Consider the following 56,293-nt stretch of genomic DNA (forward strand, 5'->3'; position numbering starts at 1 on the left):
TCGAACTCACGCGCCTCGACGACTGTCTTCGTCTCGCTCTCACTTTCGGCTGATACCGCGAACCGTTCGATGTGGTCTGCCTCGCTCATTGAGTCGTTCGATGGGACGCCAGCTCATCAAACGAGCGACTGTGGACAGATGCGCTGCCGTCGGTGACGCTCGTTCGTCACCTACTTACGGTCGAGAACGACTCGAGACCCTGAATTACCGCAAATAGGGGGGTCGAGCGGAAGTCGCCCACTACGGCAAGTATTGGAACCGACACAGCTGATGCTCGCAGGTATCATTTCAGGTGCTAACCTGTGTCGAAGCGTTCCGAGTGATGCGATCTGATAGCGGTTACCTCTGCGCTGGCCATCCTCGTTCTGCCTCACGACCTACCAAAAATTCTGATACTTTGATATGAAACGGGCCTCAGTGATGGACCGCTGTCTCGAACGACCATTCGTCTCGTCCGGACAGGTAACCTGCTGAATATGCGCTGTGAGTTCAGCACGACCAATCTATCGGGTTTAGGAAAGTACGTCATTCGATGTATGGGAACTTCTGCTAATCCCTATCAGACTAATGCTACCGACTTCAATTCGATTGGACCTTCGGGGCTTAGGACCTTGTGTAGTGACGTCTCCTCGTCCCTCTCTTCGAGTTCAAAATGGGGAACCACAATGAAGGCACGTACTCGGTCCTCGCCGCCGTACTGGTTGATGAGTTCTCGGACGCGATTTATCGTCGATTCAGGGCGTTGTTCGATGCTTGCCCAACGGTTGAGTTCTATCAAGACGAGATTCCCGTCTGTATCTTTTGCCACGAGATCCGGAACGACTGTATCACCCGGCGCATCCGGGTTCGCGTCCACAATCTCTAAACCTTTCTCTAACTGACCCGAGTTTTCGATAACCGCTTCTCGAAATTCTCTCGTTGTGAATGCACACTGTCGTTGCATTGTGCTCAACAAGCTTGGTTTAGTCTCGGCGATCGCTCTGAGTTCCGTGCTGCAAAGTCGAGTGTCGCCCTCGGTGAGTTTTCTCGAACCTTGTTTGACAGCCTTCGTCCGGTCGTCGACAGCGACATCTACTGTTACGTGTCCAACCACATCGTCTGGGTGTTCTTGCTCGTACGTTCGAACCAGGGCGTCCTCGATCAGATCTTCTGCTGAGGTATCCAGGACTTCGCTAACGCGAAGATAGAACGCCAGTGCAGAGACAACGTCATCGCGTAAGTCCTGCTCAAAGTTTGATTGCCCAAGATCCATCTGAATCTGGCTATCAAGCTCAGAGAGCTCTGACCACACATGAGTTCTAGACCGTTTGACTGTCTGCAATGAGGAGGTCAGATCATCAATGAGTTCAGGCGGGACTGACTCGCTTCTCCGAGTTTGATAATTGATTTCATCAACAACCTCTTTCAATTCCTCTCTGTCTGAGGACGTCTGTTGATGTAACCCTTCAAGCTCATCAATCACGTTCGCAATGCGATTCTGGTATTTGGAATCAAATTGGTCAGATTCAGCTAATTGTTCGAGATTACTCTGTGCCTGTTCGAGGTTCTCTAACCACTCTCCATACACGTCGAGAATCTCTACTGCGCTCTGTTGGATCGATTCAAGCTGGTTTTGATGTTGCTCATGTGATTCCTGTTGAAAGTCGTACCAATCATCACTCTGATTGGCTTCCTCGAACTGGCTGGTCTGGCGAAAATCGTCCGAATAATTCTCTGCTAACATCTCCAGTTCGTCCACTTGATTTCGCAGACTCCGTTTCGATCCATATCCGCTGAGGAGTGATCGAATATCCTCGACTGCGTTATTAAGTTCGTTGAGGTGACTGACGTCTGGTCCGAATACTTGCTTGATGTCTCGGAGTTCCATATGCTCGAATAGCATCCCGAGATCAATCGTGCCGTTCTGGGTGCGCTCACGGATTCGTTGTCGGTACTGTCGTGAGTGCTCGCTGTCTTCGCTCGCTTCGCGTAACTTCTCGCGCTGCTTCTTGGTAAGGAGCGCGTTGGGCCGATCAGTCATATTGTGAAGTCCGGTTGCGTTCTACATAATCCTAATGTATATAAACCCGTAACAACTGCATTTGTCGAATTGAATCGTAACATAACATATTACGTCTCTCGCTGATTATTTATAGTATGAGTGTGTAACGTATCAATGTCGCTGTCCATACAGCATCGCGTCAAGCTAACCACGGCCTGATCGGAGCCTATCCGAGTCACCATAGTCCGATGGCTACCCACGAACCCAACTCCCATCGCAAACTCGCAGAACACGTCCACGAACGCCACAGCCCACATGGGGAAGTCCTGGAGACGTTTGCGGATCTCAATAACGAGCCCAGTGTCCCCCTACACTCCACGCTAGCACTCCTTGCCGCCCGTCGATCGACCGTGGAGGGATCCCACGTATGAAACAAGAGATCAATCCCAGCGAATACATCGAAGAGAACCGCACAAAGATTCTGGCTGTTATCCGCGGGAGCGACGATCCGTTTGCACGAGCGTGTGCGTGGGCGTTGCTGGATCGACATACGCCAGATAACGACTACGAAACACTGCGGGATGAGCTTGAATTAGTATCCGAACAGAGGGCTGATTCGTAATGCTACTTGACTGCCGGCAGGAGATCGGCGTCGAGTTCGTCGGCGATGTCGACCGCCTGTTCGAAGAACTCGTCATCGTCGAGCAGCATCTGCGTGACCGCCTTCCGCGTGAGTACCTCCTCGAGGAACTCGTCGTCTTGTTGGAAGAGCTGCAGGGCCATGTCTGTGACCGTCGATTCGGCCTCAGCGAGATCTTCGTACGTATCGTGATCGAGCGCCTGGTTACACCACATACAGATCTCCTTGTCGCGCGGCGTCTGCTGGCGACACCGCGGACACGAAACAGGGGTGTAGTCCTGTGGATCTTCGGTTTCGACGTCTTGCCCATGCATCGAAGCGTACTCGCGGGCGCGGTCTTCACCGTACATCGCGACGTAGTGGGAGATGGCGTCACTCCCGCGCTTGCGCCCCTGTCGGTCCTCGATGAACGACTCGTTCTTCCCGAGTTTGGCGAGCCACGTCGCGTTCGACTTCCGGAAGTTCTTCGGCGTGACCGGCTTGTCGAGGTCGATACGGTCGGCAGCGCGTTTGAAGTAGCGCTGGAAGGTCGTGTAGCTCATGCGCTCGCCGTCCGACTTCACCCAGAGGTAGGCGTTATCGTCACCAGGACATGGATGATGATCGCCCAACCAGCGGTTCAGGTAGGGCAACGAGAGAATCATCGTCACAGAGCGCTGGCCGGTCTTGCCATCGACTTCGATCTCGACGCCGTAGTCAGTGTCTTTGACGTCGCCAACCGTCATCTCGTAGAGTTCACAGTGCGGCCGGAAGCCACCCTCAAACTGGACGGCGAACAGCGCTTTGTTGCGCACCCGACCGGTTCCCTCGTTGATGAGCGGGAGGACGTCGTCCTCCCAGTCGAGCATATCCGCTCGCGACGGCGTCGGGTTGTAGTTCCGCGGCGTGTTCGCGGACATCCAGCTGATGGATTCCGGTGGGTCGCCGTGTTTTCCCCGGCGGAGGGCATGCTTGCCCATCGCGCGAATGGCGAGCCGATAGTCGCACTTGGTGCGGGGATTGTCGTATTCCAGATTGATCCAGCGGACGAGGTCCTCTGCCGCGTCGCGATCCTCGAGCGCCTCAGTCAGTCCGCCGACCTGCTCGGCGACGCGGACGAGGTGACGCAGGAGTTTCTCGTGGCGGTTGTCGCTGTAGTCGTGCAGGTCGAACTGGTCGGAGACGGTGAGCAACGTGGCAGCGTCGTCGTCGCTGATGGTGTCGTCCTCATAGCGTGTCTCATCGTAGAAGTTGGCGGCCCCGCCGGCCCGGACGCGCTCCTTCAGGACGCGGATTCGTTCACGCTTGGGCATAACGTATACAACCCCACGGACGAGAAGGATTTAACCATGTGGCTAGAATCCCGGCCTAGGCTCTTCATCTCGTCTCTTCTCTCGAGAACCTGAATCCGAAGAGACGTCTCCTCTTCTGTCGTCACCCGACGTCCACAGTTCCGTCCCGCAGTGCTACGGGATCCGAGTTCCCCCCGTTCGGACCGTGAGATTCTCGATCAGCGTCGAGTTGACGCTGTTGCTCGCGACAAGCGTGACGTTCTGCCCGGCAGGAACGGCGAAGACGACCGTCGACTGTCCGGGGTCGACGGTCGTCGACTGGAACGTCCGTCCGTCCTCGCGGACGACGGTGATGGTGGTGACGTTCGACGCCTCGGGAGTTGACCGGAGCGTCGCCTCCACCCGGACCCCCGAAGCGGCCCACGACTCGGTAGGCGAGAGACGTTCGAAGACGGTCGAGTTGTCGACGTCGGCGGTGACCGTCGGGCCGACCGTGAGACAGCCACCGAGTGAGACTGCACAGACGACGACGAGCGCCATCGCCAGCCGTCTGCCGAGAGAGCGTTCCATGGAGACTCCACGCGGGCGTCGCGAAAAACGGTTCTGGCGTCGCGAGCGACGACGCGCTGTCGGTCGGCAACGTCTCTTAAGTGTGAGATGGCCGATAGTGTGGACATGTCACTCGAAGACCGACCGACGTGGGAGTACAAGACGATCGAACCGCCGAAGGGGTTGACCAAGCGGGAGGTCGTCGACCCGACCGACGAGCTCAACCGACTCGGAGCCGAGGGGTGGGAACTCGTCGGACCGCTCGACTACGACAAAGGTGGGACGAAGTTGTTGATCTTGAAACGCCGGGTCGCCGATGAGTGACCGAACGGAGAACATCGACCTCTCCGCACCCAGTCGACTCCGTGAGCGGACGGAAGTGAACGAGACGCTGTTCTGGCTCCTCCTGAGCGTCGACCGCCGGGTCATCGTCACGGGGTTAGCAGTCGTCGTGTTCGGGACGTTCATGCTGTTCGGGATCCTCAAGCCGACGCTCCTGCGGACGGCGATGGAGACGAGCGACATGGTCGAGACCGTGTTCTCCGGGTTGGTCGGCGCGATCATCACGAGTACGACGCTCGTGGTGTCGATCAACCAGCTCGTGCTCTCTCAGGAGATCGGGTCGCTCGGCACCCAACGAAGTCGGATGGATACGACGATGGACTTCTACCAGAACACCGACGAGTTGCTGGGAACGACCACACCGTCCGAACCGGCCGCGCTGCTGTGGAAGCTCATCGAGCGGACCGAAGAGCGGGCAGTCGACCTTCGTGACGCAGTCTCGGAGAACAGCAACGAGACCCTTCGCGACCAGGTCGACGAGTACGTCGAGGACCTGCGCGACAACGCCGAGACGGTGTACGGTGAGCTGGAAGACGCCGACTTCGGCACGTTCACCGTCGTCTCGCCGGGGTTAGACTTCAACTACGCGAAGAAGATGAACGATATTCGGCAGCTCGGTGAACAGTACGACGACGATCTCGATCGCGAGGAACGAAGAGCGTTCAGGGAGATGCTCGAGGCGGTGACGATGTTCGGTCCCGTCCGCGAGTACATCAAAGTGCTGTACATCCAGTGGGCGCTGGTCAAACTCTCCCGAGGGATTCTGTACACGTCAGTGCCCGCACTGGTCGTCGCCGGTGGCGTGGTCGTCTTCGTCGACGCGAGTACGTTCACCGGAACCGTCCTCGGTCTCGAGACGATGCTGTGGGTGGTCAGTGCCGCCTTCGTCGTCTCGATCACGCCCTTCTTGGTGTTCATCGCCTACGTGCTCCGACTCGCGACGCTCGCGAAGCAGACACTCACGGTCGGACCGCTCATCCTCAGCTGAGAGGGAGTATCGTCGGAGTCTGAAAGTTTCCCCGTGGAAATCGACGATAATCCCGACGAGTCGCCTACGTCCTCTTCGATCGGATTTCTTCTCGAACCGGTCGCCTTCGACCTCCGAGAAGCAGACGGTTGGACCGAGTCGACCCGCTCGTCGGAGTCGGTCGTGAACGAAAGAGGCCCGTTAGCTCGACCCACACATACTTAGTGTATCCGACACGAGTTCGTGGCATGGTCCCGTCCAAGAACGTCGGTGGTGCCGACAGAGTGCTCAGAGGCGTCCTCGGAACCTGGCTGGTCGTGGTCGCAGTCGCCGCGTATCTCGACGACAAGCGACTGACGGCCGCGACGGCGGCAGTCGCCGGCGCAGGACTGCTCCAGAACGCAGCGACGGGGTTCTGCGGCGGGAACGCGCTGTTCGGTATCGACACCACGAGCGACGACTCCTGTTCGCTCGACTGAGTGGTCGCCGGCGACCCATCCGATGCCATTTTTCCCGGGTCGCGACCCGACCACCGAGACGTCCATCGACGAGATGTCGAACGGCGACCGTCCGAGTCGGCGGGTCGAGGAACCGAGCGTCGACCACCATCGACGGACGGCGTCGATCTCTCTCAATCGAGAGCGTGGCCCGTGCCGAGATCGGCCACGTGAGTCCGCTACGGCGGCGATCGACGGCGTCGGGAGTGAGAGATGCTAGCCAGTAGATATAACGAACGACTACGATAACGGTAGTTTATTTCAAAATAACCGACGCCTTTGTAAATATTCATCCAGAAACGAGTAACGACAGATAACCTATGTCAAACGAACATACGAGCCAGCCCGCGAGCGGGGCGAGCGACACGTTCATTTACGTGGCTGCCGCGCTGGCGGCGCTGAACGGACTCCTGTTCGGTTTCGATACGGGAGTCATCTCCGGAGCGTTCCTGTACATCCAAGAGACGTTCACGATGTCGTCGTTCGTCGAGAGCGTCGTCGTCAGCGGCGCACTCGTCGGCGCCGTCTTCGGCGCGGCTGTCGGCGGGCGCCTCGCAGACCGAATCGGGCGACGACGACTCATCCTGGTGGGGGCAGCGGTGTTCTTCGTCGGGTCGTTCATCATGGCCGTCGCACCGACCGTCGAGATACTCATCGTCGGACGTATCATCGACGGCGTCGCCATCGGTTTCGCGTCGATGGTCGGCCCGCTGTACATCTCCGAGATCTCGCCACCGAAGATCCGGGGGTCGCTCGTCTCGCTCAACCAACTGGCGGTGACGATGGGGATTCTCGTCTCCTACTTCGTCAACTACGCGTTCGCCGACGGGCCGATTCTCGCGCTCGCCCAGGACGTCCTCGGTGCGGCCGGGTGGCGTTGGATGCTCGGTGCCGGGATGGTACCCGCGCTGATTCTCGGCGTCGCGATGCTGTGGATGCCCGAGAGCCCGCGGTGGCTCGTCGAAAAGGGGCGCGAGCAGGAGGCTCGGAACGTCCTCTCGCGGACGCGCAGCGAACAGCAGATCGGCGACGAGATCTCTGAGATCAAGGAGACCGCCCGCAAGCAGTCCGGAACCGGGCTGTCGGACCTCACGAAGTCGTGGCTCCGTCCGGCGCTCGTCGTCGGCGTCGGCCTCGCCGCGTTTCAGCAGGTGACCGGTATCAACACCGTCATCTACTACGCGCCGACCATCCTGGAGTCGACTGGCTTCAACAACTCCGCGTCCATCCTCGCGACGGTCGGCATCGGCGTCGTCAACGTCGGGATGACGGTCGTCGCCGTCCTCCTGATGGACCGTCTGGGTCGCCGTCCGCTGCTTCTCACCGGACTGGCCGGCATGTCGCTGACGCTGACCGCCCTCGGCGTGGCGTTCTTCCTGCCGGGGCTCTCGGGCGTCGTCGGCTGGGCCGCCCTCGTGAGTCTGATGTTCTACGTGGCGTTCTTCGCCATCGGGCTCGGACCGGTGTTCTGGCTGATGATCTCCGAGATCTACCCGCTGAAGGTTCGCGGGACGGCGATGGGTGTCGTCACCGTCGTCAACTGGGCGGCGAACCTGCTCGTCGCGCTGACGTTCCTCCAGCTTATCGACGTGCTGGGACAGTCCTGGACGTTCTGGCTCTACGCGGGGCTGAGCGTCGCTGCACTGGTGTTCACCTACTATCTCGTCCCCGAGACGAAGGGCCGCTCGCTGGAGGAGATCGAGGCCGACCTCCGCGAGAGTGCGCTCGGAAGCGAGACGACCGGCGACGCGTTCGGTAGCGGGTCGTCGACCGACGACGACTGAGACGCGAGAGCAGAGAACAGAGACGACCGAAGAGGCGGCCGCGACCGACTTTTTTAGCTGAAGTCCTCGACGAAGCGGTCGGGGACGTAGCCGAGCACTGTCGTCGGCAGGGCGGCGACGAGTCGCTCGGCGACGACGACGAGCGGTTTCCGGAGCAGTACGTACGTCGCCGAGACGGCGATGGCGACGCCGACGGCGAGCTCGACCGGGCCATCGAAGACGACCATCGGCGGGACGGCGAAGACGGCGGCGAGCAGCAGATCCTCGGGCGCGCCGTCGTAGCGGATCCACCGCTTCGGCGGGAGCCACCGACCGCGGAAGTGGTCGTAGACGGCCCGCTCGGACGTCGCCTCCCACGGTTTCAGTTCGAGGCCGCCGCCGAAGGCGTCCATCACAGAGTGAGTCGCCGCCGCGAGCAGGAACAGCGCGAGCGACAGCGAGGCGACGGTCGGCACCGCGAACGCGAGGACGGTCGCCGGCACCGCCGCCAGCGAGAAGTACACCGGGAAGTGCAGCGTCTTTCGGTGACCCGCATACAGGTCGAAGTCCGGGAACAGTCCGCCGAGTGCCGCGGCGGCGACCGGGACGATTCCGACGTCGGGCGCGACGAGAAACACGAGTGTGCCGAGCACGATCCCAGCGAGGGCGTGCGTGGTGGCCATCATCGGTGCCGGCTAGGCGAGCAGGTTACATATGGCTGTCGTGTCAGCCGGTGACACAGGCCGGGGCGGAGGCGAGCGCCGGCCGGATGCGCCCGACGGGCACTTAGGCCCCCCACACGATATGGACGGTATGGTCCTCCTTCGTCTCTCTCCGTGGACGACGCGGGCAGCGACCCGCAGTATGCAGGCCGCGATCGGCGGCATCCTCCTTGTGGGACTGTGGACCCGAAACATCGCCGTCGTCGTCAACGCCGTGTTGGCGCTAGCCGTGACGTTCCTCCCTGCGATCCTCGAGCGCGACTGGAACCTCCCACTCGATGCAGGCCTAACGCTGTGGATCACGACCGCCGTCCTCCTCCACACCGTCGGAATGTTGGGGCTGTACGGCACCGTCTGGTGGTGGGACCATCTGACCCACACCCTCTCGGCGACCATCGTCGCTGGCGTCGGCTACGCGACGGCACGGGCGATCGACGAACACACCGACGCCGTCGCCTTCCCGCCCCGATTCTTGTTCGTCTACGTGATCCTCTTCACGCTCGCGCTCGGCGTGCTCTGGGAGGTGCTGGAGTTCGCCGTCCACGGATTGAGCGGCTATTTCGGCGTCGACGCCGTGCTCGTCCAGTACAGCCTCGAGGATACGATCGTCGACCTCGTCTTCGATCTCGTCGGTGCGATCCTCGTCGCCCTGTTCGGGACGACGACGCTCCGGTCGGTCGTCGACACGCTCACCACCCGTTTGGCCGGTGGGTCGTCCGACGAACTCCGGTGACCACTCGCCGACGGGCGACAACGCCGTCCAGTCGGGACCTACCTTTTTGTGTCGGGTGACGTATGGTGTGGCATGCGATTCGTTATCGTTGGCTACGGGCGGGTCGGTGCACGGACTGCCCGGATTCTCAAAGAGGAGGGTCACGAAGTCGTTCTCGTCGAGAACGTCCGTGACAAGGTCGAACGAGCCCAAAAGGCGGGTTTCGAGGTCGTCGAAGGCGACGGCAGCAACGAGTCGGTCCTCCAGAAAGCCGACCTCGACAGCGCCGACGCCATCGGCGGGCTGACCGGTGACCCCAACATCAACTTCGCGGCCTGCATGATCGGCAAGGAACACGGCTGTCGGTCGGTACTCCGCATCGACGAGGACTACCGCAAGGAGATCTACGAGCAGTACGCCGAGGACGTCGACGAGATCATCTACCCCGAGCGACTCGGCGCGGCGGGGGCGAAGACCGCCCTCCTCGGCGGGAACTTCAACGCCATCGGTGAACTCACCGAGCGACTCCGGCTCTCGACGGTGACGATCCCCGATGGATCGCCGGTCGTCGGCCGGCGGGTCAACGACATCGACCTCCCGCAGTCGGCGCGCATCTACGCCCACGGCCGGGGTCGCGAGCCGATGACGATCCCGCTCCCCGGCACGCAGGTTGAGGCGGGCGATCAGGTCGCACTCCTCGTCGAACGGGACACCGTCGAGACGGTGCGGAAGACGCTACTGGGGGACTGAGAGCGGCTGTCGTAGCGGGCGACACCCAATAGTCATCGGCTACTCCCGAGGTTCGATTTTCGCGGAGAGAACCGACGAGCGGCTACGATCACCTCTGTGAGCAGCCGAAGGGAGAGAAACCGACACGACAGGCCGTCTCGGGGGAACGGACGGGGCTGACGTGCCGGCCAGATGTCGAACGGGTGGGGGGTGTGCCCGGGCGCGCAGGGTGAGAGGATGGGAACTGAGGCCGTCAACGCGCGCCCACCTGAGGCGTGTTCGGGATTCCTCTTAAATCCGCGTCAGACGCTCGACCGACAGACGGAAGCTACTTTTCACAGGAGTGTGTGTGGAGACTATGCACGGCATCGGTCCACCGCTCGTCACTCCGTTCACCGAGACAGGCGACGTCGACGACGACGCCCTGCGAGAGCTGGTCCACTGGGTCGAAGCGCGCGGCGTCGACTTCCTCGTCCCCTGTGGGTCGACCAGCGAGGCAGAGTTGATGACGACGGAGGAGCGCGCTCGTGTCGTCGAGATCGTCGTCGAGGAGGCCTCGGTCCCGGTGCTCGCCGGGACGGGTCACCCCGGTCTGCGCGAGACGCTCCAGCAGACGGCGCGGGCCGCCGAGGCCGGCGCCGACGCGGCGCTCGTCGTCACCCCCTTCTACTTCCCGCACGACGACGCCGCGATGGAGGCCTACTACGAGAGCGTCGCCGACGAGTCGGAGATACCCGTCTACCTCTACAGCGTCCCCATGTTCACCGACGTCGCACTCGACCCCGACGTCGCCGGGCGACTCGCCGCTCACGAGAACGTCCACGGGATGAAAGACTCCAGCGGCGACGTCGAGGCGTTCGTCCGCACCCACCGCCGCGTCGACGACGAGTTCGACCTCCTCGTCGGTAGCGGCGGCGTGCTCGCCAGTGCTCTCGACGCCGGGGCGGCCGGCGGCGTACTTGCGCTCGCGAACGTCGCCCCCGAGGCAACGGTCGAAGTGTACGACCGACACCGCGAGGGCGACCGGCAGGGCGCACGCGGGTTGAGTGCCGACCTCGTCGAGTTGAACCGTGCCGTCACCACGCGGTTCGGCATCCCGGGGCTGAAGGCGGCGATGCGAGCGCGCGGCGCACCGGCGGGCTACGCGCGGAGTCCACACCGACCGGTCGACGACGCGGCGCTCGACGAACTCGAGTCGCTCGTCGCCGAGCTCTGAACTTTCGCCGACGGTAACTCACACTATCGTTGCCCGCGTCGCCGTCGCCTTGAACGAGGCGACGACGTCGTCGCCGACGGCGATTCCGAGGCGATCGACGCTCTCGACCGTCACCAGCGCCGCCAGCGGCGACGCCGTCTCGACGTCGAGCGCGACGCGCACGACGGCCGCCCCGGCGTCCAGTCCGACGACGGTCCCCGCGAGACGGTTGCGGGCGCTCGTCGCGCCGCCGGAGGGGGCCTCATCGGGGGCGTGCAGCGTCACCGCGTCGGCGCGGACGCTCACCTGCACCGTCGCCCCCGCCGTCGCGTCCTTGTCGACCAGCGCGCGGAGCGTCCCGGCTTCCGTCTCGACGAGCGCGAGTTCGCCCGTCCGTTCGGTCACCTCGCCCTCGAACACCGTCTCGTCGACGCCCGCGGTCCCCGCCAGCGTTGTCCGCAGGCGGTCGAACCGCGCCAGCAGTTCGTCGCCGTCGTCCGTCAACTGGCTTCCGCCCCCGCCCGCCCCGCCGCGCCGACGGTCGACCAGCGATCCGAACGCCGACTCCAGCCGCTCGAGTCGCGTCAGCGCTCGCGACCGCGAGCGACCCAGTTCGTTCGCCGCGGCGCTGACCGACCCGTGGGTGGCGATCGCCCGCAGGAGGGCCGCGTCGTCGGCTCCGAACGAGACGTCGTCTGCGTGTAGCTGTGCCTCGACCCCAGCGTCCATAGTACAGACGGCGGGTGGAGCGACCAAAACGGTTCGCACTCCGCCCCAGTCGGACTGCGAAGCCGACCGCGGCGACGCCGGCGGCTCGACGCGACCCCGGAGCGAAACGGGTTTCAGCCGCCGTCACGACCGACTCACTCGAATGAGTACGACGACCGGCGGCTCGTCGGCGGCGGTCGACGGCACGTTCGGCCGCGGCGCGGTCGTCCTCGCCGTCGTGACCGTACAGGCCGTCGCGTTCGCGGCCGCCGTCACCGTCGAGCGACCGACGCTGTACGCACTGTTCGCGCTCGGTAGCGCCGCCGCGCTCGTCGCCGCCTCGGGGGGTGGCTGGCGGGGCGTCGCGGCCGCACTCGTCGGCAGCCTCGCACTGGCGGGCGTGCTCTGGTTCGTCGGCAGCCGCTGGATGCTGGTGTTGACACCGCCGCTTCTCACGCTCGCCGTCGGGCTCGGCGGCGACGGCGACCAGTGGGCCGGCGTCGCCGCGGCGACGCTCGGCACGGTGCTCCTCGTCGCACTCGGGCTGCCGCTGGCGCTCTTCTTCGTCCAGCAGGACGTCGCACTCGTCGCCGAGGCGGCGGCGGACCCCGAGGTCCACCGGATGCTCGTCCTGTCGGTGTACGCCCCGCTGCTGGCGGCGCTGGCGGCGCTCGTCTGTGGCGTCCCGCTCGCGTACCTGCTCCGAGAGGGGTTCCCCGGCCAGTCCGCTGTCGAGAGCCTCGTCGACCTCCCACTCGTCGTCCCGCACTCCGTGGCCGGCCTCGTCGTCCTGTTCGGCTTCGGCCGCGGGGCGGCGTTCCCCGAGATGCGCGTGCTCGGCACGCTGACGGGGATGGTGCTCGCGCTGACGTTCGTCAGCGCGCCGTTCGCCGTCAACGCCGCCCGCGAGGCGTTCGAGACAGTCGACCGCCGACTGGAGTTCGCCGCCCGCGCCCACGGGGCGAGTCGGTTCTCGTCGTTCCTCCGGGTGACGCTCCCGCTGTCGGCACGCGGGATCGTGACCGGTGGCGTGATGGCGTGGGCACGCGCCGTCTCGGAGTTCGGCGCCGTCGCCGTCGTCGCCTACACGGTGCAGTACGTCTCGCCGCTCACTCTCCGGGAGACGACGGCCCAGCACGCTCCCGTCTACATCTTCAACACCTACACCAGCCAGGGACTGCCCGAGAGCGGGGCGGTGGCGACCCTGCTGCTCGGCCTCTCGGCGGGCATCTTCCTGCTCGTGCGGTGGCTCGCCTTCGACGACGGAGGTGCGCCGTGAATCCCGGACGACTCGACGTCGACGTCCGCGCGCGGTTCACTGCCGACGGCACCGATCCGTTCGTCGTCGACGCGGCGCTCTCGGTCGCAGAGGGAGAGACGCTCGTCGTCCTCGGCCCGAGCGGCAGCGGTAAGAGCCTCCTCCTCGAGACAATCGCCGGCTTCCACGCCCACGAGGGGGCCGTCGTCCACGACGGTCGCGACCTGACCGACACACCACCCGAAAAGCGAGAGTTCGGCTTCGTCTTCCAGGACTACGCGCTCTTTCCGCATCTGACCGTCCGCGAGAACGTCGACTTCGGCAGCCGTTACCACGCCGGGACGGCCGACCCCGACGACCTGCTTGCGGAACTCGGCGTCGCCGACCTCGCCGACCGGACGCCGACGACACTCTCCGGCGGCGAACGACAGCGCGTCGCGCTCGCTCGCTCGCTGGCCATCCACCCCACGGCGCTGCTGCTCGACGAACCGCTCTCGGCGCTGGACGTGCCGACGCGACAGGCGCTGCGGGCCGACCTGCTCGACCTGCTCGACGGCGTGACGGCGCTCTACGTCACCCACAACCGGTCGACCGCCCGCGCGCTCGGGGACCGCGTCGCCGTGATGCACGACGGCGAACTCCTCCAGATCGGCACGTCCGAGGAGGTGTTCGAGTCACCCGCTTCGCCGTTCGTCGCGCGCTTCACCGGCGCGAACGTGCTCCCGGCGACCGTCTGGTCGACCGGCGACACCGCCGCCGGCGACCGTGGGAGTGCGGCGTCGTCGGTCGCGATCCGCCCGGAACATCTCGTCCTCGACCCCGCGACCCCCGACTGCGAAGCGACCGTCGAACGCGTCGTCCGCGAGGACGCCGCGTTTCGCGTGTCGCTCTCGAGTGCGACCCGGACCCGCAGCGAGCGAGTCGCGTTCGACGCGTTCTGCGACGACCCGCCGGCCGTCGGCGACACGGTCGGCGTCGGTGTGCCGACCGAACACGTCACCCGCTTCCGGGAGTAACCAAATAAAGTTACATCACACGGAGACGGACACTCGATTCGGTTGCTGACAAGGTTGATGTGAACCGGCGTCGAAGGGCGGCACACATGGCGATTTCGGTGGGAGGATACGGCGACCGGGAGCTGCAGTTCTCCGTCGACGAGCTGACCGGCGCGCTGGGAGATTCGGTTACGGTGCTCCCGCTGGTCGTCGCGCTCGGGGCGCTGACGCCGGTGTCGCTCCCGCACGTGCTGCTCCTGTTCGGCGTCTTCCAGATCGTGTGGGGGGTCGTCTACGGGCTGCCGCTGTCGGTCGAACCGATGAAGGCGCTCGTCGGGTTGACCGTCGCCGGCGCTATCTCCTATCCGGAACTCGCCGCCGCCGGGTTGTTGGCGGGCGGCGTGCTCCTCCTCACCGGAACGATTGGGGTGCTCTCCCGCATCGAGCGGTACGTCGGAACGCCCGTCGTCCGGGGCGTGCAGTTGGCCGTCGCGTTACTGCTCGCGCAGGCCGGTCTCGAACTCGGCGTCGGCGACCCGGCGCTCGCCGTGCTGGCCCTCCTCCTGACGCTCGCCGTCGCCGCCCTCGGCTACCGACGGTCGGCGACGCTCGTCGTCCTCGGCGTCGGCGTCGTGCTGGCCGCCGTCTCCGCCGGCATCCCCGCTCCCTCGCTGCCGTCGCCGACGCTGTTCCCCGCTGGCGCACCGCGACTCTCCACGGCAGCGGTCGAGGCATCGCTGGGCCAACTCGCCATGACCGTCGGCAACGCCGCCGTCGCCACCTCGCTGCTCTGTGCGGACCTGTTCGACACCGACGTGGAATCCGACGACCTCGCGACGAGCATGGGATCGATGAGCCTCCTCTCGGTGCCGCTCGGCGGCCTCCCGATGTGTCACGGCAGCGGCGGGCTCGCCGGGAAGTACGCCTTCGGTGCGCGGACCGGCGGCGCGAACCTGATCCTCGGCGCGCTCTACCTCCTCGCCGCGCTCGTGGCAGGACTCGTGACAGCGTTCCCGCTGGCGGTGCTCGGCGTCCTCCTCGTCGTCGTCGCGGTCCAGCTGGCCCGGAGTGCGACGGAGACGACGTCGCTCCCGCTGACCGTCGCGGTGGGTCTGACGGGGCTGCTCGTGAACGTCGGCGTGGCGTTCGTCGGCGGCGTCGTCGTCCACCAGCTGGTCTCGCGGCGGTGACCCGGACACGACGTGGGCGACGTCGAGACCGACGGCGACCGGTAACTGTCTTGTGGGTCGCGAGCGACGGTCGCGTATGAGCTGGGCCGATCTGTTCGACCGCGCCGCCGACTACGACGTCGACGAAACGGCCGTCGTCGACGCGCTGGAGGAGCACCGCGATGCCAGAGACTGAACCGAGTCCCGCCCGCGTCGTCGCCGACGCCGACGTTCTCGCCGCGGATCTGTTCGTCGACGGCGACGCCCGCCGGGCGCTCGACCTCGTCCGCCAGCACTCGTGGCTGACGCTCGTCGCCAGTGACGCGCTGCTCGACGACGCCGCGGCAGTTATCGAAACGCTCGGCGACGCCGGCCTCGCGAGCGACTGGCGCGAGGAGATCGAGGAACTTCGCGACCCGGTCGACCACCCCGACGGCGACCACCCCGGCCTCGCCTCTGCCTACCGGGGCGGCGCGATGCATCTCCTCTCGTTCGACGAGCGCCTCGGGAGCGTCCAGGCCGGCGCGAACCTCAAGGGTCGCGTTCCGCTGAGTATCCGCCATCCGAAGGCGTTTGCCACGCTGTTCGACGCCGAGAGCCTGTACCGGGAGGTCGTCGGCGGCGACTATCCGGGGCCAGACAGAGACCCGCGGATGTAGTTGGAGCAGTCGCTGCACTTATCTATCGAGATCTGCCTCACTGACGTTCGGCGAACTCCCGAAAATCGGAGACTGTCGACGTGGGCTTCGCTAGCGCTCGGCAAACAACCGCGAACGCTTCGCGTCCGGCGAGGTTCAACTCACTGCCGTTCGCTCCTGAAACCACTCCCCAAACTTCGCCAACGCCCGTCCGCGGTGGGAGATGGCGTTCTTCTCCTCCGTGCTCATCTCGGCCATCGTCTGCCCGTCGTGTTCGAAGATGGGGTCGTAGCCGAACCCGCCCTCGCCGCGCGGGGCGACGAGTCGGCCGCGGACGACGCCCTCGAACAGTTTGACCGGGAGCGGGTCCTCCTCTTCCTCACTCTCTTCTGCGCCGGCGGCCGCCGCGGCGACGCGGTCGTCGCGGTCGACGGGGTCGGGACTGGCGCGGAACTCCTCGCCGTCGCAGTACGCGAGCACGCACCGGAACTCCGCACGTCGGTTCTCCTCGAGTTCGCCCAGCCGCCAGACCCGCTCGACGCCGACGGTGTCCTCAACGTACGAGGAGTACGGACCGGGGAATCCGTCGAAGGCGTCGAGGAACAGTCCGGCGTCGTCGACGAGGACGGGTTCACCGACGTGGCGGTAGGCCTCGCGGGCACCGTGAGCCGCGATGGGGCCGAGTTCGGAACTCTGAATCTCCGTGTAGTCGAAGTCGAACTGCTGGACGTCGTCGGTGAGATAGTCGACTGCCTCCCGGACCTTCCCGGGGTTCGTCGTCACGTAGTTGAGCATATCCGACGGTGTGGCGGCGACGGCGAAAGAGCCACCGGTTGCGCGCTCCGAGGCGGCCGCGACGCTCCGAGGCGATGGAGACGATCGACGAGAACGCTGCCGCGAGAACCGAGGTCAGTTAGTCGTCGTCGACGATGACTTCGACGGGGTCGGTGTCGTCCTCGTCGGCGACCGCGCCCGTCTGGCCGCGGCGTTCGAGGAAGAGCATCGCGCCGGCCACCAGCAGGACGACCCACGAGTGCCAGTTGGCGAGGTTGAGGGTGTAGCCGACGCCGAACGGCTTCTCGACGAGCATACCCTTCCCTGGCTGCCAGTACGAGGAGAGCAGGCGGCCGATGCTCGGTCGTTCGAAGTTGTACGGGATTCCGAGAATCTCGCCGGACTGCGGTTTGTCTGCCATACGTGATCCGTACTCCCGGGCAGGATAAAGCGTTTTGGCTGTGTCGCCGAGCGCGGGGTGGTGACCGTCGTCTACGGCTGGTAGCGACCGCGCCCCTCGACCGTCCGGAGGCGTTCGAGCACCTCGTCGTCGCCGACGGCCGCGTACCCCGCCTCGAACGCCTCTCGGAGCGGGTCGGGGTCGTCCGCCGTCCCCTCGACGCTCTGCTCGAAGACGTGGAGGTCCATCGCGTGGTCCTCGACGTGGCCGGTGTGGAAACCGAGGCCGAAGTCGATGAGGAACGTGCGGGACGGCGAGCGACTGCCGTCCCGCTCGGGGGTGAACTCTCCGCCGACGCGGACGTTCCGCGTCGTCGGGTCGCCGTGGACGAGACCGGCGGCGTGGAGTCGACCGAGATGTTCGCCGACGTCGCGGACGGCGTCGACAGCGAGCTCCTCGGCGAGGTCACATCGGCCGACGCGCTGGAAGGAGATGGTCGCCTCCCGGACGTCGACGTCGTAAACTAGCGGCGTCGGGACGCCCGCACGACGCGCCTCGCTCGTGAGTCGCGCCTCCGCGACCGTCCGCTCCGTGCGGAGTCGGGCGTCGAGGGCGGGATGCCGGTAGGTCTTGGGGAGACGACGTTTGACGACCGTGTCGCCCTCGAACGAGACGGTCGCCTCCGCGCCTCGAACGTCTCCCGTCTCCGTCACCGCGCGAGCGACCGACTCCTCGTCGCCGCGCCACGTCACGGGCACCTGGTCGGGGCGGTAGTTCGGGTCGATCGAGGACTCCGCGACGGGCAGCGTATCGCCGGCCTCGTACATCTTCGCGCCGAGGACGGCGATCATCCCCGCGTTGTCCCGAAGGAACCGCGGATCTGGCGCGTAGAACTCCGCGCCGCGGGCCTCGCACATCTCCGCGAGCATCTCGCGGAGCCGAGCGTTTTGCCCCACACCGCCGCCGAGGACGAGCTCGTCGGTCCCGGTGAGCGACAGCGCACGCTCGGCGACCTCGGTGAGCATCCCGAAGATCGTCTCCTGCAGTCCGCAGCAGATGTCTTCGACCGCCTCTCCGTCGTCCTCAGAACTCTCCGAGTTCTGATGGGCTCGGAAATCGTCCGACGATTTCCGACCGTCGTACGCCTGCTTCGCGGCGCTCATGATGCCGGAGAAGGAGAAGTCCATCCCCTTGACGACGTACGGCAGGTCGACGTACTCGCCGTCTTTCGCGGCCCGTTCGACCTTCGGCCCGCCGGGGTGGCTCCAGCCGACGTGGCGGGTGAACTTGTCGATGGCGTTGCCGACGCCGGTGTCCATCGTCTCCCCGAGCACGCGGTAGCGACCGTTGTGATAGCCCAGGAGGTGAGCGTTCGCTCCCGAGGCGTTCAGACAGACCGGCGAGTCGAACCCCGACTGGTAGCGGCCGATCTCGAGATGTGCCACCATGTGGTTGACGCCGACGAGCGGGACGTCGAGCGTCTGTGCCAGCGACCGAGCGGCGGTGCCGACGATGCGGAGACACGGTCCGAGACCCGGGCCGCGGGAGAAGGCGACGGCATCGATAGTCGGAGCCCCCGTTTCGCTCGTCGCGACGGCGTGGTCGAGGACACTGTCGATCACGGCCGGGATCGCGTCGGCCATGTGCTCTGCGGCCTCACGCGGGTGGATGCCGCCGCTCTCCGGCTGGTAGGGGTCGGAGTCGATGAAAATCGAGTCGGCGTCGTCCTCGGCCTCAGTGTCGAACAGTGCGGCGCTTGCGGCCCACGCGGTTCCTTCGATGCCGAGAACGCGCATTTAGTCGATTACGCTTCTTCGGCTTCGGCGTCCGCCTCGCCCTCTTCGTCGGCCGTGATCTTGTTGCGCTCGAGCATATGCTCCTGCTCGACGTCACGGGCGAAGTCGGCCGTCTCGTAGACCTTCGCGTAGCCGACCGTCTTTCGCATGCCGAACTTCGTGTCCAGTTTGTGGACGACGACTTCGTCCGAGCCCTTGTCGAGTTTGGCCGCGAGACTGTCGCGGACCTGCAGACGGGAGGGCGTCGCGTCGTCGTGGACGATCTCGAATCGGACGTCGGTACGGTGCAACATGGGGTTCTCCTCCTCGGAGATGATGTCGATGTCCATGGTTCAGTTGCTACAAACTCCTCTCGAAACAAGTAAAAGGATTTCGACCTCGTGACGGCGTTTTTCGGAGTGTCGCAGCTACTCTCGTGTGCGACTCACTACCGCCCGAGGGCGAAACACCCCAGTCCGACAGAACGCGCTCGGAGTAGGGAGACACAGCCCCTGGTCGACGGAGGCGTGAGACTCGTGGTGAAAGCTGAGACGTCAGTCTAACCGAGCAAACGCCGCCTCGACGTCACCCTCGAACTGCGAGAGCAGTTCGCGGGCCTCGGCTTTCGTCTCCTCGTCGACCGGGACGTGGACCATCCCCTCGTCGGGTTGGCCGTAGACGACACTCGCGCCGATCGGCGCGGCGACGATGGCCGGCAGCGTCGCGAGGTCCTCCTCGCCGTCGACGAAGATGACCGTCGGGTCGGCGGCGTCGAGCGCCGTCACGAGCGCGTCGAGCAGCGCCTCCGAGAGCGTTGCCGGCGGGTTCTCGACCTCGATACGGTCGGCGTCACCGTCGAGCACCTCGGCGACCGCCTCGTCGACGGCGTCTCGCTTCGTCTTGCCGTCGATGACGGCGACGTCGGGGTCGCGGTCGGCCTGCCTGAGGTGAAAGGTGACGACGTCGCCGACGGCGACGATCGGTCCCTCCGTCTGGTCGGCATCCCGAAGCAGGTCCACGGGGTCGGTGTAGACACGACCCATCGGCTCTTTGAACGCACCACGGAGATCTGCGGGGAGTCGGAGCATCACCGAACCTTGAGCGCGTAGCCGCCGGGTTCGCTGACGTTCATCTCGGTGGCGACCTCGCTCTCCTCGGGGTGGGTGATGACGACGTAGCCCGCCCAGTCCTCCGTCAGACTCGACGACCCACAGCTGTCGCACGTCTGGGCGTCGGGGTCGTTGATGTAGTGACACTCACGACAGGCTTTCCGCTTCTTGGCCATCGCTTACCCCTCCGTACTGGCCTGGCGCTCCTCGCGCTTCTCCTGGAGCCAGCCGTGCTTGCCGAGACCGGGCTGTTTGGCCGTGAGCCCGATCTTGGAGTCTCGCGGGTTGCGCTCGTCGATGCTCTTCGTGACGATGCGCACGCGGACGGCGTCGTCGACGCCGAGCGTGTCGTTTGAGTCCGTCGACGCGAGCTGCTGGTTCTCACCGTCGTAGGCGAGATACTCGTCGGAGATCTGCGAGACGTGGAGCAGTCCGTCCACCGGACCGATGCCGACGAACGCACCGAACTCGACGACCTCGACGACCGTCCCGTCGACGACCTCCTGCATCTGCGGGTCGTAGGTGATGGCGTCGAACTCCGCCTCGTAGTAGACACCGGGACGGTTCGGGAGCACCGATCCCTCGCCGATGTCTTCTACGTTGACGACGCTGACGATGCTGCCTACGTCCTCGTCCATGCGCCCTTCGAGTTTGTCCTGGAGCAGTCGCTTGACTCGCTGGGGAGTCACGTCCGCCAGATCTCGTGGCGGCACCTCGACCGTGTCCTTGAGTCGTACCTTCTTATACATATCCTCGTGTTATGGCTCTGTTACCGCGAGTGTGTTTCGCCCCCTGACCCCGACGACTCGAACGTCACGTTCGAGCAGTCGGTCCTGCAGGGGTCGGTCGTTCGTGACGACGCAGTCGCACTCGCCGCGGTCGGCGAGTTCGACGATGGCGTCGTCGGCGTACGATGCGTCCGTCTCGACCACGCGACAGTGGCGGGACGCCAGGTCCGAACCGACGCTGGCGGCGACGCCCTCCTGACCGTTCGACCCCGCGGCGAGCTTCTCGAGTTCGTCGAGCACCGCACGGGGAGTGACGAGGTCGGGCGTGCCGAACAGCCGGTCGAGTTCGTCGAACACCCGCACGTCGAGTTCGACCGGCATCATCAGCGCGTTCGTGTCCATGGCGACCGTGACCATCTACTCTTTCAGCGTCCCGATACCGATGAGTCGCCAGCGCGCGCCGACGCGGCGGTTGATGGCGATCTTCGCACCGAGAGGTGCACAGACGGGACGTTTGAGTTTGACCTCACACTCACCCTCGCGGGCACTGGTGACCGCACCGACGGTCGTCGCCGTCCCGACAGTGAGCATGAGCGGTTCGCCCGTCGAGATCTCCTCGATCTCGTCGTCGCCGCCGACGACCCGCTCGAGCAGGTCGACGTCCATCTCGAAGGTGTGCCACGTCGGCGGGAGCGTGCCGGGCTTGCCGGCGACCTGTCCCGCGAGAGCGTCACCCTTCGTGAGGCTCGGGTCGAGTCCGGTGCCGACGCCGAGCAGTCCGCCCGGGCGGACCTCGTCGACCTGCTTGCCGCCGGCCTGCAGCGACCGGATGGTCGTCGTGATCGGTCGCCACTCCGACTGGCCGCCCTCTTCGACCTCGCGGCCGGGACGGAGTTCGATCTCGTCGCCCTTCGTGAGCTTACCCTCGACGAGCGAACCGCCGACGACGCCACCCGTGAGATCCTCCCACGTCGTGCCGGGGCGGTTGATGTCGAAGCTGCGCGCGACGTACATCCGGGGGTCTTCGGACTCGTCGCGGTCGGGCGTCGGGATCTCCTCCTCGATGGCCTCGATGAGGAGGTCCATGTTGACGTCCTGCTGAGCGCTGATGGGAACGATGGGCGCGTCCTCGGCGACCGTTCCCTTCACGAACTCCTTGATCTGTTCGTAGTTGTCGACCGCGCGGTCACGGTCGACGAGGTCGACCTTGTTCTGCGCGATGACGATGTTCTCGATACCGATGATGTCGAGCGCCATCAGGTGCTCTTCGGTCTGCGCCTGCGGGACGTCCTCCGTCGCAGACACGACGAGCACGGCCCCGTCCATCAGGGCGGCACCCGAGAGCATCGTCGCCATCAGCGTCTCGTGACCGGGCGCGTCGACGAACGACACCGTCCGCAGCACGTCCGTCTCGACACTGTGTTCTTCGCACGTTTCGTCTACTGTGAAGCATTCGGGCTCGTCCGCCTCTGGACAGCGGCGGAACGTCGCGTCCGCGTAACCCAGTCGGATGGAGATACCGCGCTTCATCTCCTCCGAGTGCTGGTCGGTCCACGACCCACTGAGCGCCTGGACCAGCGTCGTCTTCCCGTGGTCGACGTGGCCGACGAGTCCGATGTTCACCTCCGGTTGTTGGGGATTTTCCGTCACCATTGACCTCCTGAGAGTAATCTTGGGGAAGTTTCGCCCCGAACGCGTGATAAAGTTGCTGTTCTCGTATCGGTCACGGCCTCGCTACGTCGCGTCACACGGTGACAGACCCCGCTCTCGACGTCGCTTCCGCTGACTCGAACGACACGGACTGGCACGATACAGTCAAACACACACCGACGCGGTATCAGCGTACCGGCGTTCGAGCCGTCGGCAGCGCGAGGCTTTTCTCCCGCCCAATCCAACGTCCGCCGTGTCCGAGTTCGGGTTCGAACTGGCGCTCTGCACGCAGCTCGAGACGACGACCGACGCGGTCGTCGCCCGTCAGCTCGGCGGCAGCGTCGCCGACCCCGGACGCCGGGTCGTCGACGTCGTCCTCGTCGGGCGCGGCCCGGCGTTCGACGCCCGAACCCGCATCACCGACAGCCGGATTCCGACGCTCGCCGTCGAGAGCGACGTCGGCGTCGGCGGCGCGGTCTACTGGAAAGACGCCTTCGACTGCCACCCCGAGAGAGCGAGAGAGCTCACCGACCGGGCGCTCTCGGTCGGCTTCTTCGAGCGCGAACGCCGCGGCGGCCGCGAGTACGTCCGGCAGACGGTGCGGTATCCGGACTGGTTCTCGACACTCACCGCCGTCGAGAACAAACCCGACCTCGGGACGCCGGGCGACCTCGAACGGCAGCTCCGGACCGACGCGAGCCTCGGCCTGTTCGACGAGGTGGTGTTGGCCACCGAGAGCTACGTCACCCGTGCCCACCTCAACCGGATCCCCGACGAGGTCGGCGTCTGGCGGTTCGACCCCGAGACGGGCGAGCGAGAGGTCGTCCGCGAGGCGGCGCCGCTCGCCATCGAGTCGATCGGCGTCGAACTCGGCGAGCGCCACGCGCTCCGGACGGACGTCGCCTTCGTCGACGCCGACTCGAAGGCGCGGGCGCGCCGCCGCGTCGCCGAGAAGGCCTACGGGAAGGGGTGGCGGAGCTACGACCTCCCGGCCTGTGCGCACGCGACGGCGACGGCCGACGGTCGCCCCTACTGCGACCAGTTCGACCGGGTCGTCGACCCCGGTTCGGAGTGTGGCGCGGCGTGTGCGGCACACGTTCCCGCCGATCCGCCAACGGCCGACCTCGACGCGCTCCGGGACGAACGGTCGCCGTGGGTCGCCGACCCGGCAGGCGTGGCGCGTCGCCAGTCGGGACTGGATCGGTTCCGGTGAGACGTCACGGGGAACGCACGACGTCGAGTCACAAAACTCATATCTCGGCCACCGGACCGGGCAGACATGCGAACCCGCCTCTCGGTCCTCTGTCTCGTGGTCCTCCTCGTCGGCACCGCCGTGCTCCCCGCGGTGACCGCGCAGTCCGACGACGCCGACGCGCCCGGCATCTGCCAGGCGACGGCGACGGAGTCGCCCGAGACGATGACCGTCGTGAGCGTACAGGGTGCGAAGTTCGACGGCGAAGACGCCGGGAAGAAGCCCGCACGCCTCGTCGGCGTCGGTGCCGACGGCGCGGTGAAGTGGGTCCAGCAGTCGGGGGCCAACCAGGGTGTCACCTGGGGGTACGACGTCGACCCGCTGGAGAACGGCAACGTGTTCGTCACCGCGACGATGAACAAGGGGACGGTCGTCTACGAACTCGACCCGCAGACGGGTGAGACGCTGTGGTCCGAGCGCCTCGACACGCACGACACCCACGACGTCGACCTGCTCTCGAACGGCAACCTCGTCGTCGCAGACATGCGCAACTACAACGAGAGCACCGGGGAGAACGAGGACCGCGTCTTCGTCTACAACCGCACGACCGACGAGGTGGTCTGGGAGTGGCAGTTCGACGACCACTACGGACCCGAGGTCGGCGGTAACTACTCGGACGACTGGACGCACGTCAACGACGTCGACCCCGTCGGCGACGACCAGTATCTCCTCTCGCCGCGGAACTTCGATCAGGTGGTCCTCGTCAACCGAACCACGGGGAACATCGACCTGCAACTCGGCAGCGACGGCGACCACGACGTCCTCCGGAAGCAGCACAACCCCGACTACCTCGAGTCGGAGGACGGCACGCCCACGTTCCTCGTCGCCGACAGCGAGAACGATCGCATCGTCGAGTATGAGCGGACGGCGGACGGCTGGAACCGCACCTGGCGCGTCGGCAACTCCTCGGTGTTCGACTGGCCGCGCGACGCCGACCGCCTCGAGAGCGGCAACACGCTTGTCACCGACTCCAAGAACCACCGCGTCGTCGAGGTGACGCCCGACGGCGAGGTCGTCTGGGAGTTCTACTCGCCGTGGCTCGTCTACGACGCGACCCGCCTGCAGGTGCCGGAGTCCGGCGGTCCGACGATGGCTGACCTGAACGCCAGCGAGCGCGTCACGCTGAAGAACGGGACGCCGCGCGAGAACGCCGACCTGACCGACTGCGACGAGGCGCTGACGAACTTCGAGAACAGCTACTGGCAGGAGAACCGCGAGAACGCCAGCACGTCGACGGCGACAGACGGCGACAGTGGTGGCGAGGACATCTCCACCAGTATCGTCGAAGACGAGAACGACGGGCTCACGGGCGTCACGAGCGACCTCGACTCGTTCGTCGTCGGTGCGGCGGCGCTCCTGCTCGGTCTCGGTGCGGCGGCGCTCCGCACCCGCGACTGAGAAGAGTCAAAGACCCGTTTGACATTACGGAACGGCTTATTCCTTCGATACCGTCGGTCGGCATATGCGACGAAGCCCTCCACTCTCGACCACCGCAGTCGCAGCCATCGCGATGGTCGCACTGCTCGTCGGCACCGCCGTCGGGGCCGGCGTCTACGCCGTCGCCGGCCCCAGTGACGGTCTCGCCGTACAGGCACCCAGTTCCGGCCCCGGTTCGTCAGGGTCCGGGGCAGCCGCTACCGACGAGACGGCCACCACCGCCGACGTCGCCGCCTTCGAGTCGGCCGCAGCGTTCAGAGACTATCTCGACGCGGCGGCAGCGCGCGGCGACGGCTCCCACGGCACCCGGTTCCTGAACAGCCCGCGAGCGACCGAGACCGTCGCCGTCGACGACACCGCCACGATGACCGCTGCCCCGACCTCGACACCGCAGGCGACCGCCGTGGAAGCCGAATCGACCGCTGCCGACGGGAGTGCAGGCGGCTCCGGCGGCTCCGACGTCGAACGCGTCTCCGGCACGAACGTCCAGGTGACCGGCATCGACGAACCGGACGTCGTCAAGACCGACGGCGAGTCAGTCTACTACGCCCGGGGGACGCGCCACGGGTTTCACCCCGGCAAACGGGGTGGCGTGACGCTCCTGAACACCTCCGAACCAGTCTCCCCCGCCCTGGCCGGCGAAGTCGATGCCTCCGGACAACTGTTGCTCTCCGGTGACACGCTCGTCGTGCTCTCTCACGAGTCCGTCGTCGCCTACGACGTCTCCGACCGCGAGAACCCCGAGGAACGGTGGTCGAAGCAGATTTCGGGGCGGCTGCGGACCGCTCGCCTCTCCGACGGACAGCTCTACCTCGTGACCGTCGACGGCCTCGACTACGACTCGCCCTGTCCGGTCCAGCCGTTCGGCGAGCGCGACGTCGAAATCGCCTGCACGCAGGTGTACCACCCGACCGACCCCGTCCCGGTGGACGCGACCTACACCACCACCGCTCTCGACCCTCAGAGCGGCGACGTCGCCGACTCGGTCTCGTTCGTGGGCGGACACGACTCGACGGTCTACATGTCCGGCGAGTCGCTGTACGTCACCTACACCGAACCACCGGAGTATGGGCGCGTTCACCTCGATTTCCTCCTGTCAGAACAGCGAGACCGGCTGCCGAATTCGGTCGTCGACCGCCTCGAACAGCTCCGTGAGTACGACCTGAGTTCGCGGGCGCGCTCTATCGAGACCGACCGCGCGCTCGGCGAGTGGTACCGGAGCCTCGACGACGACGAACGCCACGAGGTCCGAACCGAGTTGGCAAACGAGTGGCGAGAGTACCTCGACGACAACAAACGCGAGTTGACGACGACGGGCGTCGTCGAAGTCGGCGTCGACACCACCGGCGAGACGCCGAGCCTCGGCGTCGCAGGCGTCGGCAGCGTCCCCGGCGTGCCACTCAATCAGTTCTCGTTGAGCGAACATGACGGTAATCTCCGCATCGCGACGACTATCGAGGCACGCGGTACCGAGAGCGAGAACGACCTCTACGTGCTCGACGAGCAACTCGACGTCGTCGGCGAGGTCCAGGGAATGGGCCTCGACGAGCAGATCTACTCGGTGCGCTACGTCGGCGACACGGCCTACGTGGTGACGTTCAAACGCATCGACCCGTTCCACGTGGTCGACCTCTCGGACCCCGAGAATCCCGAGCTGAAGGGGGAACTGAAGCTCCCGGGCTTCTCCTCGTATCTCCACCCGCTCTCCGACGACCGGGTGCTCGGCGTCGGCGAGGAAGATGGTCGAGTGAAGGCCGTCGTCTTCGACGTCTCGAACCCCGAGAATCCGACGGTCGAAGACGACTACGTGCTCGACGAACGCTGGTCGGCGATTCGTGAGAGCCACCACGCCTTCCTCATGGACCGCAAGCACGGCGTGTTCTTCCTGCCGGGACGAGACGGCGGCTACGTCTTCGGCTACGAGGATGGACTGGAGCTGAAGAAGGTCGTCGGCGTGGAACGCGCCCAACGAGCCATCTACCTGAACGACTATCTCTACGTGTTCGGTCAGTCGGAGGTGGTCGTCGTCGACGAGACGACCTGGGAACGCGTGGTGACCCTGGAGTTGCCGGCGATGGAGTATCGGCGGGACGTGGTCGAGCCGTCCAGCGAGTGACGGGCGCCTCGACGACCGACGCGACTACTTGACCTCGTTGTACATCTCGTCGATCATCTCGTCGAGGTCCGGGTTGCCGCCGCCGGGCTGCTGCGGCGTGTAGCTGAACTCCCCGTTGCCGTCGGGTGCCTCGCCCGTCGTCCACGGCTGCTGGGGGTCCTCGCGTTCCTCGTGAGCGGTGGACATGAACGTGTAGTTGTACTCTTGATTCTCTTTCGACTGGTCGAAGCTGTTGGGGACGGGGCGGTGCTCGCCGAGCGCCTCCAGGGCGGCGTGCCACTGGTTCTGGTGCATCGTGTCCCGGGCGATGAGGTACTCGAGCATGTCTTTCATTCCGGGGTCGTCGGTGAACTCGTACAGTCGAGTCGCGAGCAGTCGCCCGGTGGACTCGGCCATCACGTTGGCGTACATGTCGGCCGCGAGGTTGCCGGAGGCGACCACGTAGTTACCCGTGAACGGGACGCCGTTGCTGTCGACGGGCATCGCGTGGAGCCCGGCCGAGAGCGCCTGTCGGGGCTGGCCCGAGCGCATCATCTCGTCGATCACCGCGTCGTCGCGCGCCGCCTCGCGGGCCTCGTCGGACGCCCCCTCGAGGTTCTTCGAGACGGCAGTCGCGAGCATCTCGATGTGACCCAGCTCCTCGGTGGCCGTCTCCATCAGGAACTGTCGGATCTCCTGTTTCTCCGCCGGGACGGCGAACGCCTGGAACATGTACTGCAGGGCGACGCGCATCTCCCCCTCCGCACCGCCGATCGCCTGCTGGAGCATCTTCGCGAACTGGGGGTTCGGCTCCTCGACCTCGACCTCGAACTGGAGCTCGTCGTCGTGGTAGAACATTCGATCGAGGCGACAACCGCCACGGCAATATCGGTGTGCGAACCAGTATCACTACCCGGTTGAGGTACAGTTTTCGGCGTCCGGACGTGGAAAAGCGGTCTGGCTGTATTCCCCTGCAGTTCTCCTTCGACCGCCTCCTCTCCTCCGACGAGCGCTCGCCGATCGGCGTCGACGCTGCCGGGACACGGATCGTGACGACCCAACGCTGATGACACCGACCCGAGAAGATCGGTCGTGTCCCGTCGACCGCCCTCCTCGACCGCTGCCGCCGGCCTCGTCCTCCTCGCCGCCCTCCTGCACACTGTCGCCGCAGGAGTCCTCTGGACGTGGTTCGGTTTCGACACCGGCGTCGCCGGCGACGAACCGTTCTTCGCGTACGTCGCCGTCGGCGCGGTCCTCCTCGGCGCGCTCCCGGCGGTCGCCGTCGCGACGAGGCGACTGCGCGCTCCCGCGCTCGTCGTCGCGGCGGCGTTCACGCTCTCGGCGTACGGAACGTGGTCGATCGTCGACTCGGGACTGACGCCCGTCGACCCGACGCCGTTCGGCTGGTATCTGCTCGGGTGGCCGCTCGTCGCCGTCGCCGCGCTGCTCGTCGGCGGTGGTGAGTACGGACTCCGCCGATATCGTCGTTCACCGACTGCACAGGTGAGAGTAGACGACACCGATATCGACAGGTGACGGTGACCGAGACGAGAGATTCTTCCGTCACACTATCTCCGGACTGTCGTGGAACAACGGTATGAGAACTCGTAGCATAGTTGGGCGTGGAGGGAGCCACCGATGGCAGAAGCCACACCGAGAGCCGAACAGCTCGTGAGAGAGTACGTGGAGATCTGGAACGAACGAGCGTACTCGAAGATACCCGACGTCGTCTCGGAGTCGTTCGTGATGTCCGACCCGGCCGCACCCGAGGAAGGCGTCCCAGGTCCCGCGAGGGAGGTCCACGGTCCCGACGGGTTGGAGGCGTTCGTCCGGGGAGTGGTAGACGGGTTCCCCGACTTCCGAGTGACGGTCGGCGATCTGCTCTCCAGCGACGACCTGGTGATGTACGAAGCGGAGATAACGATGACCCACGAGGGAGAGTTCGGTGGAATCCCGCCGACTGGACGGGCGGTCGAGGTCGGGGAGATGTCCACGTTCCGGGTCGTAGACGGTAAGATCCAGGAACACCGTGCGTACTTCGACCAGCAAGAGATCTACGAACAGCTCGGACTGACAGAGGATTGAGAGTGGCACGTCACCGACGACACCGCTGTCCTCGGCACGCGGTTCCGGTCGTCGTCAGCAGGTTTGGACAGATCCTCTGCCGCTCACAGTTCGTACTGCTCGCCGTCGACGGCGAGCGGTTCCTCGAACGCCTCCTCGACCGGGTAGAAGTGGGCGGTGTGGACCAGCCGTGTCGTCGCCGCGTCCAACTCCGCGGCCAACTCCAGTGCACCCTCTCGGGTCATATGTTTCGTGCCGAACGTCCGCGGGACGCCCTCGTCGTTCTCGTGGCGGCCGCCGATAGGGTGGTACTCACAGAGCGACGCCGGGACGATCCCGTCTGCGAGGAAGAGATCCGGATCCCGCAGGGCGTCGCGTGACTCCGCGGGGACGTCGTAGCTCGTGTCGCCCGACAGCGACAGCTTCGAACCGGTCTCGGGATCCTCGACGGTCAGACCGTAACAGACCAGCGGCGGGTGGTCGACGGGGACGAGCGTCACGTCCAAGCCGCAGATCCGCCGGGTCTCGAACGGCGTGACGTCGTGGACCGTGATGCGGTCGAGATAGTCGTACTTCGTTCGAATCGTGTCGGCGACGCTCTCGCCGGTCACGGGGTCGACCTCGTCGGCCGCGTAGACGGGCAGGTCGTCGAACAGCCGGTAGGCGTTGCCGAGGCCGTCGAGATGGTCGAAGTGGATGTGCGAGATGACCATCGCGTCGGGCAACGGCACGTCGTGAGTCAGAAACTGGTGGCGGAAGTCGGGGCTGGCGTCGACGAGCAACGACTCGGCCGTCCGCTCGTTCTCGACGTGGACGGAGAACCGCGAGCGCTCGACGTCCCGACGACGGGCCTCGGTACAGGTGTCGCAGTCGCAGCCGACGGTCGGCGTCCCCGTCGTGTCGCCGGTGCCGAGGAGCGTGACCCGCATCGGTCAGTGGTCGTGCGAGTGATCGTGGTCGTGGTCGTCGGAACCCCCTCGCCCGTCGCCGGCGACCTGTGCCCCCTCGCCGTCGATCATGTCCATGTTCTTCAGGTTGTCGCGTTCCTCGAAGTCGTCGACGGCGTCGAGGATGTCCTGTTGAGTCAGCTCCATCCGTCCTTCGGTGAGCGCCTCGAGCACTGCCTCCCGGAGCACCATCCGGAGGTCGCTGCCGGTGAGTCCCTCCGTGCGTTCGGCGACGGCCTCGGGGTCGAAGTCGGCGATCTCCATCTGCCGAGTGATGACCTGGAGGATGTCCGCGCGCATCTGCCAGTCGGGCTTCGGGAAGTTGACGATCTCGTCGAACCGCCGCCACGCCGCGGCGTCGAGTTGGTCGGGATGGTTGGTCGCGCCGATGAGCAACACGTCGTCGCGGATGAGCGAGATGTCGTCGATAGACTTCAGCAGCGTGTTGACCGCGCGCTTCAGCGCCGCGTGTTCGTCGCTGCGGCGGGTCTTCGCGACGGAGTCGAACTCGTCGATGAAGAGGATACACGGCGAGAGTCGCTTGGCCACCTCGAACGTCTTCTCGACGTTCTTGGCCGTCTCGCCGAGATACTGACTCGTGATCATCGAGAGTTTGACCTCGACGAACGGCATCCCGAGTTCGTGGGCCAACGCCCGCGAGATGGTCGTCTTCCCCGTTCCCGGCGGGCCGACGAACAACAGTTTCCCGATCTCGCGCAGGCCGATCTGTGCGAGGTAGTCGCGGTGCTCGATGGCGGTGACGATCTTCCGTATCTCGCCCTCCTGGTCCTCGGTCAACACGAGGTCCTCGAGCGTCATCTCGATCTCCTCGGGAGCGCGGACGTGGACGAGATCGAGCATCTCGGCGTCGCCCTCCTCGTCGGTGTCGAAGTACTCCTCGAGCAGCGAGTCGATCCAGACGCGGTCGGCCTGGATCGGACGGTTCTGGTCGCGCGCGTCCTCGTGGGTCACGTCGACGTCGTCGCGGTGTTCGACCGTGGCGGCGATCGTCGGGTTCGCGGCGATATCGTCGTCGTCTGCACGGTCGAGGAACCAGTCGAGTGCCATCTCGGGTTGCGTGAGCGAGAGTTTGCCGGAGAACTCGGTCCGCTGAGTGAAGAGCAGATCGGACACCGCCTCCCACGGATGTTCGACACCCGTCGCGGTCCGCGCCGTGTCCTCGGTCGCCGACAACGGTCGCTCGATGGCACCGTCCTTCCAGAACACCTGCCGGTAGCGAGGTGGCAGATCGTTCTCGTCTAGGTCCCGGTTTTCCGTGTAGAGGTGAGCGCTCAGAAGGAACTCGACTACCTCGAAGGCCGGGTCAGTCATCCGTGCAAACTTCCTGCCACAGAATCTTAAGACCGTCGAAGCGACGGAGACGTGACGCGACCCGAAGACGACACCACGGTCGGCCGACGCGAGACCACTCGCGTGCTTCACGAGTGGACGATCGCTCGCCGTGGCCCGCGCACCGGAACCGCTCCGGCCGTAGTACTCGGTTACGGAACTCGCGAATCGAGTGAACGAACGGGCAGAAAAACGTTGGAAAACCGGACGGAGTAGATAGGTTAACTCCTTAAATTTCCTTGTAAACCGGACACACAGTCGTAGAACCGGGTTCTAATTTTGTTTCTTCAACGATTAGCGTTTTACTACTCGATTCAGTCGAGTTATGACGTGAGAAGATACACAATCAGATCCACTAAGCGCATATTATCGGACGATCGTCACAGAATCTGTCACGGTCGTTCAGGAGTGGTCGCCGGTGGGTGACCCAGTCGAGACGACCTGCATGCGGTGTGCGGTCGGTTGTGGGCACGTCCACCGCGGCGCGGATATCGGCCACGGACTGGACGTCGTCCGCGGGGACGCCGCGCATCCGGTCAACCGGGGGCTCGCCTGTGGACGAGGCATCCGCGAGACGGCCGACCCCGAGGGCGAGTGGCTCACCCGCCCGCTCGTCCGCAAGGACGGCGACCTCGTCCGCGCGACGTGGGAGGACGCGCTCGACCGCGTCGCCGACGCCGTCGGGGGTGTCAGCGACCCCGACGACGTCGCCATCCTCGGCAGCGGTCAGCAGACGAACGAAGCGGCCTACGCGCTCGGCAAACTCGCCCGTGGCGGCGTCGGCACGCGCAACTACGACGCCAACACGACGCTGTGCATGGCGAGCGCGGTGACGGCCTACTACGACGCCTTCGGCAGCGACGCGCCGCCGCCGACCTACGACGACGTCCCCGAAGCGCAGACGCACGTCGTCTGGGGGGCGAACCCCGCGGTCGCCCACCCCGTGCTGTTCCGCTGGATCGCGGACTCCGCAAGCGACGACGACAGTCGCCTCGTCGTCGTCGACCCCGTCGCGAGCGAGACGGCGGAGGCCGCAGCCCACCACGTCCAACTCGCTCCGGGCGGCGACTTCGCGCTCGCTCGGGCGGTGCTCGCCCGTCTCGTCGAGAGCGGGGGAGTGGACGACGAGTTCGTCGACGCCAACACGGACGGGTTCGCCACCCTCCGGGAGTCGCTCCCATCGGTCGAGGCGGCCGCCGAGGAGGCCGGCGTCGACGTCGAGACGGTCGACCTCCTGGCGACGGCGTTCGACGATCAGACGCTCGTCTACTGGGGGATGGGCGTCAACCAGAGCGTCCGCGGCACCGCGACGTCGCGGGCGCTCGTCGACTGCTGTCTCGCCTCCGGGAACATGGGCCCCGGTTCGGGACCGTTCTCGCTCACGGGCCAGGCGAACTCGATGGGGACGCGCGTCTGCTCCTCGAAGGGGTCGTGGCCCGGCCACCGGACGTTCACCGACCCCGACCACCGTCGTCGCGTCGCCGAGAGGTGGGGGGTTCCGGTGTCCGACCTCCCGGACGACGCCGGCCCCGGCCCCGTCGGCATCGTCGACAGCGACCCCTCGGTCGTCTGGACCGTCGCGACCAACCCCCTCGCCGGGTTGCCGGACGCCGCGGCCGCTCGCGAGGCGTTTGAGGACGCCTTCCTCGTCGTCCAGGACGCGTTCCGCACCGAGACGGTCGAACTCGCCGACGTCGTCCTTCCGGCGGCGACGTGGGGCGAGTCCGACGGGACCGCGATGAACATGGAGCGGACCGTCTCGCGGATCCGCCCGGCGACGGGACTCCCCTCGGGCGTCCGCACCGACCTCGACATCGTCGCCGGCGTCGGCGCTCGCGTCGCCCCCGAGCTCTTTCCGGCACCGACGCTCGACCCCGAGGCGGTGTTCGACGAGTTCGCCGCGTTGACCGCGGGCACCGACGCCGACTGCTCGGGCATCGGTTACGATCGTCTCGACGAGGAACTCGCCGTCCGCTGGCCCGCACCCGACGCCGAGTCCAGCGGCGGCTACCGCTACTACGACCCCGAGACGGAAACGTGGCAGTTCCCCACGCCGACGGGACGAGCACAGTTCTCCGACTATCGGAGCGAGGAGACGCTCGACCTCCCCGAAGCGACGAGCGACGACTACCCGCTCACTCTGACGACGGCCCGCGAGGCAGACGGCTACAACACCGGCGTCCGCTCCCGCGGCGTCGACGACCCCGGCCCGGTTCCGGCGCGGGTCAACCCCGAGACTGTCGAGACGTACAGCGACCAGCTAACCGACGACCGGACCGTCCTCGAGTCGCCGCGGGCGAGCGTCCCGGCGGCCGTCGAGGCTGACGACGCCGTCCCGGCCGGGATGGTCTGGCTGCCGATCCACCATCCGATGACCAACCACCTCACCGTCGACGCAGTCGACCCCGAGTCCGACGAACCGAACTACAAACAGTGTGCCGTCCGCCTCGTCGCACCCGACCCCGAGGGAGGGACGGAGACGAGGGACGACACGCCCGCTCCGACCGGCGACCCGCTCGCCCCGGAGGTCCGCCGATGAAGATGACCAAGTGGCGGACGCTCGTGCTCGCGACGATGGCATTCAACCTCTCGTTTCTCATCTGGTTCTCCTTCGCTCCCTTCACCGGACCGATCGCCGACGAGTTCGGCCTCTCGCTCACCGACCTCGGCATCCTCGCCAGCGCCGCCATCTGGAGCGCGCCGCCCGGCCGCATGCTGACGGGGTGGCTCTCCGACCGCTACGGCGCGTCGTCGGTGTTCGCCATCGTCCTCGCCTACGTCGGGGTGTTCAGCATGGCGAGCGCCTTCGCCACCAGCTACGAGGTGTTCTTCGTCGAACGGCTGGTCGTCGCCTCGGCGGGCATCACCTTCGTCGTCGGCATCCAGCACGTCGCCCAGTGGTTTCCCGAGGAGCAGTTGGGAACCGCCGAAGGCATCTACGCGGGCATCGGCAACGCCGGTGCAGCGGGCGGGGCACTCGTCCTACCGCGCGTGTTCGGCCAGTGGAACGGCCCGCTGTTCGACACCGGGTGGCGCGCCGCGTTCTTTTACACCGGCGTCGTCGCGCTGCTGATGGCCGTCACCTACTACGTCGTCGGCCAGGACGCCGTCACGGAGAGGAAGGCAGAGGAGACCAGCGACTCGGCGACGCTCTCCTCGTGGGTCCACGTGGCGACCCGCTACGGCGTCGTCGCGCTCGCGCTCGGCTACGTGATGAGCTTCGGCCTCGAGATCTCGATGAACGGCTGGCTGCCGACGTACTTCCGCGAAGGGTTCGGCTCGAACCTCGTCGTCGCCTCGACGTTCGCGGCGACGTTCTCGCTGGCGGCCGGACTCCTCAGACCGATCGGCGGCTACGTGAGCGACTGGGTCGTCCGGACGGAGACGGACATCCTTCCCGTCTTCACCGGTCGCTACCGCGAGCAGTGGACCGTCCTCTGCATGGGGTTCATCGTCACGGCGATGGCGGGACTGACGCTCGCCGGCCAGACCGGGAGCGTCCTTCTGACCGTCGGCGTCGGCTTCCTCGTCGGGATGTCCTGTGCGTTCACCGAGGGAGCCATCTTCGCGCAGGTGCCGGCGATGTTCCCCGAGCGGTCGGGCGCGGCGGCGGGCGTCGTCGGCGGCATCGGCACGTTCGGCGGCATCGGCTTCCCGCTGGTCTACTCGTACGCCGCAGAGGTGGGAGCCATCCACAGCGGCTACGCCGTCGTCGCCGCCATCATGGTGCCCATCGTCCTCCTGAACGCCTACGTCGCCCGGCCGGAGATCGCCGAGCGCGCCCACGTCGACGGCTTCTTCGGCGAGAGCAGTGGCTCCTACAGCACGAGCGATGACTGAGGATGGACGGATGAGACCGGACACCGGTCGTACCGGTGTCATCGTCGCCGGCGGTCGGTCGACCCGGTTCGGCGGCGTCGACAAGGCGACCGTCCGTCTCGACGGCGTCCCCCTGCTGCGACGCGTCGCCGAGACGCTCGACCCCGCCATCGACGAGATCGTCGTCAACTGTCGGCGCAAACAGCGACCCACCTTCGAGACCATCCTCTCGGGACTCGACGTCGGGTTCGCCGAGGACCCCATCCTCGACCGTGGTCCAGTCGCCGGGTTGCGGACCGGTCTGCAGGCGACGACGGCCGAGTACGCGGCGGTCGTCGCCTGCGACATGCCGTTCGTCCCGACGGCGTTTCTCGACCACCTGTTCGCCGCGGCGCGCACGGACGCCGGAGCCGTCCCCGAGGTCGACGGCGAGCGCCAGCCGTTCCCCGCCGTCGTCCACGTCCGGGCGGCACAGACCGCCTGCACCGACGCCTTCGTCCACCGGGCGGGACGACTGTACGACGTGTTCGACCTGCTCGGACCCGTCGTCGTCCCCGAGCGAACCGTCGCAGCCTACGCCGACCCGGCGGCGTTCCGGAACATCAACACCCGTGCCGACCTCCGCGACGCTCGCGTGAGCGTGTGAGAAGCCACGGCCGGCCCGTCGAGAGTGGCCGGCTGATCCGCCGAGTGTCCGAACCCGACCTCCGACCGCTTTTTCTTCCCGCCGTGGACTGCTCCAGTTCCTCCGGTCGTTCGCTCCCGATCCGACCGTCTCTCACGCGCGACGTCCCGCGGCGACGACTACTCGAGAAGTCGACTACTCTGTTCTGTAACTACGTACAGAAACGAAACGTACGTCGAAACGAACGACTGATATTTGGACGAAGTACGTCCTTATATCCCTCTAATCCGCTATTAAAGTGACCGTCCGACGAATGCGTGAGAGTATTTTTTGAAAATTCCAACGATTACTATTATATGCTTTTGTTGAGCATACTTTAACCGTGAATTACGCTATGCACGTTTCGGTTATCAGTTCAAACGTAGACAAACGTAGAGAGGTGTTCGGAGACGATGGCGCATAAGAAAGAGACGTATAAGGAGGAGTTGTACGGCGACGCGGTCCGGGAGAAGATCCTGGAGTTCGCCGAGGAGGGGTTCGACTCGATTCCCGAGGACGAACACGACGAGTGGTTCACGCGGTTCAAGTTCTGGGGCGTCTTCCACCAGCGGAGCGGTCAGGAGGGCTACTTCATGATGCGGTTGACGAACGCGAACGGGCGGCTGAAGCCGGGACAGCTCCGGGCCATCGGCGAGGTCGCCCGCGACTACTGTACCGGCCCCGCCGACAACCCCGAGTTCGGCAACGGGTTCGTCGACCTGACGACGCGGCAGTCGATCCAGCTCCACTGGGTGCGACTGGAGGACATTCCCGCCATCTGGGAGACGCTCGAATCCGTCGGCGTCACCACTCGGTCGGCCGGCGGCGACACGATGCGTAACATCTCGGGCTGTCCGGTCGCCGGCCGCGACAAACACGAGCTCGTCGACACTCGACCGCTGCTCGAACGCTTCCGCGAGGAGCTCCGCGGCGACGACGAACTCGCCAACATGCCCCGGAAGTTCAACATCAGCGTCACCGGCTGTCGCGAGGGCTGTGCACAGGACGCCATCAACGACGTCGGGGTCGAGCCGGCGTTCAAGATGGTCGACGGGGAGGCGACGCTCGGGTACAACGTCCGCGTCGGCGGCGGTCTCGGCGGGAAGAAACCCCGGAAGGCGCGCTCGCTCGACGTCTTCGTCACGCCCGAGGAGGCGTACGACGTCGTCCGCGGATTCGTCGAACTCTACCACGACCACGGCGACCGCGACGTTCGCTCGAAGAACCGCGCCCGGTTCTTCGTCGACGACTGGGGGACCGAGCAGATCCGCGACCTCCTTCAGGAGGAGTACGTCGACTTCGAACTCAGGAGTGCCGGGACCGACGTCCGCGAGGAGTACAGCTACAACGCGGGGCGGCCGCCCGCCGAGGGGAAGGCCGACCACGTCGGCGTCCACGAGCAGAAGGACGGCGACTACTACGTCGGTCTCTCGGTCGCCGTCGGCCGCCTGACCGCCGAGGACGCCGTCGAACTGGCCGACCTCGCCGAGGAGTACGGCTCCGGGGAGGTGCGGCTGACCCGGCGACAGAACCCGCTGCTGGTCGACGTCCCGGAGTCGGAACTGGACGACCTGCTCGCCGAACCGCTGCTCTCGAAGCACACGCCCGAACCGAACCCGTTCCAGCGCGGCGCGATCGCCTGCACGGGGACGGAGTTCTGCTCGCTGGCGCTGACGGAGACGAAGGCGCGGACCGCCCGGATGCTGCGGTGGCTCCGTGACAACGTTGACCTTCCCGAGGACGTCGAGAACGTCCACCTCCACTACTCGGGCTGTACGGCCGACTGCGGGCAGGCCAACACCGCCGACATCGGTCTGCTCGGGATGCGCGCCCGCAAGGACGGCGAGATGGTCGAGGCGATGGACGTCGGCGTCGGCGGCGGCGTCGGCGAGGAGCCGAGTTTCGTCGAGTGGGTGCGCCAGCGCGTCCCCGCCGACGAAGTGCCGGGTGCCATCAAGAACCTCGTCGAGGCGTTCGCCGCCCACCGTGAGGACGGACAGACGTTCCGCGAGTGGGTCGACGTGACGGGGACAGAGGCGCTCGTCGAACTCTGCGAACCGGAGGAGACAACGTACGACGACCCGTATCTGACCGACGCCAAACAGTCGTGGTACCCCTTCGAGGACGACGAGAGCGCGACGGAGGCGGCGGAGACGCCCGCGGACGACTGACCGTGGCGGACTCTCGTGACTCCGCACCGCCCGAAACGAGCGAGACGACACGCGACGGCACCGCTGCGTCGGCCGAGCCGTCGTCGTCGACGCAACACACCTCGGCCGACGTCGCCCCGGAGCTGTTCGAACCGTAAGCAGGCGTGGTCGTCTCCGCGGTCGGGTCGGCGGTTCGGCGTCCGATAAACGATAAACTGTTTTCGGTGGGTTTCCGGTTCTCTGTGGGTTTATCATGCTAGACCTCCGAGGGGGAAATATGCCAACGCCAGTCATCGCGAAAGCGTACCGAACCCCGCAAGGGAGAGGCGGCGGCGTCTTCGAGGACGTCCGCAGCGAAGACCTCTCTATCGCCCTCATCAACGAGATCCTCGCCGAGACCGGCCTCGACAGCGACGACGTCGACGACCTGATGTGGGGCGTCGCCCAGCAGCGCGGCGAACAGGACAACAACGTCGCCCGCGTCATCGCCCTCCTCTCGGATCTCGGTGAAGGCGTCCCGGCGACGAGCATCAACCGCTGGTGTGCCTCCTCGATGCAGGCGATCATCAGCGCCTCCGACGCCATCGCCGCGGGCAACCGCGACTGCGTCATCGCCGGCGGCGTCGAGAACATGTCCCGCGTCCCGATGGACGGCGACTCCTACGAGCATCTCCACCCGCAACTCTCCGAGGAGTACAACATCTTCCAACTCCAGATGGGGATGACCGCCGAGAAGGTCGCCGAAGAGCACGGGGTGAGCCGCGAAGCACAGGACGAGTACGCTCTCCGCAGCCACCAGCGGGCCGCCGCCGCGACCGACGAGGGTCGCTTCGACGACCAGATCGTCCCCATCGAGACCGAAGAGGGGACCGTCAGTGAGGACGAGGGGATCCGTCGCGACACCTCGATGGAAGTACTTTCGGACCTGTCGCCGGCGTTCACCGGCGACGGCTCCGTCACCGCGGGCAACTCCTCGCAGATCTCCGACGGCGCGGCCGCGGTGCTCGTCACGAGCGAGGCGTTCGCGGAGGAACACGACCTCGAGATTATGGCGAAGGTGGGCACGAACAACGTCGCCGGCGTCGACCCGACGGTGATGGGGATCGGTCCGGTACCGGCCACGGAAGGCCTGCTGGAGCGAGCAGGACGCTCCATCGACGACTACGACCTCGTCGAACTGAACGAGGCGTTCGCCAGCCAGTGTGTCTACTCGCGGCGCGAACTCGGTATCGACGAGGAGAAGTTCAACGTCAACGGCGGTGCCATCGCCCTCGGCCACCCGCTCGGCGCGTCGGGCGCACGGCTCCCCGTGACGCTCGTCCACGAGATGATCCAGCGCGACGTCGAGCGCGGTCTCGCGACGCTCTGTGTCGGCTTCGGTCAGGGTGCGGCGATCGAGCTCTACCGATAGCGGTTCTGCGTCGCCCCTCTCGGACGACGGCGCAGACGGTCGGCCACGACGCATTAGTGTCGGTCGGCTGTACTTCGCGACAGATGTCTCACAGCACGGACGAACCCCGGCGAGCGACGGCGACGGACGGCGTCTCGCGGCGACGGCTGCTTCGGGCCGGTAGTGCCGCCGCCGCCGTCGCAGGCGTTCCAGCCCTCTCGGGGCTGGCAGGAGCCCAATCTGACGGCGAAGACGAAGAGAAAGACGACATCTACACGAACGGCGTACTCTCGAACTCGACACCAAAGTTCGGCAACAGCGACTTCACTGGATTGTACCTCCTCGTCGAAGACCCGCAGAACGACCCCGACACGACGGGCGTGAGTTCCTGCGACGTCATCGAGTCCGACGACCGAATCGCCGCGTACAACGCCACCATCTCGGAGAAGGTGGACGTCGGCGCGGAGTCGGAGGCCGAGGAGACGACGCTCTACATCCCGGCGCAGGACTCGACGGTCGAGACCGGCAACCAGTACGTCGTCAACAGTCAGACCGACTGCCCCGGCGGACACACCTCGGTCAAACTCGAACAGGTCGGGTCGAGTTCAATCGAAACCGCCGCGACGAACGGGACGGGCGAGACGACGACCGTGACCGACACCGCCGGAACGACGGACGACGGTCCCGTCACGGACGAACCGGAGTCCGAGACGACGGAGGCGTCAAGTCCGGGGTTCTCGGCACTGACGGGAGTGCTCGGGGTCGGCGCGGCTGGACTCGCCGCACTGAAGCGAGCGGGCAGTGGCGAGGACGACCAGTAACCGCGCTGCTCGTCGCGTTCAGTTGGCGGCAGATGTGACGTCCGTGTCCGCGGGGACGGTGCCGTCGTCGTTCCAGCCACGGATCTCGTAGTACTCGGAGAGCGCGTCCTCGAAGCCAGAGATCTCGTAGGGGAGCGTGTCGTCCGAGCGGTCGAAGCCGCGGGCGTTGTTGAACGCGCGTTCGAGCGTGACGACGCGACCGCCCACGTCGAGCAGGTCGTCGTAGTCGGCGTCCAAGAGCGTCGCGAGGTGGTCGCCGGTGACGAACCCCCGCGAGAACTTGCAGACCACCGCCGAATCCAGGACGGCGTTGTGGTTCTCCTTCTCGACGAGTTTCGGCGGCTTCCCCTCTAACCCCTCGGGGTCCATCGCCTCGTCTTTCCCGACGAGCGGATACTCGAGCGGGTAGAACTCGCCGTACATGTGGTCTGCACCTCTGTTCGCGGTGGCGAACGCGAGTCCCTGCCCGTTGAGTTTGCGGCCGTCGTGTGCGGCGAACTCCAGCCCCTTGACCGTCCAGTCGTCGACGCCGAGATTCTCGTGACAGCGGTGGACCCCCTCGGCCAGCGTGTCGCCGACGCCCTCGCGGCGAGCGATCTTCTCGACGAGAGCGTGGATCAACTCCGAATCACCGAAGCGATCCTCGCTGGCGAGGTAGGCGGCGATGACGTCGCCACAGGAGATCGTGTCCATCCCCAGGTCGTCACAGAGGTCGTTTGACTTCATCACCGAGACGACGTCGTCGACGCCGCTGTTGGACCCGAACGCCATCACCGTCTCGTACTCGGGCCCCTCGGTTTCGAGACCGGACGCCTCGTCCCGCGTCGGCAGTTTACAGGCGAACGCACACGCAGAGCAGGTGCCCTTCTTGTACTTCTTCTCGGCCACTCGGTCGCCGCTGATCCCCTCGACACCCTCGAAGGAGAGTTCCGAAAAGTACCGCGTCGGGAGTGCGCCGACGTGGTTGGCGTACTCGGTGACGCTCGTCGTCCCCGCCTGCTTCATCGGGTGGTCCGCCGTCGCCGCCTCCCGGTGGATCTCACCCGTGACGTCGGGGAGCTCGACCTGCGGGGCTGCGTCGCCGTCGAAGGTGATCGCCTTCACGTTCTTCGACCCCAAGACGGCGCCGAGTCCGCCGCGACCGAACGCCCGGTGTTCGGTCGTCATGACGGAGGCAAATCGAACGAGATTCTCGCCGGCCGGACCGATGCAGGCGACGTGGTCCTCGTCGAGGCCGTGCGTGTCGCGCATGTACTCGTCGACCTCCGTCACCGTCGCACCCGCGAGGTCCGGGACGTCCTCGAACCCGATCCCCTCGTCGGTGACGTGGATCGCGAGGAGATCGTCGCTCGCGCCCGTGATCTCGATGGCGCTGTAGCCCGCGCCGGTGAAGTTCCGTGAGAGGAACCCCCCGGCGTTAGTCGACAGCATCCCGTTCGTCAGCGGCGACAGCGCCGTCGCGTTCATCCGCCCGGTGAACGACATCTGGGAGAACTGCAGCGGTCCGGTCGCGAAGTACAGTCTGTTCTCCGGTCCGAAGGGGTCGGCGTCGGTCGGAATGCGGTCGGTCGCGAGTCTGGTGCAGACGCCGCGACCGCCGACGAACGACTCGAGGACGTCGTCGATGTCCTCGGTCCGGGAGGTTCGGTCGTCGACGTCGACAGAGAGCAGGGGCCCAGTTGCGTGTCGCATACGAGACGGTTGGCGAAAGAGTTCGATAAACGTTAGTGATAGTTTCGTGACCCGTCTTCGGCGGGCACGTCGGCGGGGACGGCGACCGCCCGCACGGGCGCTCCGTCGGCGTCGGCGAGTGCGAGCGGGAACGCCGAGAGTCGGACCCGTTCGGGGAGGTCGGCGAGGCCGGTCAGGTTCTCCAACAGGAGACAGTCGGCACGGAAGAGGATTCGGTGCGCCGGGAACGACTCGGCACCGGTCGGGTCCGGGCCGGCGGTGTCGAGACCGACGTCGTACCCCCGGTCGGCACACCACCGGGCGGCGTCCGGCGCGAGAGACGGGTGGTCGTCGTATCGGTCGGTCCCCCAGTGTGCGTCCCACCCGGTGTGGAGGAGGAGCAGCTCGCAGTCGGGGTCGGGGAGATCGCTCGCCCGAACTGTCTCGCCGGCGTCGAGGCCGGTGCAGTCGACGACGTGGGCGTCGAAGACGAACCGATCGACCGGATAATCGTCGAGCGTCCGGCCGTCGACCAGGAGGTGTGCGGGAGCGTCGAGATGTGTCCCCGCGTGGCTGTTCAGGTGGACGTCGCTGACGCGGTATCCGTCGGCCTCGTGGGTCGCCGCCGGTTCGACGCCGACCGGCGGGTCACCGGGGTAGACGGGCGTGTCGCTGGTCAGTGGATGGGTGAGGTCGTACACGGGAGGAACGTTCGTCGACCGAGCGGAAGAACGCTCGGTCGGCGAACGGTCGTCACTCCGATTTGGGGTGACAGAACTGCATCGCGTCGCGGACGGCATCTCGCCGTCCGAGAAGCGTGATCCGGTCGCCCGGCTGGAGCGCGTAGTCGGCGTCCGGCACCTCGATGGTGTCGTCGTGAGCGACGAGCGCGACGAGACAGCCGCCGGGAAGTTCCGGACCGATCTCGCGGATGGTGCGGCCGACGAGCTCCTCGGAGGTCACCTCGATCTCTTGGACGTCGCCGGAGCGACCGATCTCGCCCATCCAGTTGGCCAGCGCCGGGCGTTCGATGTAGTTGTCGATCGCCTGCGCCGTCGCCAGCGTCGTCGAGATCGTACGGACCCCGAGCTCCTCGAACGCCTCGACGTTGTCGGGGTTGTTGGCGCGGGCGATGATGGTCTCGGGGTCGAACTTCGAGGCGGCCAGCTGCGAGACCAGCAGGTTCGCGTCGTCGTCGCCGGTCGCGGCGACCACGATCTTGGCGTTCTCACCGCCGGCCGAGCGTAACACCTCCGTGTCGGTGCCGTCGCCGTGATGGACGGTGAACCCCTCGTTCCGAGCGGCTTCGACGATTTCTACGTCGTCTTCGATGATGACGACGTTCTCTCCACGTTCTTCGAGGCGTTCGGCGAGCGCGCGGCCCACCTTACCGCCTCCGATGACGAGTACACGCATTGGTATCACATCTAGGAACTCCGCGATCCGACGGGCGAACCCGGCCTCGAACACGACGGTCACCAGAATGACGAGGAAGACGGTGCCGACGAGCACGTCGGCGGCCTCCTGTAGCCCCTGGGCCCGCAGTTCGATGGCGAACAGCGTCGCGACCGACGCGGGGATGATGCCGCGCGGGCCGACGAAACTCATGAACAGCTTCTCCTCGCGAGTGAAGCGGTCGCCGACCGTCGAGACGAAGACGAGGAACGGGCGGATGAGGAGGGCGACGGCGACGACGACGCCGATACCGCCCAGCCCCAACTGCTGGAGGTTTCCGAAGTCCAGCAGCGCCGCGAGAGCGATGAAGACGAACGAGAGCACGATCAGGGTGATGTCGCCTTTGAACGCCGAGATCTCCTCCTCGTAGGGGACCTCCAGGTTCCCGAGGACGATGCCGGCCGTCGCGACGGCGGCGATGCCGGCCTCGGTGGCGACGAGTTCTGCCCCACCGTAGGCGACGAGCGCCCCTGCGAGGACCAGGAGACGGGCGTTCTGCGGCGCGTTGCCGGGCGAGAGGTCGACGTATCGGAGCGCGACGAAGATGACGGCGGCGACGACGCCGCCGACGAGGACGCCGACGCCGAGTCGCTGGGTGAAGTGCGTCAGGAACGCCCCGGGCTCGGCGATGCCGGCCACGAGGGCCTCGAAGATGACGACGGCGAGGATGGCAGCGGTGACGTCGTTGACGATCCCCTCCGTCTCCAGCGCCGTCTCGACGCGGTCGCGTGCCGGGACGACCTCCAGGATCGGCGCGATCACCGTCGGCCCGGTGGCGACGAGCAGCGCACCGATGAGGAACGACACCAGCCAGCCGACCGACAGCAGGAAGTGAACTGCGATGGCGGTCCCGACCAGCGAGATGGCCGCACCGACCGTGACGAGACGCACTGTCGCCGCGGGCGCCTCTCTGAGGCTCTCGATACGGAGGTGGAACGCCCCCTCGAAGACGATGATGGCGACCGAGAGACCGACGATGGCCGGCAGCGCGTTGCCGAACGAGTCGGGCGTGACGACGCCGAGCACCTCCGGTCCGAGGAGGATACCCGCCGCGATGAGGAAGATGATGCTCGGCACCTGCAGTCGGTCGGCGAGCACCTGCGAGACGACGCCGATACCGATGATGGCGGCGACGAGGGGGATGAGGTTCCCCGCTGCTTCGGCGGCCACTAGCGTCCCTCCATGTGCCTTTTCTGTCGACTGGCGCTTTTATAAACCTCCTCATACAGGGCGGGTTTTGCGGGGGATCGGCCGATCGTCGCCGACGAGTCCGGATCGAGGGGGTCCGACGTCGGCGGTCGACTACTCCGACGTGGGCGACGTCGTCTCGTAGAGCATCGCCACGTCGTCGGCGTAGCGGTCGAGGATGTGACGACGCTTCTTCTTCATCGTCGGCGTCAACAGGTCGTTCTCCTCGGTGAACTCCTCGGGGACGACCCGGAACTGTTTGATCTGCTCGTAGGACTCGAAGTTCTCGTTGACGCGGTCGACCTCCCGCTGGAGTCGCTCGCGGACGCGCTCGTCGCGGCACAGCGCCTGACGGTCGTCGGGGAGGTCGATCCCCGCGCGGTCGGCCCACTCGCGGATCGCCTCGACGTTGGGGACGAGCAGCGCGCTGACGAACTTCTTGCCGTCGCCGAGCACCAGACACTGCTCGACCAGCGGGTTCGAGGCGAAGGCGTCCTCGATGGGACCGGGGGCGACGTTCTTCCCGGTCGAGAGCACGAGCAGCTGTTTTGCTCGTTCGCGGAACTCGATGTAGCCGTCCGGGCGGCGGTGGACGATGTCGCCGGTACGGAACCACCGTTCGGAACCCGCCGACGCCCCGTTCGTCTCGTTCGCGGGGACGTCGGTGAACGACTGTTCGGTCTCCTCGGGGCGGTTCCAGTACCCCGACGTGACGTTCGGTCCGCGGACGAGGAGTTCGCCGACCTCCCCCGCCGCCTCGCGGCGCTGTCGCTCGCCGACAGCGCTCTCGTCGATGTGGACGTCGACGTCGACGACGGGCGGACCGATCGTCCCGATCTGTGGGTTGTCCGGCGGGTTCGCGGAGATGACGGGCGCAGTTTCGGTGAGTCCGTACCCCTCCAAGATGGGGAGTCCCATCCCGTGGTAGAGTGCACAGAGGTCAGCCGAAAGACTGCCGCCGCCGCTGATGAAGAGTTCGAGACGACCACCGATCGCCTCCCGAACCTGCGAGAAGACGAGGCGGTCGGCGAGGCGATGTTGGAGCGTCAATGCCGTCCCCGGGTCGTCGGTCTCGTGGTACGTCCGGCCGACGCCGACGGCCCACTCGAAGATGCGTTCTTTGACGGGAGACTCGGCGGCCTGCGCCCGAATAGCGTCGTACAGTTTCTCGTACACCCGGGGGACGCTCGTCCCGGTCGTCGGCCGGACGAGTTGGAAGTCCTCCCGGAGCGTGTCGGGGCTCTCGGCGTAGGCGACGGTGGCTCCCGCCGCGAACATCATGTAGTGGCCGGCGAGTCGCTCGAAGACGTGTGCGAGCGGGAGGAACGACAACGTCGTCGACTCGGCGGAGATAGACGGTCGGTCGGGGACGTCCGGGCGGGGGCCGAACCGCCGGTAACACTGGTTCACGTTGGCTCGGAAGTTCCGGTGGGTGAGTTCGACGCCCTTCGGCTGGCCAGTCGTCCCCGAAGTGTAGATGAGACTGGCGAGGTCGTCCATCGCCGGGTCGTCGACCCACGACTCGTAGGCGTCGGGGTCGTAGGCGTCGACGCCGAGCGCGTGGACGTCGGCCAGCGAGTAGATATCGTCTCGGTCGCGGACCGCCCCGGACATCCCGCTGCCGTCGGGAATCTCGTCGAGAACGACGACGAACTCGAGATCGAGGTCGTCCTCGACGGCGAGCACCCGCCGAAGACAGTCTGCGTTCTCGACGACGACGCCCGTCGCGTCTGGGTCGCCGAGGAGGTACTTCACCTGCCGTTCCGACGAGGAGGTGTAGACGGTGGTGACGACGCCGCCGGCGGCGAGCAGGGCGAAGTCACACTGCGCCCACTCCATCCTGGTGTGCGAGAAGAGTCCGACACGAGTGCCGTCGGCGACGCCGAGTTCGCGAAAGCCGGCCGCGAGTCGACGGACGAGCGTCTGCATCTCGTCGTAGGTGAGGTCGGCGTAGTCGCCCGCCGGTGCCACGGGGACGACGTCGGCGGCGACGAGCGAGCGGTCGTAGATGCCACCCTTGTACCGCTGGGCGACCCGGTCGGCGTTCCGCTCGACGCTCTCTTCGAACATCCGAGCGAGCGTCGTCTCCCCGAGCACGTCGCTCTCATAGTTCGCTTCCGCATCCCGCCAGTCCATACCACGGCGCTACGGGGGTCGGTTATAAAAAACCGGTCAGAATCGGAGACTCGTTGCCACGAGTTGAATCGGGCCCTACTACTCGTCCTGTTTCGCCCGGTAGTCCAGATAGCTGAGGACGCCTTTGACGTTCAATCGCTCCTCGTCGCGGGCCTTCCGCTCGCCCCAGACGTCGACCATGTCGGTATGATTCCGGAAATACTCGACGACAGCGTCGTCGTCGTCCAACTCCTCACGCTTCTGGCGGACGGCCTCGACCCACTCGACGAGCGTCCGCTTGTACCCCGCCATCAGTCGCTCGTCGAACTCGCGGGGGCCGAAGTGGCCGAAACAGAGCACGTCGGGGTCGCGTTCGACGATGGCGGAGGCGTCGTCGAGACACTGTTCGAGGTCGAACTGCGAGGGCGGGGTGGTCTGGCGGACCGTCCGCTCGCTGGGAACCCAGATCCCCGCGGCGTCGCCCGTGAACAGCACGTCGTCGCCGGTGTCGTGGAACATCACCTGGTGGGGGGCGTGGCCGGGCGCGGCGACGACGTCCAACTCCCGGTCGCCGAGGTCGATCGTCTCACCGCCCTCGACGCCCTCGATGCGGTCCTCGGGGACCGGTCTCGGCTCGGCGTAGAACTCCCACTGGTCGTCGACGGCGGCCTTCGTCCCGGCGACGAGCCGCGAGGGGTCGACGAGATGCGGGACGCCGATCTCGTGGGTCACGACGGTCGCGTTCGGGTACGCCTCCGCGAGGAAGCCAGCGCCGCCCGCGTGGTCGAGGTGGACGTGCGTCGGGAGGATGTACGCGAGGTCCGCTTCGCCGATCCCCACCTCGTCGAGCGCGTCGAACAGGAGTTCGTGGTTCGTTCCGATGCCGGTGTCGACGACGGCGGGGCGGTCGGCGTCGAGGATGTAGACCGACCCGTACGCCTCGGTGTCGTACATCCCCGTGTCGAGATAGTAGAGGTCGGTACAGTCCGGGACAGATTCGAGGTCGCCGATAGCCATGCGCAGGGAAGCGTTGCGGGCGACGAAAAACGTTCGGGCGACGGCCGGCCGTCGGGCGTCGACGACCAGACGTTATTTGTACTCGGCATCGCGAGATGCGACCGCATGCCCGGAGCGGAGGAGGTCGACGTCGCCGACGTGTCGCCGATAGCGTGGCGACTGCTCCGAACCGCCGCCGGGTACGAACAGCGCGAAGTGGAACGCGCACTCGACGACGTCATCCAGGCGCATATCTCGATGCTGGAGAACGACCGTCGCGGCCTCTCCCGGTCGCGCCGCGAAGCGCTGTTCGCCCTCTACACGAGCGAACTCACCGACGAACAGGTGCGTGCGCTCGTCGGCGCGTTCTGACCGTCGGAGCGTTTTGTGACACTTGTTAAACTATAACGATAATCCCAACCGATGTAAAAACCATTAAGTACGAGACTCGTCCACACTCCCCGTGTATCAATGATACGGGGACTCAGAGAGACGACGCAGGGTCGGATACTCGTCTTTGCGGTCGCACTACTCGGCGCGCTGGTCGTCGGTTTCGGCCCCTCACCCGAGGGGCTGTCGCTGAAGGGGCAGTACGCGCTCGCAACGATGTTCTTCGCGGCGGTGCTGTGGGTGACGGGAGTTATCCCACTCGCGGTGACGGCGCTTTCGATACCAGTTCTTCTGACCGCTTTCGGCGTCTACAGCGGCATCGATCCGGCGCTGGCCGGGTTCGCGGATCACCTCATCTTCCTCTTCATCGCGGGGTTCATGCTCGCGAACGCGCTGCAGAAGTACGACATCGACCGCCGTATCGCGCTGTGGATCATGAGCACGATGGGCGCGTCGCCGCGGCTGCTTATCCTCTCTATCATGCTCGCGACGGCGGTCCTGTCGATGTGGGTGTCGAACACGGCGACGACAGCGATGATGACGCCTATCGCGCTCGGCGTGCTCGCACAGGTGCTCGGCCGCGACGAGGTGAAGTCGGAGGGCGCGGACAAGGAGGACTTCTCTAACATGCAGATCGCGACGCTGCTCGGCACCGCGTACGCCGCCAGCGTCGGCGGCGTCGGGACGCTCATCGGGACGCCGCCGAACGCGGTCGTCGCGACACAACTGTCGGCGATGCTCGGCTACGAGATCGGCTTCGCGGAGTGGCTGCTGGTCGGTATGCCGATCGTCGCCATCACGCTCCCGCTGGTGTGGTACGCGCTGACGTTCGTCTTTTTCCCGCCGGAGATCGACGACGTGAGCGGCGCGCGACAGGAGGCGCGTCGCTACCTCGAGGAAGAGGGAGACCTCAGTCCGCGCGGCAAGCGCGTGGCGTACATCTTCACCGCGACGGCGGGGCTGTGGGTGCTCGGCGGCCTCGACGGCCTGTTCGAGTGGCTGGCCGGACTCGCCGGACTGAACGTTCCCGAGACGGTCTGGACGACGCTGTTCGGCGGCGAGGGGCCGACCGTCACCGGCGTCGAGGGCCACCAGGGGCTGCTCTACTACGTGATGGTCGGGCTGTACGCCATCCCGGCGCTCGTCCTCGCCGACACGGTGGAGTGGGAGGACCTCGTTGACATCGACTGGGGGACTATCCTGCTGTTCGGCGGCGGCATCTCGCTGGCCGACGCGTTCGCGACGACCGGCGCGACCGAGTGGATCGCGACGACCGTCTTCGGGTCGCTCACCGGCGCACCCATCGTGCTCGTCGTCGCCGCAGTCGTCCTCTTGGTGATCTTCCTGACCGAGATGACCTCGAACACGGCGACGGCGACCATCATCGTCCCCGTGCTCATCGGCATCGGCAGCGTCTTCGCGTCGACGCTCGGCATCTCGGAGGTCGGCTCCGCGGTGTTCCTCTCGGTCAGCGGGGCCATCGCCGCGAGTTTCGCCTTCGCGCTGCCGGTGGCGACGCCGCCGAACGCCATCGTCTTCGGCAGCGGCCACCTGAAGCAGGAACACATGATGCGGGTCGGCGTCGCGTTGAATCTCGTGATGACAGTCATTCTCACCGGCCTCATCTGGCTGCTGTTCCAGTTCGTCTGGCCGATGTTCCTCTGGTAGTTGCGACGCAGTCGGTCCGAGCGGACTTTCGCTCAGACGACGGCGTCGAGGATCCGTTCGCCGTGGTTCACCAACGGCGCGAGGTGACCCTCGCCCTCGAAGACCGTGAGGTCGCTACTCGGCGTCGCCGCGGCGAACCGTTCGACGCTCGCGACGGGGACCGACCCGTCTTCGGAACCGTGCCAGAACGTCACCGGTACGTCGAGCGTCGCGGGGCCGAACCCCCACGGCCGGTGCAGGATCGCCCCGTCGTGGGCGGGGCCGCGAGTCCCCTCTCGGAGCGACTCTCGTACCCCGGCGAGCACCGTCGCCCACACCGCGTCGTCGTCGAGTGCGGAGTCGTCGCCCGCAGCCATCTGTCGACGCATCCCGGCTCTGAGCGACGCCGGGCGGTGCGCCGCCTGCCAGCCGACGAACGCGAACCCCGGCCGAGCGAGCGCCGGGAACCGCGAGAGCGCACCGAACGCGACGCGGCCGAGCGGCCCTCTGTCGGCGAACGAGGGAGAGACCGACGAGTCGACGAGCGCGACGCCGGTCAGCCTGTCGTCGAGCGCGTGAGCGCAGGCCGCCGCGTGGGGGCCACCCGCGGAGAAGCCGACGACGCCGAACCGCTCGAACCCGAGGGCGTCGGCCGCGGCGGCGACGTCGTCGGGCCAGTCGATCAGTCGGCGGTTCGGCTGGAACGTCGACAGTCCGAACCCGGGGCGGTCGAGCGCGACGAGGTGGACGTCCGCCGTCGCCGCGGCGTCCGCGAGGAGTTCCCCGTCCAGTCGTGACCCGGGAAGTCCGTGGAAGAAGAACGCCGGGTCGCCGTCGGGAGCGCCGAACGTCTCGTACCCGAGTCGACGGCCGTCGGAGAGTGTCGTAATAGACATCTGTCACGTCGGCGTTCGTCCGGGTGGGTCAAATATCCACCCACGGCCCGAGAGACCGACACACGGATGCGATACGGTTTTCCCGCATCCGACTGAACTTCGAGCAAATGCTACACCGACGATATCTCCGCGAACACCCCGAGGAGGTCCGCGAGAGCCTCGCGAACCGCGGCTACGACGACGTCGACCTCGATCAGATCGTCGCCGTCGACGAGGAGTGGCGGGAGCTGAAGGCGAAAGGTGACGACCTGCGCCACGAACGCAACCAGGTGTCGAGCGAGATCGGCCAGCTGAAGGCCGAAGGGAAGGATGAGGAGGCCGAAGAGGCTATCGCCCGCTCGCAGGAGCTGAAAGAGGACCTGCAGGCGGTCGAGGAGCGCGCCGACGAACTCGAATCGAAACTGGAGGAGGCGCTACTGGAGATCCCGAACGTCCCCCACGAGAGCGTTCCCGTCGGCGCCGACGAGAGCGACAACGAGGAGCTCCGGCGCGTCGGCTTCGACGACCTGCGGGAACTGCCTGCGGAGGTGACGCCGCATTACGAACTCGGCGAGGAGCTCGATATCATCGACGAGGCCCGCGGCGCGAAGACGACGGGTGCGGGGTTCTACTTCCTGAAGGGCGAGGGGGCGATGCTGGAGCACGCGCTCGTTCAGTTCATGCTCGACGTCCACCGCGAGCAGGAGTACGTCGACCTGTTCCCGCCGATCCCGGTGAAGACGACGTCGATGGTCGGCACCGGCCAGCTACCCAAGTTCGCCGAGGACGCCTACCGCATCGGCGGCAGCGAGACCGAGGAGTACGAGGACGACGACCTCTGGCTCTGTCCGACCGCGGAGGTGCCGGTGACGAACATGTACGCCGACGACATCCTGCTGAAGGAGGATCTCCCGCTGAAACACCAGGCGTATACGCCGAACTTCCGGCGAGAGGCGGGCGAACACGGCACCGAGACGCGTGGCATCGTCCGCGTCCACCAGTTCAACAAGGTCGAACTCGTCAACTTCGTCGAACCCGAGGAGAGCTACGACCGCCTCGAGGCGCTGCTCGAGGAGGCGACCGAGGTGCTCGAGCGGCTCGGCCTCCCCTACCGGATCCTCGACCTCTGTACGGGCGACCTGACGTTCGCGTCGGCGAAGACCTACGACGTCGAGGTGTGGGCACCCGGAACCGAGTCGGACGAGGGTCCCGACCGGGGCGGCCGCTGGCTCGAGGTGTCGTCGGCGTCGAACTTCGAGGACTTCCAGGCGCGTCGCGCCGGCCTCCGCTACCGACCGGAGCGTCACGAGTCCGCGGAGTACCTCCACACGCTCAACGCGTCGGGCACCGCCGTCGGTCGCGTCATGGTCGCGATCCTCGAGTACTACCAGAACGAGGACGGCACCGTCGACATCCCCGAGGCGCTCCAGCCGTACATGGGTGGTCGCGAGCTCATCGAGGGTCACGAACCGGTCGGCGAGTCCGCCGTCGGCGCGGGCAAGAAGGACTGACGGGGACGAGAGGGCGACTGCTCTCCGCTGCGACGAGTGACGAAAAGAGCCGACACCGAGCGGTCAGTCGGTGTACGTGCGTAGCTCCGTGATGCGACCGTCGTCGAACTGGAAGACGTCGACGAAGCCGAACAGTTCGGCCCCGCCGTTGGTACATACCCGCCCACGAACGGCGAGTTCGTCGCTCTCGTCGTCGTCGCGGTAGATCACGTCGACGGCGTGTGAGGTGTCCTCGTGGGGGCGGTCCTCCTCCATGAAGTCGATGAACGACCGACGACTCGTGAACGACCGGTCCGGGCGCGTCTGTTCGAACGATGGCGCGAGGACGACGAGCAGCGCGTCGTAATCCCCCTCGTCGAGCGCGTCGTAGTACGAACGAACGGCTTCGAGGTAACCCATGAGGAAACCCACGCAGTCATCCCCCTTGATTGTCACCCACGAACGGACCGCTTTTGTCGCCTCACCGCCTCCTGCCCGACGTGGACCTGCACATCCGCTACGAGGGCGACGACGACCCCGAGAAGTGCACGGCGCGTCGCCTCGCGAAGTTCGACCTCGCCGAACTCCACGAGTCGCACCGCGCGACGCCGTACGGGGTCGTGCTGAACCCCCACGCCGAGCGGGCGCTGTCGCCGGCGGACGCCACGGAGACGCTCGTCGCACTCGACTGCTCGTGGGAGTCGGCCGGCGAGGCACGGTTCTCGTTACCCGGCGACCACCGGGCGCTGCCCTACCTCGTCGCCGCCAACCCTGTCAACTTCGGACGACCGATGAAACTGACGACGGTCGAGGCGATGGCCGCCGCGCTCGCCATCTTCGGCGAGTGGGAACGCGCCGAGGAGCTCCTCTCAAAGTTTAGCTGGGGACACACGTTCCTCGAACTGAACGAGGAGCCGCTGCGACGCTACTCGGAGTGTGAGGATTCGACGGAGGTCGTCGCCGTTCAGCAGGAGTATCTCGACCGCGGGAAGTAGTCTCAGCCTTTCATCCAGCCGCCGAGCGCCCCGGCGAGCGCGCTGTCGATAGCGAACAGCAGCGTCACGAAGACGCCGACGACTAACACGCCCGCGCCGCCGAGGAACCCGCCGATCGGGCCGGCGCCGAGACCGAGTGCGCCACCGAGCAGCGCGAGGACGAGCGTCAGCACGATACCCGTGATCGAGCCGGCGAGTAGGCCGTGCCACGCGCCGTTGCCGATCCCGCCACCGGCGAGGTAGCCCGCGGCAAAGCCGCCGATGAGTCCCGCGCCGATCTGGCCGACGAGCGGGAGTTGGAGGCCGATCGCGCCGACGACGAGCAGTACTACGAAGCCGACGCCGACCGCACGCCAGTCTGTCATAGCTGGACGTAGGCGACGAGCCCGAATAAATCGTGTGGCACGATAGGAAACCGGCGTGGTACGTGGGTTTCGAACGTGTTGACGTGTCCGTACGACTTCGAGGGGTACTCGGCCTCACGGCGTCCGAGACGTTCCCGAAGCAGAAAATAGACGTATCAGGGCCGGTGGCACGGCCTGTGTGCCTCGGTGAGACGACCACGATTGACCGTCATTTCACGAACTTCAGCAGGTCGTCGCGCTTCGCCTCGTGGAAGTGGTGTCGCAGCGTCTCCTTCAGCGGCTCTATCCGCCCGCGCTTGGCGACGATGGGCGCGATAGTGTCGTCCTTCCACTGCTCCCACGGGGGGTAGAGCCCGAGTCGGTCACAGAGGTCGTTCAGTCGTTCGTCCTTGTCGTCGACCTTGTCCATCTTGTTGACGGCGACGACGGTCGGAATGCCGAGCTCCTCGAGGAAGTAGAACAGCTCGACGTCGTGGGGGATCTCGTCCTCGCCGGAGTGGCGATCGATGATGTCGACGACGCTCTTGCCGTCGACGACGAGCACGCCCACCAGGATCTCCTCGGCGTGTTCCTCGATGTAGCGGACGATCTCAGTCTTGATCGCCTCGCGGTGCTCCTGCTCGACGCCAGACATGAAGCCGAACCCCGGCAGGTCGGTGAACATGAAGCTCTCGCCGGTCCAGTCGAAGTGGTTGGGCTGGCGGGTGACGCCGGGTTTCTTGCCCGTGTTGAACTTGTCGTGGCCGGTCAACTCGCGCATCAGCGTCGACTTGCCGACGTTGGAGCGCCCGACGAAGACTACCTCTGCATCCCTGTTCGGGCGGTTCTCGAACATACCCTCGCTACTCCGTGAGGCGGGATAAGGGCCGCGGGACGCGACGCCGGCGCGAGACGCAAACGCCAACGTGAGACGGCGAATCGCATCCGCACTCCGCAGCTATTTGTGCGAGAGCGCGCCAGTCGACGTATGGACAAACAGGCGCTCCGCGAGCGCATCTGGGACGAGTTGGAGGAGAGCGGCGAGGCCCGGTTCCCGTTTCCCCCCCACGGGCGCATCCCGAACTTCGCCGGGGCGAGCGAGGCGGCCAACCGGCTCGCCGACACCGACGCGTGGCGGGCCACCGAGGTGCTCAAGGCGAACCCCGACGCGCCGCAGTTGCCCATCCGCCGTCGCGCACTCCACGAGGGGAAGGTGGTTTACATGGCCCAGCCGCGGCTCCGTGACGAGAAACCGTTCATGAAACTCGACCCGACCGACATCGACGAGGAGAACCTCGACGACGCGGCCACCGTCTCGAAGATGGACGGCTACGCCGAACCGGTCGGCCCCGGCGCGCTGCCGCACGTCGACCTCGTCGTCTCCGGCAGTGTCGCCGTCACGGAACAGGGTGCTCGCGTCGGCAAGGGCGAGGGGTACAGCGACCTCGAGTTCGCCGTTCTCGCAGAGTTGGACGCCGTCGACGCCGAGACGACCGTAGCGACGTCGGTCCACGAGGTACAGGTCGTCGACGCGCGCGACGCGCCGGACCCCGAGGCCCACGACGTGCCGATGGATCTCCTCGTCACGCCCGATCGACTCGTCCGTACCGACTCGCCGTACCCCCGGCCGGACGGTGTCGACTGGGATCTGCTCGACGCGGAACGACGCGAGGAGATCCCCGTCCTCTCGCAGTTCGCACCGTAGGTCGGACGGCGCGCCCACCCAGAGGAACTTTCCCCTCGCCGAGTGGAGGTGACAGTGTGCGACTCGTTGAAGTGATGGTCCCAGCGGGCAAGCGCGAAACGGTTCTCGACGTCCTCGACGACGAAGAGATCGACTACGCACTCACCGACGAGGACAGCGGACGAAAGTACACTGCAGTCGTCAGATTCCCGCTTCCGGTCGGTGCGGTCGAACCCGTGTTGGAGAAACTCCGCGAAGCGGGCATCGAACGCGACGCGTACACGGTCATCATCGACGCCGAGACGGTGATCTCCAAGCGGTTCGAGCGACTCACCGAACGGTACGAAGAGTCCGACGAGGGGGACGGCGACCGTATCGCACGGGAGGAACTCGTCGCTCGCGCGGAGGACCTCGCACCGCGACTGTGGACGTTCATCATCATGACGTCGATCAGCTCGATCGTCGCCACCGCGGGGCTGCTGTTGGACTCGCCGGCCGTCGTCGTCGGATCGATGGTCATCGCGCCGCTCATCGGCCCGGCGATGGCGACGAGCGTCGGCTCGGTGCTCGACGAGGACGAGCTTTTCGTCCGCGGTGTCCGACTGCAAGTGCTCGGGGGCGTGCTCGCGGTCGCCGCCGCTGCCGTCTTTTCGTGGCTACTCAAGTTCAGCGGAGCGATTCCGCTGACGGCGGGAGAAGTGTTCGCCATCGGCGAGGTCCGCGAGCGCCTCGCTCCTGACGTGCTCTCCCTGGCCGTCGCCCTCGGCGCGGGCGTCGCCGGCGCACTCAGTCTCTCCTCGGGGGTCTCGGCGGCGCTCGTGGGCGTGATGATCGCGGCCGCCCTCGTCCCGCCGACGGCCGTCGTCGGCATCGGACTCGCGT

The 56,293-nt window shown here is 66.2% G+C and carries 57 protein-coding genes (1 of these 57 cut by a window edge); 31 read left to right on the plus strand and 26 right to left on the minus strand.

What is annotated here, in order from left to right; translation table 11 throughout:
• Positions 1-559: 559 nt before the first annotated feature.
• Positions 560-2,020: a hypothetical protein gene (locus tag BSG17_RS14535; RefSeq protein ID WP_089825345.1), complete on the minus strand. Its 1,461-nt coding sequence runs from the start codon at positions 2,018-2,020 to the stop codon at positions 560-562.
• 388 nt (positions 2,021-2,408) lie between these two features.
• Between BSG17_RS14535 and BSG17_RS14545 the strand changes: the two genes are divergently transcribed.
• Positions 2,409-2,603 (plus strand): hypothetical protein, encoded by a 195-nt coding sequence (locus BSG17_RS14545; protein ID WP_089825349.1) that lies wholly within the window; start codon positions 2,409-2,411, stop codon positions 2,601-2,603.
• 2 nt (positions 2,604-2,605) lie between these two features.
• Here the strand turns inward: BSG17_RS14545 and BSG17_RS14550 are convergent, their stop codons facing one another.
• Both BSG17_RS14550 and BSG17_RS14560 read right to left on the minus strand, forming a co-directional pair.
• Positions 2,606-3,913, minus strand: coding sequence for a tyrosine-type recombinase/integrase (locus tag BSG17_RS14550; protein ID WP_211609151.1), 1,308 nt, complete (start codon positions 3,911-3,913; stop codon positions 2,606-2,608).
• 153 nt (positions 3,914-4,066) lie between these two features.
• Complete coding sequence (locus tag BSG17_RS14560) at positions 4,067-4,462, minus strand: hypothetical protein (RefSeq protein WP_089825355.1); 396 nt, start codon at positions 4,460-4,462, stop codon at positions 4,067-4,069.
• Between the two features lie 105 nt (positions 4,463-4,567).
• Between BSG17_RS14560 and BSG17_RS14565 the strand changes: the two genes are divergently transcribed.
• The 4 genes from BSG17_RS14565 (at position 4,568) to BSG17_RS14585 (ending at position 8,031) form a co-directional block, all read left to right on the plus strand.
• Positions 4,568-4,765, plus strand: coding sequence for a DUF4177 domain-containing protein (locus BSG17_RS14565; RefSeq protein ID WP_089825616.1), 198 nt, complete (start codon positions 4,568-4,570; stop codon positions 4,763-4,765).
• The gene (locus BSG17_RS14570; RefSeq protein WP_089825357.1) at positions 4,758-5,771 is read left to right on the plus strand and encodes a DUF7972 family membrane protein; all 1,014 of its coding nucleotides are present in this window, start codon (positions 4,758-4,760) and stop codon (positions 5,769-5,771) included. Before BSG17_RS14565 ends, BSG17_RS14570 begins: the two co-directional genes overlap by 8 nt.
• A 227-nt stretch (positions 5,772-5,998) precedes the next feature.
• Positions 5,999-6,229 carry a YgaP family membrane protein gene (locus BSG17_RS14575; RefSeq protein ID WP_089825360.1) on the plus strand — a complete coding sequence of 77 codons (231 nt, stop codon included), beginning with the start codon at positions 5,999-6,001 and terminating at the stop codon, positions 6,227-6,229.
• Positions 6,230-6,567: 338 nt separating this feature from the next.
• Positions 6,568-8,031 (plus strand): sugar porter family MFS transporter, encoded by a 1,464-nt coding sequence (locus BSG17_RS14585; protein ID WP_089825364.1) that lies wholly within the window; start codon positions 6,568-6,570, stop codon positions 8,029-8,031.
• Positions 8,032-8,084: 53 nt separating this feature from the next.
• Here BSG17_RS14585 and BSG17_RS14590 read toward each other — a convergent pair whose 3' ends face one another.
• Entirely contained in the window at positions 8,085-8,696 is a 612-nt protein-coding gene (locus tag BSG17_RS14590) for a metal-dependent hydrolase (protein ID WP_170864818.1), read from the minus strand.
• Positions 8,697-8,823: 127 nt separating this feature from the next.
• Between BSG17_RS14590 and BSG17_RS14595 the strand changes: the two genes are divergently transcribed.
• From BSG17_RS14595 to BSG17_RS14605, 3 genes are all read left to right on the plus strand, one after another.
• Positions 8,824-9,465 carry a DUF2238 domain-containing protein gene (locus tag BSG17_RS14595; RefSeq protein ID WP_089825620.1) on the plus strand — a complete coding sequence of 214 codons (642 nt, stop codon included), beginning with the start codon at positions 8,824-8,826 and terminating at the stop codon, positions 9,463-9,465.
• Positions 9,466-9,537: 72 nt separating this feature from the next.
• Entirely contained in the window at positions 9,538-10,194 is a 657-nt protein-coding gene (locus BSG17_RS14600) for a potassium channel family protein (RefSeq protein WP_089825367.1), read from the plus strand.
• A gap of 337 nt (positions 10,195-10,531) precedes the next feature.
• The gene (locus BSG17_RS14605) at positions 10,532-11,389 is read left to right on the plus strand and encodes a dihydrodipicolinate synthase family protein (protein ID WP_089825622.1); all 858 of its coding nucleotides are present in this window, start codon (positions 10,532-10,534) and stop codon (positions 11,387-11,389) included.
• An 18-nt stretch (positions 11,390-11,407) separates the two neighbouring features.
• Here BSG17_RS14605 and BSG17_RS14610 read toward each other — a convergent pair whose 3' ends face one another.
• Positions 11,408-12,097 carry a TOBE domain-containing protein gene (locus BSG17_RS14610; RefSeq protein ID WP_089825369.1) on the minus strand — a complete coding sequence of 230 codons (690 nt, stop codon included), beginning with the start codon at positions 12,095-12,097 and terminating at the stop codon, positions 11,408-11,410.
• Positions 12,098-12,239: 142 nt separating this feature from the next.
• Between BSG17_RS14610 and BSG17_RS14615 the strand changes: the two genes are divergently transcribed.
• The 4 genes from BSG17_RS14615 to BSG17_RS14630 all read left to right on the plus strand — a co-directional run bounded on the left by BSG17_RS14615 (position 12,240) and on the right by BSG17_RS14630 (position 16,157).
• Positions 12,240-13,355, plus strand: a complete 1,116-nt coding sequence (locus BSG17_RS14615; RefSeq protein WP_089825371.1) for an ABC transporter permease — start codon at positions 12,240-12,242, stop codon at positions 13,353-13,355.
• Entirely contained in the window at positions 13,352-14,350 is a 999-nt protein-coding gene (locus BSG17_RS14620; protein ID WP_089825372.1) for an ABC transporter ATP-binding protein, read from the plus strand. Before BSG17_RS14615 ends, BSG17_RS14620 begins: the two co-directional genes overlap by 4 nt.
• An 86-nt stretch (positions 14,351-14,436) precedes the next feature.
• Positions 14,437-15,519, plus strand: coding sequence for a putative sulfate/molybdate transporter (locus tag BSG17_RS14625; protein ID WP_089825375.1), 1,083 nt, complete (start codon positions 14,437-14,439; stop codon positions 15,517-15,519).
• A 161-nt stretch (positions 15,520-15,680) separates the two neighbouring features.
• Complete coding sequence (locus BSG17_RS14630) at positions 15,681-16,157, plus strand: DUF7384 family protein (protein ID WP_089825376.1); 477 nt, start codon at positions 15,681-15,683, stop codon at positions 16,155-16,157.
• A gap of 135 nt (positions 16,158-16,292) precedes the next feature.
• Here BSG17_RS14630 and BSG17_RS14635 read toward each other — a convergent pair whose 3' ends face one another.
• The 9 genes from BSG17_RS14635 to BSG17_RS14675 form a co-directional block, all read right to left on the minus strand.
• Positions 16,293-16,931 carry a non-canonical purine NTP pyrophosphatase gene (locus BSG17_RS14635; protein WP_089825378.1) on the minus strand — a complete coding sequence of 213 codons (639 nt, stop codon included), beginning with the start codon at positions 16,929-16,931 and terminating at the stop codon, positions 16,293-16,295.
• Positions 16,932-17,049: 118 nt separating this feature from the next.
• Positions 17,050-17,331, minus strand: coding sequence for a DUF5808 domain-containing protein (locus tag BSG17_RS14640; RefSeq protein WP_089825380.1), 282 nt, complete (start codon positions 17,329-17,331; stop codon positions 17,050-17,052).
• Between the two features lie 71 nt (positions 17,332-17,402).
• Positions 17,403-19,106: a bifunctional N(6)-L-threonylcarbamoyladenine synthase/serine/threonine protein kinase gene (locus BSG17_RS14645; protein WP_089825382.1), complete on the minus strand. Its 1,704-nt coding sequence runs from the start codon at positions 19,104-19,106 to the stop codon at positions 17,403-17,405.
• A gap of 8 nt (positions 19,107-19,114) precedes the next feature.
• Positions 19,115-19,435: a 30S ribosomal protein S24e gene (locus tag BSG17_RS14650; RefSeq protein ID WP_089825384.1), complete on the minus strand. Its 321-nt coding sequence runs from the start codon at positions 19,433-19,435 to the stop codon at positions 19,115-19,117.
• Between the two features lie 204 nt (positions 19,436-19,639).
• Positions 19,640-20,173 carry a GTP-dependent dephospho-CoA kinase family protein gene (locus BSG17_RS14655; RefSeq protein WP_089825386.1) on the minus strand — a complete coding sequence of 178 codons (534 nt, stop codon included), beginning with the start codon at positions 20,171-20,173 and terminating at the stop codon, positions 19,640-19,642.
• The gene (gene spt4 / locus BSG17_RS14660) at positions 20,173-20,370 is read right to left on the minus strand and encodes a transcription elongation factor subunit Spt4 (RefSeq protein WP_089825387.1); all 198 of its coding nucleotides are present in this window, start codon (positions 20,368-20,370) and stop codon (positions 20,173-20,175) included. The genes BSG17_RS14655 and spt4 overlap by 1 nt, the downstream gene beginning before the upstream one ends.
• A 3-nt stretch (positions 20,371-20,373) precedes the next feature.
• Entirely contained in the window at positions 20,374-20,943 is a 570-nt protein-coding gene (locus BSG17_RS14665; protein WP_089825390.1) for a DNA-directed RNA polymerase, read from the minus strand.
• 9 nt (positions 20,944-20,952) lie between these two features.
• On the minus strand, positions 20,953-21,324 hold the full coding sequence (locus tag BSG17_RS14670) for a PIN domain-containing protein (protein ID WP_089825624.1): 372 nt from the start codon (positions 21,322-21,324) through the stop codon (positions 20,953-20,955).
• Between the two features lie 15 nt (positions 21,325-21,339).
• Positions 21,340-22,575, minus strand: a complete 1,236-nt coding sequence (locus BSG17_RS14675; protein ID WP_089825392.1) for a translation initiation factor IF-2 subunit gamma — start codon at positions 22,573-22,575, stop codon at positions 21,340-21,342.
• 250 nt (positions 22,576-22,825) lie between these two features.
• Here BSG17_RS14675 and BSG17_RS14680 point away from each other — a divergent pair, with 250 nt between their 5' ends.
• The 3 genes from BSG17_RS14680 (at position 22,826) to BSG17_RS14690 (ending at position 27,377) form a co-directional block, all read left to right on the plus strand.
• The gene (locus BSG17_RS14680; protein ID WP_089825394.1) at positions 22,826-23,785 is read left to right on the plus strand and encodes a DUF5787 family protein; all 960 of its coding nucleotides are present in this window, start codon (positions 22,826-22,828) and stop codon (positions 23,783-23,785) included.
• A gap of 66 nt (positions 23,786-23,851) precedes the next feature.
• Entirely contained in the window at positions 23,852-25,222 is a 1,371-nt protein-coding gene (locus BSG17_RS14685) for an aryl-sulfate sulfotransferase (RefSeq protein ID WP_089825396.1), read from the plus strand.
• Between the two features lie 64 nt (positions 25,223-25,286).
• Positions 25,287-27,377, plus strand: coding sequence for a beta-propeller domain-containing protein (locus BSG17_RS14690; protein ID WP_089825397.1), 2,091 nt, complete (start codon positions 25,287-25,289; stop codon positions 27,375-27,377).
• A gap of 24 nt (positions 27,378-27,401) precedes the next feature.
• On the opposite strand, the gene BSG17_RS14695 is transcribed toward BSG17_RS14690, so the two are convergent.
• Positions 27,402-28,214, minus strand: coding sequence for a manganese catalase family protein (locus BSG17_RS14695; protein WP_089825399.1), 813 nt, complete (start codon positions 28,212-28,214; stop codon positions 27,402-27,404).
• An 86-nt stretch (positions 28,215-28,300) separates the two neighbouring features.
• On the opposite strand from BSG17_RS14695, the gene BSG17_RS28290 reads away from it, so the two are divergent.
• The 3 genes from BSG17_RS28290 to BSG17_RS14705 all read left to right on the plus strand — a co-directional run bounded on the left by BSG17_RS28290 (position 28,301) and on the right by BSG17_RS14705 (position 29,441).
• Positions 28,301-28,423 (plus strand): hypothetical protein, encoded by a 123-nt coding sequence (locus BSG17_RS28290; RefSeq protein WP_280141182.1) that lies wholly within the window; start codon positions 28,301-28,303, stop codon positions 28,421-28,423.
• Positions 28,424-28,448: 25 nt separating this feature from the next.
• Entirely contained in the window at positions 28,449-28,892 is a 444-nt protein-coding gene (locus BSG17_RS14700) for a hypothetical protein (protein WP_089825401.1), read from the plus strand.
• Positions 28,893-28,994: 102 nt separating this feature from the next.
• Positions 28,995-29,441, plus strand: coding sequence for an ester cyclase (locus tag BSG17_RS14705; RefSeq protein WP_089825403.1), 447 nt, complete (start codon positions 28,995-28,997; stop codon positions 29,439-29,441).
• Between the two features lie 83 nt (positions 29,442-29,524).
• Here the strand turns inward: BSG17_RS14705 and BSG17_RS14710 are convergent, their stop codons facing one another.
• Positions 29,525-30,349 (minus strand): MBL fold metallo-hydrolase, encoded by an 825-nt coding sequence (locus BSG17_RS14710; RefSeq protein ID WP_089825405.1) that lies wholly within the window; start codon positions 30,347-30,349, stop codon positions 29,525-29,527.
• 3 nt (positions 30,350-30,352) lie between these two features.
• A complete protein-coding gene (locus BSG17_RS14715) occupies positions 30,353-31,699 on the minus strand; it encodes an ATP-binding protein (protein WP_089825406.1) in 1,347 nt (448 codons plus the stop codon).
• A 463-nt stretch (positions 31,700-32,162) separates the two neighbouring features.
• Here BSG17_RS14715 and nasA point away from each other — a divergent pair, with 463 nt between their 5' ends.
• The 7 genes from nasA to BSG17_RS14745 all read left to right on the plus strand — a co-directional run bounded on the left by nasA (position 32,163) and on the right by BSG17_RS14745 (position 40,561).
• Positions 32,163-34,256, plus strand: coding sequence for an assimilatory nitrate reductase NasA (gene nasA / locus BSG17_RS14720; RefSeq protein WP_089825408.1), 2,094 nt, complete (start codon positions 32,163-32,165; stop codon positions 34,254-34,256).
• Positions 34,257-34,258: 2 nt separating this feature from the next.
• Entirely contained in the window at positions 34,259-35,557 is a 1,299-nt protein-coding gene (locus tag BSG17_RS14725; protein WP_089825626.1) for an MFS transporter, read from the plus strand.
• Positions 35,558-35,567: 10 nt separating this feature from the next.
• Entirely contained in the window at positions 35,568-36,182 is a 615-nt protein-coding gene (gene mobA / locus BSG17_RS14730; RefSeq protein WP_089825410.1) for a molybdenum cofactor guanylyltransferase, read from the plus strand.
• Positions 36,183-36,613: 431 nt separating this feature from the next.
• Positions 36,614-38,371: a nitrite/sulfite reductase gene (locus BSG17_RS14735; protein WP_089825412.1), complete on the plus strand. Its 1,758-nt coding sequence runs from the start codon at positions 36,614-36,616 to the stop codon at positions 38,369-38,371.
• A 2-nt stretch (positions 38,372-38,373) separates the two neighbouring features.
• Positions 38,374-38,508, plus strand: coding sequence for a hypothetical protein (locus tag BSG17_RS28295; RefSeq protein ID WP_280141183.1), 135 nt, complete (start codon positions 38,374-38,376; stop codon positions 38,506-38,508).
• A 119-nt stretch (positions 38,509-38,627) separates the two neighbouring features.
• A complete protein-coding gene (locus BSG17_RS14740; protein ID WP_089825414.1) occupies positions 38,628-39,761 on the plus strand; it encodes a thiolase family protein in 1,134 nt (377 codons plus the stop codon).
• An 83-nt stretch (positions 39,762-39,844) separates the two neighbouring features.
• A complete protein-coding gene (locus tag BSG17_RS14745) occupies positions 39,845-40,561 on the plus strand; it encodes a hypothetical protein (protein ID WP_089825416.1) in 717 nt (238 codons plus the stop codon).
• A gap of 18 nt (positions 40,562-40,579) precedes the next feature.
• On the opposite strand, the gene BSG17_RS14750 is transcribed toward BSG17_RS14745, so the two are convergent.
• The 5 genes from BSG17_RS14750 to BSG17_RS14770 form a co-directional block, all read right to left on the minus strand.
• A complete protein-coding gene (locus tag BSG17_RS14750) occupies positions 40,580-42,253 on the minus strand; it encodes an aldehyde ferredoxin oxidoreductase family protein (RefSeq protein WP_089825418.1) in 1,674 nt (557 codons plus the stop codon).
• Positions 42,254-42,285: 32 nt separating this feature from the next.
• Positions 42,286-42,933, minus strand: a complete 648-nt coding sequence (locus BSG17_RS14755; protein WP_244531548.1) for a cyclase family protein — start codon at positions 42,931-42,933, stop codon at positions 42,286-42,288.
• A gap of 52 nt (positions 42,934-42,985) precedes the next feature.
• On the minus strand, positions 42,986-44,857 hold the full coding sequence (locus BSG17_RS14760) for a cation:proton antiporter domain-containing protein (protein WP_089825422.1): 1,872 nt from the start codon (positions 44,855-44,857) through the stop codon (positions 42,986-42,988).
• 132 nt (positions 44,858-44,989) lie between these two features.
• Positions 44,990-47,011, minus strand: coding sequence for an AMP-dependent synthetase/ligase (locus tag BSG17_RS14765; protein WP_089825424.1), 2,022 nt, complete (start codon positions 47,009-47,011; stop codon positions 44,990-44,992).
• Positions 47,012-47,089: 78 nt separating this feature from the next.
• On the minus strand, positions 47,090-48,007 hold the full coding sequence (locus BSG17_RS14770) for an MBL fold metallo-hydrolase (protein WP_089825426.1): 918 nt from the start codon (positions 48,005-48,007) through the stop codon (positions 47,090-47,092).
• Positions 48,008-48,112: 105 nt separating this feature from the next.
• Here BSG17_RS14770 and BSG17_RS14775 point away from each other — a divergent pair, with 105 nt between their 5' ends.
• A complete protein-coding gene (locus BSG17_RS14775; protein ID WP_089825428.1) occupies positions 48,113-48,358 on the plus strand; it encodes a hypothetical protein in 246 nt (81 codons plus the stop codon).
• Positions 48,359-48,457: 99 nt separating this feature from the next.
• On the plus strand, positions 48,458-50,044 hold the full coding sequence (locus BSG17_RS14780) for an SLC13 family permease (protein WP_089825430.1): 1,587 nt from the start codon (positions 48,458-48,460) through the stop codon (positions 50,042-50,044).
• A 32-nt stretch (positions 50,045-50,076) separates the two neighbouring features.
• Here the strand turns inward: BSG17_RS14780 and BSG17_RS14785 are convergent, their stop codons facing one another.
• The gene (locus BSG17_RS14785) at positions 50,077-50,919 is read right to left on the minus strand and encodes an alpha/beta fold hydrolase (protein WP_089825431.1); all 843 of its coding nucleotides are present in this window, start codon (positions 50,917-50,919) and stop codon (positions 50,077-50,079) included.
• A gap of 107 nt (positions 50,920-51,026) precedes the next feature.
• On the opposite strand from BSG17_RS14785, the gene serS reads away from it, so the two are divergent.
• On the plus strand, positions 51,027-52,409 hold the full coding sequence (gene serS, locus BSG17_RS14790) for a serine--tRNA ligase (protein WP_089825433.1): 1,383 nt from the start codon (positions 51,027-51,029) through the stop codon (positions 52,407-52,409).
• A 63-nt stretch (positions 52,410-52,472) separates the two neighbouring features.
• Here serS and BSG17_RS14795 read toward each other — a convergent pair whose 3' ends face one another.
• Complete coding sequence (locus BSG17_RS14795; protein WP_089825435.1) at positions 52,473-52,808, minus strand: nuclear transport factor 2 family protein; 336 nt, start codon at positions 52,806-52,808, stop codon at positions 52,473-52,475.
• 80 nt (positions 52,809-52,888) lie between these two features.
• Here BSG17_RS14795 and BSG17_RS14800 point away from each other — a divergent pair, with 80 nt between their 5' ends.
• On the plus strand, positions 52,889-53,383 hold the full coding sequence (locus tag BSG17_RS14800) for a DUF367 family protein (RefSeq protein ID WP_089825436.1): 495 nt from the start codon (positions 52,889-52,891) through the stop codon (positions 53,381-53,383).
• Between the two features lie 2 nt (positions 53,384-53,385).
• On the opposite strand, the gene BSG17_RS14805 is transcribed toward BSG17_RS14800, so the two are convergent.
• Both BSG17_RS14805 and engB read right to left on the minus strand, forming a co-directional pair.
• Complete coding sequence (locus BSG17_RS14805) at positions 53,386-53,748, minus strand: DUF5518 domain-containing protein (RefSeq protein WP_089825438.1); 363 nt, start codon at positions 53,746-53,748, stop codon at positions 53,386-53,388.
• A gap of 208 nt (positions 53,749-53,956) precedes the next feature.
• Positions 53,957-54,583, minus strand: coding sequence for a GTP-binding protein EngB (gene engB / locus BSG17_RS14810; RefSeq protein WP_089825440.1), 627 nt, complete (start codon positions 54,581-54,583; stop codon positions 53,957-53,959).
• A gap of 132 nt (positions 54,584-54,715) precedes the next feature.
• Between engB and BSG17_RS14815 the strand changes: the two genes are divergently transcribed.
• On the plus strand, positions 54,716-55,432 hold the full coding sequence (locus BSG17_RS14815; protein WP_089825442.1) for a 5-formyltetrahydrofolate cyclo-ligase: 717 nt from the start codon (positions 54,716-54,718) through the stop codon (positions 55,430-55,432).
• 56 nt (positions 55,433-55,488) lie between these two features.
• Positions 55,489-56,293, plus strand: the 5' portion of a protein-coding gene (locus BSG17_RS14820; RefSeq protein WP_170864819.1) for a TIGR00341 family protein. It continues 500 nt past the right edge of the window; only the first 805 of its 1,305 coding nucleotides appear in the window; it begins with the start codon at positions 55,489-55,491; the stop codon falls past the right edge of the window.

The sequence above is a fragment of the Halogranum amylolyticum genome (assembly GCF_900110465.1).
Classification (GTDB): domain Archaea; phylum Halobacteriota; class Halobacteria; order Halobacteriales; family Haloferacaceae; genus Halogranum; species Halogranum amylolyticum.

Bases quoted from the DNA above. Each gene is read 5' to 3' on its own strand.
- nasA (WP_089825408.1), top strand. From the start codon at position 32,163: ATGCGGTGTGCGGTCGGTTGTGGGCACGTCCACCGCGGCGCGGATATC.
- BSG17_RS14605 (WP_089825622.1), top strand. From the start codon at position 10,532: ATGCACGGCATCGGTCCACCGCTCGTCACTCCGTTCACCGAGACAGGC.
- BSG17_RS14615 (WP_089825371.1), top strand. From the start codon at position 12,240: ATGAGTACGACGACCGGCGGCTCGTCGGCGGCGGTCGACGGCACGTTC.
- BSG17_RS14550 (WP_211609151.1), bottom strand. From the start codon at position 3,913: ATGCCCAAGCGTGAACGAATCCGCGTCCTGAAGGAGCGCGTCCGGGCC.
- BSG17_RS14565 (WP_089825616.1), top strand. From the start codon at position 4,568: ATGTCACTCGAAGACCGACCGACGTGGGAGTACAAGACGATCGAACCG.
- BSG17_RS14670 (WP_089825624.1), bottom strand. From the start codon at position 21,324: ATGGACACGAACGCGCTGATGATGCCGGTCGAACTCGACGTGCGGGTG.
- BSG17_RS14645 (WP_089825382.1), bottom strand. From the start codon at position 19,106: ATGCGCGTTCTCGGCATCGAAGGAACCGCGTGGGCCGCAAGCGCCGCA.
- BSG17_RS14560 (WP_089825355.1), bottom strand. From the start codon at position 4,462: ATGGAACGCTCTCTCGGCAGACGGCTGGCGATGGCGCTCGTCGTCGTC.
- BSG17_RS14765 (WP_089825424.1), bottom strand. From the start codon at position 47,011: ATGGACTGGCGGGATGCGGAAGCGAACTATGAGAGCGACGTGCTCGGG.
- spt4 (WP_089825387.1), bottom strand. From the start codon at position 20,370: ATGGCCAAGAAGCGGAAAGCCTGTCGTGAGTGTCACTACATCAACGAC.
- BSG17_RS14745 (WP_089825416.1), top strand. From the start codon at position 39,845: ATGTCTCACAGCACGGACGAACCCCGGCGAGCGACGGCGACGGACGGC.
- BSG17_RS14585 (WP_089825364.1), top strand. From the start codon at position 6,568: ATGTCAAACGAACATACGAGCCAGCCCGCGAGCGGGGCGAGCGACACG.
- BSG17_RS14705 (WP_089825403.1), top strand. From the start codon at position 28,995: ATGGCAGAAGCCACACCGAGAGCCGAACAGCTCGTGAGAGAGTACGTG.
- BSG17_RS14600 (WP_089825367.1), top strand. From the start codon at position 9,538: ATGCGATTCGTTATCGTTGGCTACGGGCGGGTCGGTGCACGGACTGCC.
- BSG17_RS14715 (WP_089825406.1), bottom strand. From the start codon at position 31,699: ATGACTGACCCGGCCTTCGAGGTAGTCGAGTTCCTTCTGAGCGCTCAC.
- BSG17_RS14655 (WP_089825386.1), bottom strand. From the start codon at position 20,173: ATGCTCCGACTCCCCGCAGATCTCCGTGGTGCGTTCAAAGAGCCGATG.
- BSG17_RS14725 (WP_089825626.1), top strand. From the start codon at position 34,259: ATGACCAAGTGGCGGACGCTCGTGCTCGCGACGATGGCATTCAACCTC.
- serS (WP_089825433.1), top strand. From the start codon at position 51,027: ATGCTACACCGACGATATCTCCGCGAACACCCCGAGGAGGTCCGCGAG.
- BSG17_RS14625 (WP_089825375.1), top strand. From the start codon at position 14,437: ATGGCGATTTCGGTGGGAGGATACGGCGACCGGGAGCTGCAGTTCTCC.
- BSG17_RS14770 (WP_089825426.1), bottom strand. From the start codon at position 48,007: ATGGCTATCGGCGACCTCGAATCTGTCCCGGACTGTACCGACCTCTAC.
- BSG17_RS14640 (WP_089825380.1), bottom strand. From the start codon at position 17,331: ATGGCAGACAAACCGCAGTCCGGCGAGATTCTCGGAATCCCGTACAAC.
- BSG17_RS14805 (WP_089825438.1), bottom strand. From the start codon at position 53,748: ATGACAGACTGGCGTGCGGTCGGCGTCGGCTTCGTAGTACTGCTCGTC.
- BSG17_RS14780 (WP_089825430.1), top strand. From the start codon at position 48,458: ATGATACGGGGACTCAGAGAGACGACGCAGGGTCGGATACTCGTCTTT.
- BSG17_RS14665 (WP_089825390.1), bottom strand. From the start codon at position 20,943: ATGTATAAGAAGGTACGACTCAAGGACACGGTCGAGGTGCCGCCACGA.
- BSG17_RS14695 (WP_089825399.1), bottom strand. From the start codon at position 28,214: ATGTTCTACCACGACGACGAGCTCCAGTTCGAGGTCGAGGTCGAGGAG.
- BSG17_RS14675 (WP_089825392.1), bottom strand. From the start codon at position 22,575: ATGGTGACGGAAAATCCCCAACAACCGGAGGTGAACATCGGACTCGTC.
- BSG17_RS14535 (WP_089825345.1), bottom strand. From the start codon at position 2,020: ATGACTGATCGGCCCAACGCGCTCCTTACCAAGAAGCAGCGCGAGAAG.
- BSG17_RS14610 (WP_089825369.1), bottom strand. From the start codon at position 12,097: ATGGACGCTGGGGTCGAGGCACAGCTACACGCAGACGACGTCTCGTTC.
- BSG17_RS14710 (WP_089825405.1), bottom strand. From the start codon at position 30,349: ATGCGGGTCACGCTCCTCGGCACCGGCGACACGACGGGGACGCCGACC.
- BSG17_RS14635 (WP_089825378.1), bottom strand. From the start codon at position 16,931: ATGCTCAACTACGTGACGACGAACCCCGGGAAGGTCCGGGAGGCAGTC.
- BSG17_RS14690 (WP_089825397.1), top strand. From the start codon at position 25,287: ATGCGACGAAGCCCTCCACTCTCGACCACCGCAGTCGCAGCCATCGCG.
- BSG17_RS14570 (WP_089825357.1), top strand. From the start codon at position 4,758: ATGAGTGACCGAACGGAGAACATCGACCTCTCCGCACCCAGTCGACTC.
- BSG17_RS14595 (WP_089825620.1), top strand. From the start codon at position 8,824: ATGGTCCTCCTTCGTCTCTCTCCGTGGACGACGCGGGCAGCGACCCGC.
- BSG17_RS14575 (WP_089825360.1), top strand. From the start codon at position 5,999: ATGGTCCCGTCCAAGAACGTCGGTGGTGCCGACAGAGTGCTCAGAGGC.
- BSG17_RS14740 (WP_089825414.1), top strand. From the start codon at position 38,628: ATGCCAACGCCAGTCATCGCGAAAGCGTACCGAACCCCGCAAGGGAGA.
- BSG17_RS14590 (WP_170864818.1), bottom strand. From the start codon at position 8,696: ATGATGGCCACCACGCACGCCCTCGCTGGGATCGTGCTCGGCACACTC.
- BSG17_RS14795 (WP_089825435.1), bottom strand. From the start codon at position 52,808: ATGGGTTACCTCGAAGCCGTTCGTTCGTACTACGACGCGCTCGACGAG.
- BSG17_RS14630 (WP_089825376.1), top strand. From the start codon at position 15,681: ATGCCAGAGACTGAACCGAGTCCCGCCCGCGTCGTCGCCGACGCCGAC.
- mobA (WP_089825410.1), top strand. From the start codon at position 35,568: ATGAGACCGGACACCGGTCGTACCGGTGTCATCGTCGCCGGCGGTCGG.
- BSG17_RS14545 (WP_089825349.1), top strand. From the start codon at position 2,409: ATGAAACAAGAGATCAATCCCAGCGAATACATCGAAGAGAACCGCACA.
- engB (WP_089825440.1), bottom strand. From the start codon at position 54,583: ATGTTCGAGAACCGCCCGAACAGGGATGCAGAGGTAGTCTTCGTCGGG.
- BSG17_RS14735 (WP_089825412.1), top strand. From the start codon at position 36,614: ATGGCGCATAAGAAAGAGACGTATAAGGAGGAGTTGTACGGCGACGCG.
- BSG17_RS14685 (WP_089825396.1), top strand. From the start codon at position 23,852: ATGCGAACCCGCCTCTCGGTCCTCTGTCTCGTGGTCCTCCTCGTCGGC.
- BSG17_RS14650 (WP_089825384.1), bottom strand. From the start codon at position 19,435: ATGGACATCGACATCATCTCCGAGGAGGAGAACCCCATGTTGCACCGT.
- BSG17_RS14815 (WP_089825442.1), top strand. From the start codon at position 54,716: ATGGACAAACAGGCGCTCCGCGAGCGCATCTGGGACGAGTTGGAGGAG.
- BSG17_RS14775 (WP_089825428.1), top strand. From the start codon at position 48,113: ATGCCCGGAGCGGAGGAGGTCGACGTCGCCGACGTGTCGCCGATAGCG.
- BSG17_RS14785 (WP_089825431.1), bottom strand. From the start codon at position 50,919: ATGTCTATTACGACACTCTCCGACGGCCGTCGACTCGGGTACGAGACG.
- BSG17_RS14750 (WP_089825418.1), bottom strand. From the start codon at position 42,253: ATGCGACACGCAACTGGGCCCCTGCTCTCTGTCGACGTCGACGACCGA.